The sequence below is a fragment of the Serratia sp. 2880STDY5682894 genome, from assembly GCF_001537385.1.
GTDB lineage: Bacteria > Pseudomonadota > Gammaproteobacteria > Enterobacterales > Enterobacteriaceae > Serratia > Serratia nevei.
In genome coordinates, this window is sequence record NZ_FCJA01000006.1 from 279,839 (window position 1) to 337,509 (window position 57,671).

Here is a 57,671-nt window from a genome sequence, read left to right on the forward strand (position 1 = left end):
GGCGTCGAGGCGCGAATGGTGGTGACGTCATAGGTTTCGATGTGGTAAATCACGTCGCGGATGGCGTCCAGGCCTTCCTGGACGGTGAAGTGGATCTCATGGTGCACGGTGCCCAGATGGTTGGCGACCTCCTGCGCGGCGCGCAGATCCGGCGAGCCTTCCAGGCCGACGGCGAAGGAGTGCAGCTGCGGCCACCAGGCTTCGCTGCGTTCCTGATCTTCCACGCGGCGCGCGGCGTACTTCTTGGTGATCGCCGAGATGACCGAAGAATCCAGCCCGCCCGACAGCAGCACGCCGTAAGGCACGTCGGACATCAGGTGGCTTTTCACCGACTCTTCCAGCGCGGTGCGCAAGGCGGCGGCGTCGGTCACGTTGTCTTTGACGCTGTCGTAATCGAACCAGTCGCGGCGATAGTATTCGCGGATCTCACCGTCCTGGCTCCACAGGTAGCTGCCGGCCGGGAATTCCTTGATGGTGCGGCACACCGGCACCAGCGCTTTCATTTCGGAGGCGACGTACAGGTTGCCGTGCTCGTCGTGGCCCATGTACAGCGGGATGATGCCCAGGTGATCGCGGCCGATCAGGTAAGCGTCTTTTTCGGTGTCATACAGGGCGAAGGCGAACATGCCTTGCAGATCGTCGAGGAAATCCGGGCCTTTCTCCTGATACAGCGCCAGGATCACTTCACAGTCGGACCCGGTCTGGAACGCGTAGCGGTCGCTCAGCTGTTGGCGCAGCGCCTGGTGGTTGTAAATTTCGCCGTTGACCGCCAGAACGTGGGTGTGCGCGGCGTTGTACAGCGGTTGAGCGCCGTTGTTGACGTCGACGATCGACAGGCGTTCGTGGGCCAAAATGGCTTTGTCGCTGGCATAAACGCCGGACCAATCCGGGCCGCGGTGGCGCATCAGGCGCGACAGCTCCAGCGCTTTCTTACGCAGTTCAACGGGATCGGACTTCAGATCGAGCACACCGAAAATAGAACACATACAACTCTCCTAACGGGCTTTCATGACTGTGATGTTGTTTTTTACTGTTATGGGCAGCATTGCCGATTCATCAGCGATAACGCGGTTTTGCTGCGCTGTGGTTATGAAAATGCGCCTAAAGCTGCAGGTGATGCAAGCGTTTTAGCCATACGCTGAGAAATAGTTGTTTGCGTGGCTGCGATTTTTAACGGATTTTCAGTTATTGGCGGGAAAATTTAACGATTATGCAATTTTTAGCGTGATGACGGGATTGCCGGCCGGTTTGGCCGGCAATCGATTAGCGATTAGGCGATGAGCTGCCACAGGGTGAAGGCGGCGTCCGGCGTCCAGCCGGCGTTGGAGGTGTGCGCCTGGATACAGGTGTATTTCTTGCCTTTATAACTCACCACGTCGCCGGCTTTGTAGCTGTGGTTGTTCTGCCACTCGGGCGCCCCCGGATCGGGTGGCGTGCCGTCGTTGGCGGTTTTAACCGCCAGCGCGCTGCTCGGCAGCGAGGTATTGCCCTGGCTGTCGGTGGCGGTAACGAAGTAGCTGTACTGGGTGGCCGGGGTCAGGCCGCTGTCGGCCAGCGACAGGCCGGCGGTCTGGCCGATCGGGGTGCCGTTGCGGTAGACGGTGTAACTGGCGATCGGTAAGGTGCCGGTGGCGGCGGCCCAGCTCAGCTTCAGCGAGGTGGCGCCCAGATCGGCGACCGTCAGCGCAGTCGGTGCATTAGGTTTTCCCGGCGGTGGGGTAACGCCGCCCTGAATCAGAGGCGCGTAGCGGGTTTTGAATTCCCAGTTGTAGGCCACGCCGGCTTTGCTCTTGCCGTTGTCCCAGTTGATTGACCAGGTCATCAGGCCCTTGATCGACAGGTTCTTGGCGTCGAGACGGGAGAAGGCGTTATACACCGCCTGTTTATCGATCACGTAGCCGGTGGCGGCGGCGTCGTTGTTGCTCGGCAGGCCGATGACGAATTTCGCCGCCGGGATCTTCGCATAGCCGCGGGTGCCGGTGACCAGGCTTTCCGTCAGGTAGTAGAGGAAGTCTTCCTTCTTGGTGTCGTCGTTTTGGGTCAGCCAGGTTTTAATTTCTTCAACCCAAAGGCCATCGCCACCCTGGTTGTAATATTGTGGTGCGATAAAGTCGTAGTAGCCTTCGAGGGCGTTGATATAATCCAGGTAGGTGCCATTCTCACGTAAATATGGGAATTCTGGCGCCATGCTGATAATAAAGTTTTTCCCCTGCGCAGCGTAATAGTCTTTTACTTTTTTCAATGCCGCAGGCAAGACGGTTTTATTATTGGCGGCGCCGATTGCCGCCTGTTCCAAATCGATATCCAGGCCGTCGAAGCCATAAACTTCCACCAGACGAATAATCTCGTCTTTCAGCTTATCTTCGTCGCCGGTTTTCAGCTCGATATGCGCGTCTGCGCCGCCGAGGGAGATCAGCACCGCGCGGCCCTGGCTGTTCAGCACGCCCACCTGGCGGCGGAACTCGGCGTCGGACAGGTTGTACGGTTTGAAGGTTGGGATGCCCTGGCCTTTCATAAAGGCGACGGCCACCACGTTGTATTCGGCGGGAATATCGGTCAGGTTCATATTGGCGAACTGGCCTTGCCGATAGCCGTCACTGGCGCCGGCGGCCCAGTTGTGCCAAAAACCCATCAGGATTTTTTTATTGGCGATAGTCGGCATAATGGCTGCGTCATCGGCGGCGGCATTAATCATGTTATTTGTGCTCATGGTAGCCTCATTAATTAGGGGTAAAGGTTTTCCGCTGGCCGGCAATATCAGCTATTGGCGGGGCGTAAGGTTATAATGAGGATTTTTAGCGCAGGCAGGCTGAAACCTTTTGCGGCCATGAACGAATTAAATTCAAACTGCGGTCAGGAAGAGAGAAATAATGGCGGCCGGGTAGCCGCCATAAATGCATCAGAAGATGGTGATATCGGCAACGGAAGGGTAGACGTAGCTCGGGCGGAACGGCATGGTTTCAATGTCGCTCAGCGTGGAGACGCCGGACAGCACCAGCACGGTTTCCAGACCGGCCTGGAAGCCCGCCAGAATGTCGGTGCGCAGGTTGTCGCCGACGATCACCGTCTCTTCCGAGTGCGCCTGCATTTTGTTCAATGCGGCGCGAATGATCCACGGGCTGGGCTTGCCGACGTAAAACGGCTTGCGGCCGGTGATCTTCTCGATGGGGGCGCACAGCGCGCCGCAGGCCGGCGAGAAGCCGTGGCCGTGGCTATCCGGGTTGGTGGCGATAAAGCGTGCGCCGTTACTGACGAAGTAGGCGGCCTTGTGCATCATGTCCCAGTTGTAAGAGCGGGTTTCACCGACGATCACGAAATCCGGGTTGATGTCGGTGATGGTGAAACCGGCTTTGTACAGCTCATGGATCAGGGCGCCTTCGCCGACCACGTAGGCTTTTTTGCCTTCCTGGCGGCGCAGGAAATCGGCGGTGGCCATCGCCGAGGTATAGAACGCGCTCTCCGGCACTTCCAGCCCGGCGGCGGCGAAGCGGTTCGCCAGATCCTGCGCGGTCTGTGACGGGTAGTTGGTCAGCACCACCAGCGGCATGCCTTGTTCCTGGATGCGCGCCAGGAACAGATCGGCGCCGGGCACCGGCGTATTGTCATGCAGCAGCACGCCGTCGATATCGCATATAACGTTTTTGATTTTCATTTGTCGCTGTTTCTCATGATTACGGCAGGCAAGGGGTGACGATAACACACCTGCCAGAAGCGGCGGATCAGCTTTCCAGCAATCGCTGCAAGAGCACGCCGTTGAGCATCGCGCGTTTGGCCAGGGCGAAAGCGCCGATCGCCGAGCGATGATTGAGTTCGGAGGTCACCACCGGCAGATTTTTGCGGAAGTCCTTCAGCACCTGGGTATTGATGCAGCTCTGGATCGCCGGCAGCAGCACCTTGTCCGCTTCGGTGATCTCACCGGCGATCACCACCTTCTGCGGATTGAACAGGTTGATGGCGATGGCCACCGCCTTGCCCAGATAGCGGCCGACGTGTTCGATCACTTCGCTGGCCAGCAGATCGCCGCGGTTGGCGGCCTTGCAGATGGCGTTGATGCCGCAGTCTTCCAGCGTCAGTTTGCTCGGGTAGCCCTGGCTCAGCAGCTGGCGCACGCGCTGTTCGATCGCCGCGTTGGCGGCTACGGTTTCCAGGCAGCCGAAGTTGCCGCAGTGGCAGCGTTCACCCAGCGGATCGATTTGGATATGGCCGATTTCGCCGACGTTGCCGTTATTGCCGAGAAAAATCTGCCCGTTGACGATGATGCCGGCGCCGGTGCCGCGGTGCAGGCGCACCAGAATCGAGTCTTCGCAGTCGCGGGTAGCGCCGAAGTAGTGCTCCGCCAGCGCCAGGCTGCGGATGTCGTGGCCGACGAAGCTGGTGACGTTGAAGCGCTGCTGCAGGTTGTCGACCAGCGCCCAGTTGCTGACGCTGATGTGCGGCATGTAGCGCACCACGCCCAGCGCCGGATCCACCAGGCCGGGCAGGATCACCGCGATGGCGATCAGCTCGCGCAGGCGGCGCTGGTTTGCTTCGATGAATTGGGCGATGGCGGCGAACAGTGCATTTTCCAGCGTTTCCTGGGTGCGTTCCGGCAGCGGATAGTGTTCTTCGCTGAGCGATTTACCGCTCATGTCATACAGGGTGATGGTGGCGTCGTGGCGGCCGAGACGCACCGCGACGGTATGGAAATGACGGGTTTCAGACACGATGGAGATCGCGCGGCGGCCGCCGGTGGAGGCTTGCTGATCGACTTCTTTGATCAGCCCGCGCTCCAGCAGCTGGCGAGTAATTTTGGTGACGCTGGCGGGGGCAAGCTGGCTGAGTTCGGCAATTTGAATGCGCGAGATCGGGCCCTGCTGGTCGATCAGGCGGTAAACTGCCGCGCCGTTAAGCTGTTTGACTAAGTCAACGTTCCCTATTTGTGCTTGTCCGCCAGTGCTCATCAATAATGTTACTCGCTGTTCATTGAATTAAACCTCGTTACCGTTAACGAGCGTTTTGGTGATCTTGAAATCACGGGTGAAGGCGGTCAGGTTAGCCACCTTGCCGGCTTCGATGGTGCCCAGACGCTGCTCGACGCCGATGGCGCGCGCCGGATACAGCGTCGCCATGCGCAGCGCTTCGTCCAGCGCGATGCCGACATGCTCGACGCTGTTTTGCACCGCTTCGATCATGGTCAGTGCGGAACCGCTCAGGGTACCGTTCTCATCCACGCACAGCCCATCCCGATAGTATATTGTTTTACCGGCGAAAATAAATTGGTCAATATCTGCACCTGCCGGCGCGGTCGCGTCGGTGACCAATACCAATTTATCACCTTTCAGGCGTTTGGCGTTACGGATACTCGCCCAGGCCACGTGATGGCCGTCGGCGATGATGCCGGTATAGACCTCCGGCGTATCGAAGATCGCCCCCATCAGCCCCGGTTCGCGGCCGGTGATATACGGCATGGCGTTGTACAGGTGGGTGGCGAAGCTGATGCCGGCGGCGAAGCCGGTGCGCGCCTGATCGTAGGTGGCGTTCGAGTGGCCGGCGGAGACCACGATGCCGGCCTTGGTCAGCTGCTCGATAACGTGCGGCTCAACCATTTCCGGCGCCAGCGTCACCTTGGTGATCACGTCGGCGTTGGCGCACAGGTAATCGATCATGTCCTGAGTTGGCTTGCGAATGAACGCCGGGTTATGGGTGCCTTTTTTCACCGGGCTGAGGTACGGCCCTTCCAGGTGCAGGCCCAGCGCCTGGTTTTGGTGCTTTTTCAGATAAGCGCGCATCACGTCGACGCTGTGCTTCATGAATTCGTCGCTGCTGGTGATCAGCGTCGGCAGATAGCTGGTGCAGCCGGATTTCTCGTTGGCGCGCTGCATGATCTCCAGCGTTTCTTCCGAAATCGCTTCCAGCGAATCGTTGAACTGGACGCCGCCGCAGCCGTTCAGCTGCACGTCGATAAGCCCAGGGGCCAGGATGGCGCCACCCAGGTCGCGCGTTTCGATGCCGGCGGGCAATTCAGCCGCCGGGCAGACTCTCTCGATCAGCCCATCAGCGATAATGACTGCATGGTCATCAAGTACGTCGTGGCCGGTATAGATTCGGCCGTGGGTTAAAGCGAACATCGTAGCCCCCTGCAAAGATTAAAGACTTTTCACGCTTTCCGCTTCTAACTCGCGGAAATATTTAACGGTTTTGACTTTCAGCTCCATGGTGGCCGGCTCGTCGCACACCACCACCGCTTTGGCGTGCAGCTGCAGGCAGCTGATGGTCCACATGTGGTTGATGTTGCCTTCCACCGCGGCTTCCAGCGCCTGCGCCTTGGCGTGGCCGGTCACCAGGATCATCACTTCTTCCGCGTCCAGCAGCGTGCCCACGCCTACGGTCAGCGCATATTTCGGCACCAGGCTGACGTCGCCGCCGAAGAAGCGCGAGTTGGCGATGCGGGTGTCTTCGGTCAGCGTTTTGATGCGGGTGCGTGAAGCCAGGGACGAAGCCGGCTCGTTGAACGCGATATGGCCGTCGATGCCCACGCCGCCCATGAACAGGTTAATTTTGCCGTAAGACTTGATCTTCTCTTCGTACTGGCGGCACTCGGCGTCGACATCCGCGGCGTTGCCGTTCAGCAGGTTGATATTTTCACGAGGGATATCAACGTGGTCAAAGAAGTTGCGGTACATGAAGGTGTGGTAGCTTTCCGGGTGTTCCTGCGGCAGGCCAACGTACTCGTCCATGTTGAAAGTCACAACATGCTTAAAGCTTACTTCACCTGCTTTGTGCATCGCAATCAGATGTTTGTAGGCTTCCAGCGGCGTGCCGCCGGTGGGCAGGCCGAGGACAAACGGGCGCTCTGCGGTTGGCTTGAATGCGTTGATGCGTTGAACGATATGACGCGCGGCCCATTTGCCGACTTGTGCGGTATCTTTCAGTGGGATAAGTCTCATCTAACACCTCTTGGGATAAGTAAACTAAAGCTATACTGTACGGGCCTGCGGGAGTCCTAAGCGTAACCCAGCTTTATGATTCTCGCGTGAATCGTCCGTTCGGTTGATTTTTTGAATGATAAAATAAGTTTTGTGTGATGGCCAGCAATCTGGGAGGGAAAGACTACTTTTTGGTGATATTTATCACAAAAAGGGAGGTTTTAATTTGCGATACAAAATAAATTTTTTACACTCGGCATGAGTGATACGTGCCAAGCATTGTTTCTAAAAAGGTAGTGAGAGATCCAAATAAACTACTAATAGGGTCCGTCCGCGGACAACATAGGGGGAAAAGGTGAACATTCTTAGTTATTTGCAAAAGGTGGGACGGGCGCTGATGGTGCCGGTCGCCACGCTGCCTGCCGCCGCCATCTTGATGGGCGTCGGGTACTGGATTGACCCTGTTGGTTGGGGCGGCGACAACGCGCTTGCCGCATTATTTATCAAATCCGGTTCAGCCATTATCGATCATATGGCCGTGCTGTTCGCCATCGGTGTGGCCTACGGCATGTCCAAAGACAAGGACGGCTCTGCCGCACTGACCGGCTTCGTCGGTTTCCTGGTGCTGACCACCCTCTGTTCACCGGCCGCCGTGTCGATGATTCAGAAGATCCCCCTCGACCAGGTGCCTGCCGCGTTCGGCAAAATTGAAAACCAGTTCGTCGGTATTCTGGTGGGTATCATCTCCGCCGAAGTGTACAACCGCTTCAGCGGCGTCGAGCTGCCTAAGGCGCTGTCGTTCTTCAGCGGCCGCCGTCTGGTGCCGATCCTCATTTCCTTCCTGATGATCCTGGTCGCTTACATCCTGATGTATGTCTGGCCAGTGGTGTTCGGCGCTCTGGTGAGCTTCGGCGAACACATCCAGAAATTGGGCTCCGTCGGCGCGGGCATCTATGCCTTCTTCAACCGTCTGCTAATCCCGGTCGGCCTGCACCACGCGCTGAACTCGGTGTTCTGGTTCGACGTGGCCGGCATCAACGATATCCCTAACTTCCTTGGCGGCCAGCAGTCGATCGAAGCCGGTAAAGCGGTCGTCGGCATCACCGGCCGTTATCAGGCGGGCTTCTTCCCGATCATGATGTTTGGTCTGCCGGGCGCAGCGCTGGCTATCTATCACTGCGCGCGCCCTGAGAATAAGGCGAAAGTGCTGGGGATCATGATGGCGGGGGCATTCGCTGCCTTCTTTACCGGCATCACCGAACCGCTGGAATTCTCCTTCATGTTTGTGGCGCCGGTGCTGTATGTGCTTCACGCGATCTTGACCGGGATTTCCGTCTTCATCGCCGCCAGCATGCACTGGATTGCCGGTTTCGGCTTCAGCGCCGGTTTGGTGGATATGGTGCTGTCGTCGCGCAACCCGTTGGCGACCCACTGGTACATGCTGATCCCGCAAGGTCTGGTGTTCTTCGTTATCTACTATGTGGTGTTCCGCTTCACCATCAATAAGTTCAACCTGATGACCCCAGGCCGCGAGCTGGCGGTTGCCGGTGACGAAACCGACGGTTATGACGTCAACGTCAACAGCAACGCCGGTAAAGACGAGAACGAAACTACCACGCTGGCCCGTCGCTACGTCGGCGCGATCGGCGGTTCCGACAACCTGACCGGCATCGATGCCTGCATCACTCGCCTGCGTTTGAACGTGAAAGACTCCGCGCTGGTGAACGACGCATTGGCGAAACGCCTCGGCGCATCCGGCGTTATCCGTCTGAACAAGCAGAGCGTGCAAGTTATCGTTGGCACCCGTGCTGAACTTATCGCCAGCGCAATGCGCAACGTGATTGCCGCCGGCCCGGTAGCGGCAGCGGCGGCCCCGGCGGCGGCTCCTGCTGCGGAAGCCAAACCGCAGGCGGTACCGAACGCACCGAAAGTCGCGTTTGAAACGCTGGTGGCGCCGGTGACCGGTGAAGTCGTGGCGCTCGATCAGGTGCCGGACGAAGCTTTCGCCAGCAAGGCGGTGGGTGACGGCCTGGCGATTCGCCCGACTGACAACATCGTCGTGGCGCCGGCGGACGGCACCGTGGTGAAAATCTTCAATACCAACCACGCGTTCTGCCTGGAAACCGACAAGGGCGCCGAGATCGTGGTGCACATGGGGATCGACACCGTCGCGCTGGAAGGCCAGGGCTTCAAACGCCTGGTGGAAGAGGGCGCGGAAGTGAAAGCCGGTCAACCGATTCTGGAACTGGATCTGGATTATCTGAACGCCAACGCGCGTTCGATGATAAGCCCGGTGGTGGTCAGCAACTCTGACGACTACGCCGGCCTGGCGGCGCTGGCCAGCGGCTCTGTCGTCGCCGGTCAGACCAAGCTGTACGAGATCCAAAAGTAAGGCCGTTTTTACCTGAGTAGTACCGGGGGCCGGCCACGCATCATGGCGGAGTTTGCCCCGACTTGGCGGGAAGAGAGCGATCTCTTCCCGCTTTTTTTATTCCGTTTCGCCCCACGGCGGTGCGCTGCGCGCCGACGGTGCAACGCGCCGCATTTTTCGTGAAACAAACGGTTGTTTCCAGACGTGGCTTGTTGGATCATAGGCGGTTATGTGTAGCGCTTTGCATTGAGGAACAGTGAAATGAGTGAGGCTGAAGCCCGCCCAACCAATTTTATCCGTCAGATCGTCGATGAAGATCTGGCGTCGGGGAAACACACGTCGGTACATACCCGCTTCCCGCCGGAGCCTAACGGCTATCTGCATATCGGCCACGCCAAGTCCATCTGCCTGAACTTCGGCATCGCCAAGGACTATCAGGGCCAGTGCAACCTGCGTTTCGATGACACCAACCCGGTGAAAGAAGACATCGAGTTCGTGGAGTCAATCAAGCACGACGTGGAGTGGCTGGGCTTTGAGTGGAGCGGCAACGTTCGTTACTCCTCAGACTATTTCGATCAGTTGCACCAGTATGCGGTTGAGCTGATCACCAAGGGCCTGGCCTACGTCGATGAGCTGTCGCCGGAGCAGATCCGTGAATATCGCGGCACCCTGACCGCGCCGGGCAAAGACAGCCCGTACCGCGGCCGCAGCGTGGAAGAGAACCTGGCGTTGTTCGAGAAGATGCGCAACGGCGAGTTCGCCGAAGGCGCCGCCTGCCTGCGCGCCAAGATCGATATGGCTTCGCCGTTTATCGTGATGCGCGATCCGGTGCTGTACCGCATCAAGTTCGCCGAACACCACCAGACCGGCAATAAATGGTGCATCTATCCGATGTACGATTTCACCCACTGCATTTCCGATGCGCTGGAAGGGATCACCCATTCGCTGTGCACCCTGGAATTCCAGGATAACCGCCGTCTGTATGACTGGGTGCTGGATAACATCACCATTCCTTGCCACCCGCGTCAGTACGAGTTTTCGCGTCTCAACCTCGAATACGCCATCATGTCGAAGCGCAAGCTGCACCAGCTGGTGGCCGAGAAGATCGTCGAAGGCTGGGACGATCCGCGTATGCCGACCGTCTCCGGTCTGCGCCGTCGCGGTTATACCGCCGCCTCGATTCGTGAGTTCTGCCTGCGCATCGGCGTGACCAAGCAAGACAATAACGTCGAGATGGTGGCGCTGGAATCCTGCATCCGCGACGATCTGAACGAGAACGCGCCGCGCGCCATGGCGGTGCTGGATCCGGTGAAAATCGTCATCGAGAACATGGGCGATGCGGTGGAAATGGTCACCATGCCAAACCACCCGAACAAGCCGGAAATGGGCAGCCGCGAAGTGCCGTTCAGCCGCGAGATCTATATCGATCGCGCCGACTTCCGCGAAGAAGCCAACAAGCAGTACAAGCGTCTGGTGCTGGGCAAGGAAGTGCGTCTGCGCAATGCGTACGTGATCAAGGCCGAGCGCGTCGAGAAGGACGAAGCGGGCGAGATCACCACCATCTTCTGCAGCTACGATGCGGAAACGCTGAGCAAAGATCCTGCCGACGGCCGCAAGGTGAAGGGCGTGATCCACTGGGTGTCAGCGGCGCACGCGCTGCCGGCGGAAATTCGCCTGTACGATCGCCTGTTCAGCGTGCCTAATCCGGGCGCGGCGGAAGATTTCCTCTCCACCATCAACCCGGAATCGCTGGTCATCAAGCACGGCTTCGTCGAGCCGAGCCTGGCGGCTGCACAGCCGGAGAAAGCCTATCAGTTCGAGCGTGAAGGTTACTTCTGTGCCGACAACCGTCACTCGTCGGCCGAGCATCTGGTGTTTAACCGCACCGTCGGCCTGCGTGACACCTGGGCGAAAATCGAAGGCTAATCTTATTCGCCTCGAAAATTAATGAATCAGCGCGGCTTTAAGCCGCGCTTTTTTATGCCTGCGCTCAGCTCGCGATCTATTCCTCTCTCATTTTATCCGGGGTGCGTTTAATTAATGGCGACGCATTAACCCATTAGTTCTCTTATATTGGTCCTATTAGTCTTCATTTTTTCTTATATATTCGTGATGCGAATTAATTTCATTTGGAGAGCGCTCTCAATTTTTATCGTCTGACTGACGAATTTAGCCAGGCTGAAACCATTAATCGTCTCTGGTTGACCTTGTATCTCAATTTATTCTGATTTAATTGAATTTTTTATTCGACACCCTCTATGATCACCAGCGTAACAAATTCTCACTGATATGTGCTCCTTGTCATACTTTGACAAATCTCCCTCATTTTTCATTTGATAATTCGCGTCGCGAAAAATAGTCTGTCTGTAGCAATTAGTGCTGTGGGAATAACATCTCGTCGGCAATATTTTTTACCCGTTCGGGTTTTTTATTGGCAGTCGTGCAGGGCAGTGGTGAACACAGGCGGCTGCAACTTTTAAGTTAAGTCAAAGAGGAATTTCAATATGGGTACGCACGGTGCTCAGCGTAAAACGCTGGCGCTCGCAGTCGCGGGCGCGCTGTTGGGAACAGGGTTTGCCATGGCGCCTGAGGCGAAAGCCGCAGGGTTTATCGATGATTCCACGCTGACCGGCGGCATTTATTACTGGCAACGTGAGCGCGACCGTAAAGATCTCAATCCGGACAGCAAGGATTACAACCAATACACCACCAACCTGTCGCACTCCACCGCCAACCTGAGCCTGGATTTCGCTTCGGGCTACGCCTGGGACATGTTCGGTCTGGACGTCGGCGCCTTTACCGCCATTGAGCTGGCGGAATCCAGCGCCAGCGGCCACCCGAACGAGATCGCGTTCTCCTCGAAAAACCGTACCTACGACGAAGACTATTCCGGTGACAAAGGCGGCGTCAGCCTGTACAAAGCCGCCGCCAAATTCAAATACGGCCCGGTTTGGGCGCGTGCCGGCTATATTCAGCCGAGCGGCCAAACCCTGCTGGCGCCGCACTGGAGCTTTATGCCGGGCACCTATCAGGGGGCCGAAGCCGGCGCCAAGTTCGACTACGGCGACGCCGGTGCGTTGAGCTTCTCCTACATGTGGACCGACAAATACAAGGCGCCGTGGCATATCGAGATGGACGACTTCCGCCAGAACGATAAGAAAACGCGCGTCTCCTACCTGCACTCGCTGGGCGCCAAGTACGATTTCAAAAACGATCTGGTGCTGGAAGCCGCCTTCGGCCAGGCGCAGGGTTATGTGAATCAATACTTCACCAAGGCGTCTTACAAATTCGATGTGCTCGGCAACCCGCTGACCACCAGTTACCAGTTCTACGGTGCGGAAGACCGCATCAGTAACAAGAACGATCCGAACAGCATCTACGACGGCCTGGCCTGGCTGCAGGCGCTGACCTTCGGTTACACCACCGGGCAGTTCAACTGGCGTCTGGAAGGCACCATGGTCAAGGCGGAAGGCAACCAGGGCTTCTTCCTGCAGCGCATGACCCCGACCTACGCCTCATCCAACGGTCGTCTGGACGTGTGGTGGGATAACCGCTCCGACTTTAACGCCAACGGCGAGAAAGCGGTGTACGCCGGCGTGATGTATGACCTCAGCAACTGGAATCTGCCGGGCATGGCGGTTGGCGGCTCCTACGTTTACGCCTGGGATGCCAAGCCGAGCACCAACCCGATCTACGATCAGAGCCAGCGCCTGAAGGAGAGCGCCTGGAGCCTGGACGCGATGTACACCATCCAGGAAGGGCGCGCCAAGGGCACCCTGATCAAGCTGCACTACACCCAGTATGACAACCACACCAACATCCCGAGCTGGGGCGGCGGTTACGGCAACATCTTCCAGGACGAGAAAGACGTCAAGTTCATGGTCATCGCGCCATTCACCATCTTCTGATGCGTTCCCCGGCCTCGCCGCCGGGGGCAGTTAAGGGAATTCAACGATGAAAAAAATCATGCTGATGTTGGCGGCCGCCGCGGCCTTGAGCGCCTGTGCGCAACCCGCCGCACCGCCGGAAGACGCCAAATTGAAGCAGGCTTACAGCGCCTGCATCAACACCGCCGAAGGTTCGCCGGAGCGTCTGCAACCCTGTAAGGCGGTGCTGAACGTGCTGAAACAAGAGAAGCAGCACCAGCAGTTCGCCGCGCAGGAAACGGTGCGGGTGATGGATTATCAGAACTGCATTATGGCGGTGCACAGCGGTAACGGTCAGGCTTACGACGCCAAGTGCGGCAAGCTGTGGCAAGAAATTCGCGATAACAATAATTAAGAAGGACAAGAACATGAACGCATTCAAACTGAGCGCATTAGCCGCGTTGACGGCAACGATGGGATTTCTGGGCGGCATGGGAAACGCCATGGCCGATCAACAGCTGGTGGATCAGCTGAGCCAGCTGAAGCTGAACGTAAAAATGCTGGATAACCGCGCCGGCGAAAACGGCGTGGATTGCGCGGCGCTGGGCGCCGACTGGGCCTCATGCAACCGGGTGTTGTTCACCCTCAGCAACGACGGCCAGGCGATCGACGGTAAAGACTGGGTCATCTATTTCCACAGCCCGCGCCAGACCCTGCGGGTAGACAACGACCAGTTCAAGATTGCTCACCTCACCGGCGATCTGTACAAGCTGGAGCCGACCGCCAAATTCAGCGGCTTCCCGGCCGGTAAGGCGGTGGAAATCCCGGTGGTCGCCGAATATTGGCAGCTGTTCAGAAACGACTTCCTGCCGCGCTGGTATGCCACGTCCGGCGACGCCAAGCCGAAAATGCTGGCGAATACCGACACCGAAAACCTGGACCAGTTTGTGGCGCCGTTCACCGGCGACCAGTGGAAGCGCACCAAGGACGACAAAAACATTCTGATGACGCCGGCTTCGCGCTTTGTCAGCAATGCCGATCTGCAGACGCTGCCTGCCGGCGCGCTGCGCGGCCAGATCGTGCCGACGCCGATGCAGGTGAAGGTTCACGCGCAGGACGTCGATTTGCGCAAAGGGGTATCGCCGGATCTGAGCACGCTGGTCAAGCCGGCGGCGGACGTCGTCAATCAGCGCTTCGCGCTGCTGGGTGTGCCGGTTCAGGCCAACGGCTATCCGATCAAGACCGACATCCAGCCGGGCAAGTTTAAAGGCGCGATGGCGGTGCCGGGCGCCTATGAGCTGAAAATCGGCAAGAAAGAGGCGCGGGTGATCGGCTTCGATCAGGCCGGGGTGTTCTACGGGCTGCAGTCGATCTTGTCGTTAGTGCCGAGCGACGGCAGCGGCAAGATCGCCACGCTGGACGCCAGCGATGCGCCGCGCTTCCAGTATCGCGGCATTTTCCTCGACGTAGCGCGCAACTTCCATAAGAAGGACGCGGTGCTGCGCCTGTTGGATCAAATGGCGGCCTACAAGCTCAACAAATTCCACTTCCACCTGAGCGATGACGAAGGCTGGCGCATCGAGATCCCCGGTTTGCCTGAGCTGACGGAGGTCGGCGGCCAGCGCTGCCACGATCTGAGCGAAACCACCTGCCTGCTGCCGCAGTACGGCCAGGGGCCGGACGTCTACGGCGGCTTCTTCAGCCGTCAGGACTATATCGACATCATCAAATACGCCCAGGCGCGCCAGATTGAGGTGATCCCGGAGATCGACATGCCGGCACACGCCCGCGCCGCGGTGGTCTCGATGGAAGCGCGCTATAAAAAGCTGCATGCCGCCGGGAAAGAGCAGGAGGCCAACGAATTCCGCCTGGTGGATCCGACCGATACCTCCAACACCACCTCCGTGCAGTTCTTTAACCGCCAGAGCTACCTGAACCCGTGCCTGGACTCTTCCCAGCGCTTTGTCGACAAGGTGATCGGCGAGATCGCCCAGATGCATAAAGAGGCCGGCCAGCCGATCAAGACCTGGCACTTCGGCGGCGACGAAGCGAAAAACATTCGCCTGGGCGCCGGCTACACCGACAAGGCGAAACCGGAGCCGGGCAAAGGCATCATCGATCAGAGCAACGAAGACAAGCCATGGGCCAAGTCGCAGGTGTGTCAGACGATGATCAAAGAAGGCAAGGTGGCCGACATGGAGCATCTGCCGAGCTACTTCGGCCAAGAGGTCAGCAAGCTGGTGAAGGCGCACGGCATCGACAGAATGCAGGCCTGGCAGGATGGCCTGAAAGACGCCGAGAACGCGAAGGCGTTCGCCACCTCGCGCGTGGGCGTCAACTTCTGGGATACCCTGTACTGGGGCGGTTTCGATAGCGTCAACGACTGGGCCAACAAAGGGTATGAAGTGGTGGTTTCAAACCCGGACTACGTCTACATGGACTTCCCTTACGAGGTGAACCCGGACGAGCGCGGTTACTACTGGGGCACCCGCTTCAGCGACGAGCGTAAGGTGTTCAGCTTCGCGCCGGATAACATGCCGCAGAACGCGGAAACTTCGGTCGACCGCGACGGCAACCACTTCAACGCCAAGAGCGACAAGCCGTGGCCGGGCGCCTACGGGCTGTCCGCTCAGCTGTGGAGCGAAACCCAGCGCACCGATCCGCAGATGGAATACATGATTTTCCCACGCGCGCTGTCGGTGGCTGAACGCGCCTGGCACCGCGCCGGTTGGGAACAGGACTATCGCGCCGGCCGCGAATACAAAGGCGGGGAAACCCACTTTGTCGATACCAAGACGCTGGAGAAAGACTGGCTGCGCTTCGCCAATATCCTGGGGCAGCGTGAACTGGCCAAGCTGGACAAAGGTGGCGTCGCTTACCGTCTGCCGGTGCCGGGCGCACGCGTAGCGGGCGGCAAGCTGGAGGCGAATATCGCGCTGCCGGGATTGGGCATTGAGTACTCCACCGACGGCGGCAAGCAGTGGCAGCGCTATGATGCCAAGGCCAAGCCTGCGGTGTCCGGTGAGGTGCAGGTGCGTTCGGTTAGCCCGGACGGCAAGCGCTACAGCCGCGCCGAGAAGGTCTAAGCCCGGTGCAACGGCCTGCTGCCCTGGCGGCGGCCGTATAACGAAGGGGGAATGCGTTCGCCCGCGCGTGTCGGCGTAGGGCGGACGTTGTAGTGAGAGTAGTACGTGGAGTAGCAGTGCCGCTGCAATTGTGATATTTCATGACATGATTTTCCCCCGGCTGGTCCGGGGATTTTTTTGCCCGTTGCACGGCGGGCATAAAAAAACCGCCTCTGCGTGAGGCGGTTTTTCATAGCCGGTCAGGCTTATTTCTTGTCGTGCAGCGTTTCGTCTTCGCGACAGTCACCGGTTTCACAGTGGCCGTACAGGTACAGGCTGTGGTTGGTGAGCTTGATGCCGTGCTGCTTGGCGATGTCACGCTGGCGCACTTCGATGGATTCGTCGCTGAATTCGATCACTTTGCCGCAGTCCAGGCAAATCAGGTGATCGTGGTGATGCTGCTGGGTCAGCTCGAACACGGACTTGCCGCCTTCGAAATTGTGACGTGTCACAATGCCCGCATCGTCAAACTGGTTCAGTACTCGATAAACCGTTGCCAGCCCGATCTCTTCGCCCATATCAATCAGTTTTTTGTACAAATCTTCCGCACTGACGTGATGGCATTCCGGATTTTGCAGTACTTCCAGGATTTTGAGTCGCGGAAGCGTGACTTTTAAGCCGGCCTTCTTCAATGCGATGTTGTTGTCGGTCATGCGAATTCAGTCCTGTTACTATGCTAATCAAGTTGAGGCGTACTCGCCTGTGGCATCGGTCGGCACAAAGAGTTAATGCGTCTCATTATAGAACCGGTTGTACTAAATGGAAACCGCCGGTTGTTAACAAAGATATAATTGCACTATTGCATGTTTTGCATGCAACGCCTTGATGGATGGGATAAACCGATATCTCAGTCTACCGTGACGGGGTGGGAAGTTACAAATCTGTAGCTTCTATCGCAGCAATCCCTGCTGCCGATGACGGCCCTGTGGGCACACTATGCACTTTACAGGGCCTTTGTTCAACCTTTCGCCAGTGCCGGGGCTTAGCCGACGATATCGGCCAGGCTCAGCTCTTCGACGATTTGTTTGACCCAGGCGTCCACGCGCTCGTTGGTCAGCTCAGGCTGACGGTCTTCGTCGATCGCCAGACCGATGAAGTGATCGTCGTCCGCCAGGCCTTTGGAGGCCTCGAAGTGGTAGCCTTTGGTCGGCCAGTGGCCCACGATGGCCGCGCCACGCGGTTCGATGATGTCGCGGATGGTGCCCATCGCGTCACAGAAGTATTCCGCGTAGTCTTCCTGGTCGCCGCAGCCGAACAGCGCCACCAGTTTGCCGTTGAAGTCGACTTCTTCCAGCGTCGGGAAGAAATCATCCCAGTCACACTGCGCTTCACCGTAGTACCAGGTCGGGATACCCAGCAGCAGGATATCGAACCCTTCCAGGTCTTCTTTGCTGCTTTTAGCGATGTCATGCACTTCAGAGACGTCGTCGCCAAACTGTTTCTGGAGAATTTTCTGGATCATTTTGGCAATGTTTTCGGTATTGCCAGTGTCGCTGCCAAAGAAAATGCCTACAGTAGCCATATCGCGTATAACCTTTAAATTCAAGTAATTGCATTACTCGACGCCGGCACTGCCGCCGCTGACGCCGATTAAAATGATGCCATGGCAAGAGCCTTTCGCCTCCGGGGCGGGCGCCGACAGGCGCAGTCTCTTACCGGTAAATGCGTATCATGCCAGAAAGTGGCGCCGGGGTTTTATCGCATTTATGCGATGCCGGAGAATGAAGAAAAGCGTGGTCGATCCGGCGTTGTCCTTAACGCCGCGCCGCGCGTGCGGCCGAAGAGATCAATGTTCCGGCTGTTCTTCCGCCAGTTGTGCCAACAGCATCTGCTCGATGAGTTCGCTGCGGCTGATGTTGCGCTGTTCCGCCAGTTTGTTCAGGGCGTCCACCGCATCCGCGTTGATTTTCAGCTCTACGCGCCGCAATCCACGCACTTTATCGCGCCGTAACTGATTGCGCTTATTGATTCTAAGCTGTTCATCGCGGGAAAGCGGGTTGGTTTTCGGGCGCCCCGGACGGCGTTCATCTGCGAACAGATCCAGCGTCGTGCGATCCGTTTGTTCTTTTGCCATAGGTAGCGGTACTGCAAGGGAGTTTGCATCAAAAAGCGCTCGCACGCTTCCGGAGGCATCGGTTAACACACTTCGGGCCAATAAACCCTAACCCAAATTCACCCCCGAACCGGCGTTCGCGAACGCGCTGGCGCGGTGGCAAAATTATAGCGCGCCATATTACCCCAGCAGATGGAGCGACGACAATGCCTAACTGCGGGCTAAACGCGCTAAGCCGTTATCTTTAGCGCGTTTTTTCGCCAGGTGAGTGCGTTTTTCAGGCTTCGTCGAGGAAACGGTGAATGGCGCGCAGCACCGCTTCCGGTTTTTCGGCGTGCACCCAATGGCCGGTGCCGGCGACGACGTGCGCGCGGGCCTGCGGGAACTGGCGGGCGATGTCCGCACGGTAGCTGTCCTGCACGTACGGCGACAGGCCGCCGCGAATGAACAGGGTCGGATGCGGCCAGGCCGGGACTTCCTGCCAGCCGGTGATGTCTTCGTAGCGTTCGATCAGCACCGGCAGGTTGAAGCGCCATTCGCCGTTGTGGAAGGACTTCAGCAGGAACTGGATCACGCCTTCTTCCTGCAGGTAGTCGCGCATCAGCTGGGCAGCCGCCTGGCGCTGGGTGATGCCGGCGGCGCTGACGGCCTTCAGCGCGGCGAAGATCTCGTCGTGGCGGCGGGTCTGGTAATTCACCGGCGCGACGTCGATGACGATCAGCCTGGCGACGCGCTCGGGCGCGATGGCGGTCAGCGCCATCGCCGCTTTGCCGCCCATCGAATGGCCGATGACGATCGCTTTTTCCAGCTGCAGTTCGTCGAGCAGCGCCAGCAGATCCTGCGCCATGGCGGGGTAGTTCATGTCGTCGGCGCGCGGGGAGAGGCCGTGGTTGCGCAGATCGACCTTGATCACCGTGTGCTGTTTATGCAGATCGCGCGCCAGCACGCCCAGGTTGTCCAGATTGCCGAACAGCCCGTGGATCAGCAGCACCGGCAGCGCGTCTGACTCGGCGGCCAGCAGTTGATAATGTAATTTCATGGCGAAGTTCATACTGAGAGAGATTCAGATTAGGGTATCATGATTGAATCGCACGATGAATCATGCGGAATTTTCGCGGCGCGGGCTTGGCAGTGCCGGCTATAGGTATTAGTCTGCATTTTCCGTCCGGAGGCACATTGTTGTGTTCGCCCCAGCGCTTTTAACCTTATAATCCCATGGCTTGAATGCAGGATCTGGCTTCAGGTTCTAAGTAGAAAAAACAGTATTGGATAAAGATGAAAACTATTGAAGTCGACGAAGAGCTTTACCGTTATATTGCCAGCCACACGCAACACATCGGTGAAAGCGCGTCCGATATTTTACGCCGCATGTTGAAATTCACCGCCGGGCAACCGGTGCGCGCGTTGCCTGCCGCCAGTGCGCCGCAGTCCGTCGAGCTGGAAAAAACGGCGCCGGCGCAGCGTCCGCGCGATCGCGTGCGCGCCATGCGCGAGCTGCTGTTGTCGGATGAATATGCCGAGCAGAACAAAGCGGTCAACCGTTTCATGCTGGTGCTGTCCACGCTGTATACCCTCGATGCCGCCGGTTTCGCCGCCGCCACCGAGGCGTTGACCGGCCGTACCCGCACCTATTTCGCCGGCGATCAGCAGACCTTGCTGGCCAACGGCACGCATACCAAGCCGAAGCATGTACCGGGCACCCCTTACTGGGTGATCACCAATACCAATACCGGCCGCAAACGCAGCATGATTGAACACATCATGCAGGCCATGCAGTTCCCGGCGGAACTGATCGAGAAAGTTTGCGGTACCGTCTAATTTAGCGAACAGCCCGTCATGATGGCCGTGCGCGACGTATTTGCCCGGTCACCGACAGGGATGAGGGAGATATGTCGATGGCGAATAATCCACGTGCCGGGCAGCCTGCCCGCCAAAGCGATCTGATCAACGTAGCCCAGCTGACGTCGCAGTACTATGTGCTGCAACCGGAAGCCGGCAATCCCGCACATGCGGTGAAGTTTGGCACCTCCGGCCACCGCGGCAGCGCACAGCGCCACAGCTTCAACGAAGCGCACATCCTCGCCATCGCTCAGGCGATCGCCGAAGTTCGTCATCAGCAGGGCACCACCGGCCCGTGCTACGTGGGCAAAGACACCCATGCGCTGTCCGAGCCGGCCTTCATTTCCGTGCTGGAAGTGCTGACCGCCAACGGCGTCGATGTGATCGTGCAGGAAAACAACGGCTTCACGCCAACGCCGGCGGTATCGCACGCCATTCTGTGCCACAACCGCCGTGGCGGCGCGCAGGCTGACGGCATCGTCATTACGCCGTCCCATAACCCACCGGAAGACGGCGGCATCAAGTACAACCCGCCGAACGGCGGCCCGGCCGACACCAACCTGACGTCGGTGATTGAAAAGCGCGCCAACGAACTGCTGGCGCAACAGTTGAAAGGCGTTCAGCGCCAGTCGCTGGACAAGGCCTGGAACAGCGGCCACCTGCATGCCAAAGACCTGGTGCAGCCTTATGTCGAAGGCCTGGTTGAGGTGGTCGACATGCCGGCCATCCAACGCGCCGGCCTGAAACTGGGCGTGGATCCGCTTGGCGGTTCCGGTATCGCCTATTGGCAGCGCGTGGCGGAGCACTACAAGCTGGATCTGACGCTGGTGAACGATTCCATCGATCAGACCTTCCGCTTTATGCACCTGGACCACGACGGCATCATCCGCATGGACTGTTCGTCCGAGTCGGCGATGGCCGGCCTGCTGGCGCTGCGCGACAAATTCGATCTGGCGTTCGCCAACGATCCGGATTACGACCGCCACGGCATCGTCACGCCGAAGGGCCTGATGAACCCGAACCATTATCTGGCGGTAGCCATCAACTACCTGTTCCAGCATCGCCCGCAGTGGGGCGCTGATGTCGCAGTCGGTAAAACGCTGGTGTCCAGCGCGATGATCGACCGCGTGGTGGCCGACCTGGGCCGCAAGCTGGTGGAAGTGCCGGTCGGCTTCAAGTGGTTCGTGGACGGCCTGTTCGACGGCAGCCTGGGCTTCGGCGGCGAAGAGAGCGCCGGGGCCTCGTTCCTGCGCTTCAACGGCAAACCGTGGTCGACGGACAAAGACGGTATCATCATGTGTCTGCTGGCGGCTGAAATCACCGCGGTAACCGGTGAAAACCCGCAGCATCACTATGACGATCTGGCCAAACGCTTCGGTGCGCCAAGCTACAACCGCATCCAGGCGCCAGCGACTGCGGCGCAAAAAGCGGCGCTGTCCAAGCTGTCGCCGGAGATGGTCAAGGCCAATACCCTGGCGGGCGACCCGATCACCGCCCGTCTGACTGCGGCACCGGGCAACGGCGCGTCGATTGGCGGCCTGAAAGTGATGACCGACAACGGCTGGTTCGCGGCCCGTCCTTCCGGTACCGAAGACGCATACAAGATCTACTGCGAGAGCTTCCTCGGGGCGGAACACCGCGAGAAAATCGAGCACGAAGCGGTCGAGATCGTTAGCGAAGTGCTGGCCTCCGCCAAGTAATCGCTTTTCTTGATTGATAAAAAGCGCTGTTTTTACAGCGCTTTTTTTATGCCTGCAATTTAGATATATCTTTTTATCGGCGCACGCTTGCGCATTTAGATATATCGATCTAGATTAGCGTTATCGACGCTGTTTAGATATATCTAAACAACCTCGTATTGATGTTCACTGTTAAAGCGAGGTATCACCCTATGTTTCATCGATTAGGTTTACACCGGCATCACCACCATCATGAATGCGAAGAGGGCCGCCGTCATCGCGGTGGGCGCCATCACTTCGGCGGCGAAGGCGAAGAGCACGGCCGGGGTGGGCGCGGCGGCCGGGGCGGGCGTCACCGTCTGTTCGAGCACGGCGATCTGCGTCTGGTGCTGCTGGCGCTGGTGGCGCGCAAGCCCAGCCACGGCTATGAGCTGATCAAGGCGATTGAGGAGGCGTCATCCGGCCTGTACGTGCCGAGCCCGGGGGTGATTTACCCCACGCTGACGCTGCTGGAAGAGCAGGATTTCCTTGAGCCGCTCACCACCGGCAACGGCCGCAAAAGCTACCGCATCACCGCCGCGGGCGAGGGCGAGCTGCAAAAGCATCAACAGGTGGTTGACGTCATTCTGGCGCGTCTGGCGGGCGCCGGCCGCGAGCATCATCGGCACGGCAATCTGGCGGAAGGCATCTACGACGCCATGAACCGCCTGCGCAGCCTGCTGCGCGGCAACGTGATGCGCGCCGATCTCACGCCGCAGCAGGTGGAGCGCATCAACGCCGCGTTGCTGACCGCCGTGGCGGCGATCGAAAGCGAAATGCATATTCAACCCACGCAGCAGGAGAAGAACTGATGCCCGGCCACCGTTTTACTATTACCGTTGAAGCCCTGAGCGATCGCCAGGGCAATCCCGTCGAGAAAGCGCCGCTGAGTTTTGAAGTGACCAACCACGACGATATTCTCGATATCGTCGAACGCATCCGGGCGCGTGACGATCTGAACTTCGGCCCCGAGCAGAGCGCGGCCTTCGCCGTAGGCTTGAAGCTGTTCTCCGAAGTGATGATCGAAAACCGCAAACACCCGGTGTTCGCTCCGCTGCGCGATGCGTTTAAAGAATTTATGGTCGGATTGAAGAAGGGGCCGGCGGCGTAAAGGCGCGGCAAACCGCGCCCGCCGGGGTTAAGGCATGAAGCGATAGCCGACGCCGGTTTCGGTCAGCAGGTGTTTGGGCCGGGCCGGATCGGCTTCGAGCTTCTGCCGCAGGTGGCCCATGTAGATGCGCAGATAGTGGCTGTGCTCCACGTAGTTCGGCCCCCAGACGTGGCTCAACAGTTGGCGTTGGGTGATCACTTTGCCGGTGTTGGCCAGCAGCTCCGCCAACAGGCGAAACTCGATCGGCGTCAGATGCAGATCTTCGTCGTTGCGCAGTACCCGGCGATTCACCAGATCGACGGTGATTTCCGAAAAGCTTATCAGCGGGCTTTCCTGTTGGCTGGCGGAGTGGCGACGCAGTGCGACCCGTACCCGCGCCAGCAGCTCGCCGATGCCGAACGGTTTGCTGAGGTAGTCGTCGGCGCCGGCGTCCAGCGCGGCGATTTTGTCCTCTTCGGCGTTGCGCGCCGACAGCACGATCACCGGAATGGCGCTCCACTGCCGCAGATCGCGGATGTAGCTCAGCCCGTCGCCGTCCGGCAAGCCCAAATCAAGAATGATCAGATCCGGTTTGCGCGTGCCGGCTTCAATCAACCCACGCTGCAGCGTTTCACTTTCAAATACCCGCAGGCCTTCGCTCTCCAGTGCGGTGCGCACGAAGCGGCGGATCTCTTTTTCATCTTCAACAATCAGAATGTTGGTTGGCGTTATGCTCACGTTTCCCCTGCGTTGATTACAGATCGAAGGCGTCGCCGTCGATCTCGGGCGGTTTTTCCAGCGGCAGCACGAAGCGGAAGCTGGCGCCGCCGTTGGCGCCGTTTTCCGCCCAGATGCGGCCATCATGCACTTCAATAATGGCACGGCAAATCGCTAACCCCAAGCCGACGCCGGGGATTGCCGACTCTTTATTGCCGCGTGAAAACTTGTCGAAAATCAGCTGCAGCTGATCGGCGGGGATGCCGGGGCCGTTATCCCAGACCTCGACTTCCAGCCACTCGGGCAGCGTGCGGGCGCGAATGCCGATGGTGGCCTCGGCGCCGGCGTATTTATTGGCGTTTTCCAACAGGTTGGTGAACACCCGCTCCAGCAGGCTGCCGTCGCAGTTGACCAGGATCTGTTCCGGCGGCAGTTCGACCACGATAGGATGCTGGCTGAGCAGCGGCTCCAGCATGTGCAGCGAGGCGCCGACGATCTCTTCCAGCGACTGCCACTCTTTGCGCAGGCTGAAACCGCCGGACTGGATGCGCGCCATATCCAGCAGGTTGTTCACCAGCCGGGTGGTGCTCAGCACCTGCTGGCGGATCTGGCTGGCCTGGGTGGCGTGATTGGAGCCTTCGGCCGCCAGATCCAGCGTGAGAATTTCCGCCTGGCCGAACAGCACGGTCAGCGGCGTGCGCAGATCGTGCGACAGCGCCGCCAGCAACGAGTTGCGCAGCTGTTCGCGCTCGGCGTCCAGCTTGGCTTCTTCGGCGCTGCGCGCCAGGTGCAGCCGCTCCAGCGCGCTGGCGATCAGCACCGCGAAGGTCTGCAGCAGCCGCTGCTGTTCCGGCACCATCAGCTGGCGCAGGTTGTTGGGTTCGATCGCCAGCAGGCCGAAGGTCTGCTTGGGGGTATTGAGCGGCAGCAGCTGGTAAGGCACGCCGGGCAGGGTGTCGGTGCCGGCGCCGGCCGGCAGGCCTTTGTCGAAGCTCCAGCGCGCGATGGCCTCGTCTACCGACAGCAGCCCGCCTTCCTCGCCGACCATCTGTTGCAGGCGACCCTCTTCCTGCGGCAGCAGCAGCACGGTTTTCGCCTGGAAACTGCTGGAGAGGAAGTGGCGGCTGGTGTTGGCGATGTCGGCCACGGTCAGCGCGCGGCTCAGCCCGCGCGACATTTCGTACAGGTGGCGCGCCCGCTGCTCGCGGTAGCGCGCCACCCGGGCCTGATAACGCACCCCGGCGGTCAGGTTGCCGATGATGATGCCGACGGCGAGCATCACGCCGAAGGTCAGCAGATACTGCATGTCGCTGACGGCGAACGACCATTCGGGCTGGACGAAGAACAGATCGAAACTGGCGACGTTGATCACCGCCGCCAGCACCGACGGCCAGCGGCCGAAGAACAGCGCGACGATCGCCACGCCGAGCAGATAAACCATCACCAGGTTGGCCTGATCGAAGCCCGGCAGCAGCCACTGCGAGAGCAGGGTAATCAGCGCGCACAGCGCCACCGCGACCACGCAACCGCGCAGCTGCATGCGCCATTTATCATTGAAGCTGCGGCCGTCGTGCTCCTTGCCCGGCGGCGGTTGTGCGGTGTCGCTCTCCAGCGCCACGATCACCAGATCGAGATCCGGGCCCAGCCGGCCGAGGCGATCGGCGAAGCTGCCGCGCAGCTTCCAGCGCTGCTCGCTGCGGCGGCCGATGATGATTTTGCCGAGGTTATGCTCGCGGGCATAGCGCAGCACCGCGCGCTCTTCGGACGGATCGGCCAGCGTGGCGGTTTCTGCCCCCAGTTCCTGCGCCAGCCGCAGCGCGCGCAGAATGGCGCGGCGCTGGTTTTCCGGCAGCCGGTGCAGCTTGGGGGTTTCCACATAGACCGCATGCCAGTGGCAGCCGAGCCGCGCCGCCAGCCGGGCGGCGATGCGCACCAGCTTTTCGTTGCCGCTGTTGTGGCCGACGCACAGCAGAATGCTGTCGCGGGTGTGCCACACTTTCTCGCGCCCCTGGGTGTCGCGAAACTCGCGCATCTGGTCATCGACCCGATCGGCGGTGCGGCGCAGCGCCAGCTCACGCAGGGCGATCAGGTTGCCTTTGCGGAAGAAGTGCTCGATGGCGCGCTCGGCCTGGCCGGGAATATACACTTTGCCTTCGTGCAGCCGCCGGCGCAGATCGTCCGGCGGCAGATCGACCAGCACCACTTCGCTGGCCTCGTCAAACACGTGGTCGGGCACCGTTTCACGCACCCGCACGCCGGTCACGCCGCCCACTACGTCGTTCAGGCTTTCCAGATGCTGTACGTTGACGGTTGTCAGCACGTCGATGCCGGCATCCAGCAGCTCTTCCACATCCTGCCAGCGTTTGGGGTGGCGCGAACCGTGAGCGTTGCTGTGCGCCAGTTCATCCATCAGCACCAGCGCCGGGTGGCGCGCCAGCGCGGCGTCGAGATCGAATTCATGCACCAGCCGGCCGCGATGCTGGATGCGTTTTTGCGGCAGCAGCGTCAGGCCGTCGAGCAGGGCGGCGGTCTCGCTGCGGCCGTGGGTTTCCACCACGCCGACCAGCACGTCCAGCCCCTGAGCGCGCAAACGCTGGGCTTCCTGCAGCATGGCGTAGGTTTTGCCGACGCCGGCGCAGGCGCCGAAGAATACCTTCAATCGGCCGCGCGGTTTTTCATTGGCCATCGCCAGCAGGCTATCGGGATCGGGGCGCTGCTGCTCTTCTTCGACCATGACAATTCCTTGTGTTACCAAGCAAAAAGGGGTTCGGCATGCCGAACCCTATCACTATGCTGAATACGGCGCGTTACTTCAACGCATCCAGCGCCAGGTTCAGCTTCAGTACGTTCACCACCGATTCCCCCATGAAGTTGGGCGTGGCCCGATCGGTGTTGTCTTCGATCAGTTTGGCGATCTGTTCCGGCGGCAGATGCCGTGCCGCCGCGACCCGTGCCAGCTGATACTGTGCGGCGGCGATCGAGATTTGCGGATCCAACCCGCTGCCGGAGGCGGTCAGCAGATCGACCGGGATCGGGCCGCTCATCGCAGGGTTGGCCTGGCGCAGCTGCGCTGCGCGCTCGGCGATAGCCTTATCCAGTGCCGGGTTGGTGGCCGCCAGGTTGCTGCCGGCAGAGGCCAGTGGATTATAGGCCGAATCGCCGGTGGCCGATGGGCGGCCCCAGAAATAGTCGGCGCGCGTGAAGTTCTGGCCGATCAGCGCGGAGCCGACCGCCTTGTCGCCCCGGTACAGCAGCGAACCGTTGGCCGCACCCGGAAACAGCAGCTGCGCCAGCCCGGTGGTCAGCAGCGGATAGGCGATGCCGGTGATCAGCGTCAGCAGGATCAGCATCACCAGCGCAGGTCGTAAATAAGTCATGTTCATTTCCCTCAATGGTTAACCGGCGACGTGCAGCGCGACCAGGATCAGGTCGATCAGTTTGATGCCGACGAACGGCACCAGCAGGCCGCCGACCCCGTACAGCCACAGGTTGCGGCGCAGCAGGGCCGCGGCGCTCATCGGTTTGTAGCTCACCCCTTTCAGCGCCAGCGGGATCAGGAACACGATCACCAGGGCGTTGAAGATCACCGCCGACATGATGGCGGAGGCCGGGGAATGCAGATGCATCACGTTCAGTGCGTTCAGCTGTGGATAGGTGGCCGCGAAGGCCGCCGGAATGATGGCGAAGTATTTGGCCACGTCGTTGGCGATGCTGAAGGTGGTCAGCGAGCCGCGCGTCATCAGCATCTGTTTGCCGATGTGCACCACTTCGATCAGCTTGGTCGGGTTGGAATCCAGATCGACCATGTTGCCCGCCTCTTTGGCGGCCTGGGTGCCGGAGTTCATCGCCACCGCCACATCGGCCTGCGCCAGCGCCGGGGCGTCGTTGGTGCCGTCGCCGGTCATCGCCACCAGGCGGCCTTCCGCTTGGTACTGGCGGATCAGCGCCAGCTTGGCTTCCGGCGTGGCTTCCGACAGGAAGTCGTCCACCCCGGCTTCGGCGGCGATCGCCGCCGCGGTCAGCGGGTTATCGCCGGTGATCATCACCGTTTTGATGCCCATCTTGCGCAGCTCATTGAAGCGTTCCTTGATGCCGCCCTTGACGATATCCTTCAGCGCCACCACGCCCAGCACCCGGGCGCCTTCCGCCACCACCAGCGGTGTACCGCCGGTGCGCGCCACGCTTTCCACCAGATCGTCCACCGCCCGCGGGAAGTGCCCCTGATTGGATTCGACGTGACGGCGAATGGCATCCACTGCGCCTTTGCGGATCATGCGCTCCTGCACGTTGACGCCGCTCATGCGGGTCTGGGCGGAGAAGGGCACGAAGGTGGCGTTCAGCGCCTGCAGATCGCGTTCGCGCAGGTTGAATCGCTGTTTGGCCAACACCACGATGCTGCGGCCTTCCGGCGTTTCGTCCGCCAGTGAGGCCAGCTGCGCGGCATCCGCCAGCTCTTGCTCTTTCACGCCCGGTGCCGGCAGGAACTCCGAAGCCTGGCGGTTGCCCAGCGTGATGGTGCCGGTTTTATCCAGCAGCAGCACGTCCACGTCGCCGGCGGCTTCCACCGCGCGGCCGCTGGTGGCGATCACGTTGGCGCCGAGCATGCGGCTCATCCCGGCCACGCCGATGGCGGACAGCAGGCCACCGATGGTGGTGGGGATCAGACAGACCAGCAGCGCGACCAGCACGGTGATGGTGACCACGCTGCCGCTGCCGGCCGCTTCCACGCTGTATTGCGAGAACGGGAACAGGGTGGCGGTGGCCAGGACGAACACGATGGTCAGCGCCACCAGCAGGATAGTCAGTGCGATCTCGTTCGGCGTTTTGCGGCGTTTGGCGCCTTCCACCATGGCGATCATGCGATCGAGGAAGGTTTCCCCCGGGTTGACGCTGCACTGCACCACCAGCCAGTCGGACAGCACGCGGGTGCCGCCGGTGACCGAGGAGAAGTCGCCGCCGGACTCGCGGATCACCGGCGCGGATTCACCGGTGATGGCGCTTTCATCTACCGAGGCGCCGCCTTCCAGCACTTCGCCGTCGCACGGGATGATGTCGCCGGCTTCCACCAGCACGATATCGCCCTTGCGCAGGCTGTCGGCGGCCACTTTCTCCGTGGCGCCGTCGCGGCGCGGGCCGGCCAGTTTTTTCGCCCAGCTGGTTTTCTTGGTGCCCTTCAGGCTTTCCGCCTGGGCCTTGCTACGCCCTTCGGCCAGCGCTTCAGCGAAGTTGGCGAACAGCACGGTGAACCACAGCCACAGGGCGACGCTGCCGGTAAAGGCGGCGGCGCCGTCGGTTTGGCCGGTGAGGATCGCCAGCCAGATGGCGGTGGTCAGAATGCTGCCGATATACACCACGAACATCACCGGGTTGCGCCATTGAACGCGAGGGTCCAGTTTTTTCACCGCATCGATCAGCGCGGTGCGCACCAGGGCCGGTTCAAACAGCGCGCGTTGTTTGCGAGTCATCTCTTATTCTCTCTCTGTGACGTCTGTTAGTTTGCCAACCAAAGCTGCAAATGCTCGGCCACCGGGCCCAGCGCCAGCGCCGGCACGAAGGTCAGCGCGCCCACCAGCAGCACGGTGCCGATCAGCAGGCCGATAAACAGCGGCCCATAGGTCGGCAGGGTGCCGTTGCCCGCCGGCTGGCGTTGTTTGGCGCTCAGCGAACCGGCGATCGCCAGCACCGGCAGGATCACCCCGAAGCGGCCGACAAACATGGCGAAGGCCAACAGCAGGTTGTAGAACGGCGTATTGACGCTCAACCCGGCGAAGGCGCTGCCGTTGTTGTTGGCGGCGGAGGACAGGGCGTACAGCACTTCGCTGAAGCCGTGGGCGCCCGGGTTGAGGATGCCGGCGCGGCCCGCGTCGGTGCCGATGGCCAGCGCGCTGCCCAGCAACACCAGCGTCGGCGTGACCAGGATCGCCAGCGCGGTCATCTTCATGTCGTAAACGTCGATTTTCTTGCCCAGATATTCCGGGGTGCGGCCGATCATCAGACCGGCGATAAACACCGTCAGCAGCACGAACAGCAGCATGCCGTACAGGCCGGAGCCGACGCCGCCGAACACCACCTCACCGATCTGCATCAGCCACATCGGCACCATGCCACCCAGCGCGGTGAAGGAGTCGTGCATGGCGTTAACCGCCCCGCAGGACGCGGCGGTGGTCACCACCGAGAACAGGCTGGTGGCAAGAATGCCGAAGCGCGACTCTTTGCCTTCCATATTGATGTTGCTGTCGGCGCCCAGCGCGCTCAGGTGCGGGTTGCCTGCCAGTTCGGCGTACATCACCACCACCACAGCTACCACGAAGATCAGCGCCATTGCCCAGATCAGCGCATGGCCCTGGCGGTTTTCACCGGCCAACTGGCCGAAGGAGAAGCACAGCGCGCAGGGGATCAGGAAGATGGCCAGCATCTGGACGAAGTTGGTCAGCACGGTTGGGTTCTCGAACGGGTGCGCCGAGTTGGCGCCGAAGAAGCCGCCGCCGTTGGTGCCGAGCATCTTGATCGCTTCCTGCGAGGCCACCGGCCCCATCGGCAGCGTCTGCTGCGCGCCTTCGAGCGTGGTGACGTGCAGGTAAGGCAGGAGGTTTTGCAGCGTGCCCTGGCTGACGAAGAACAGGGCGATCAGCAGCGCGATCGGCAGCAGCACATACAGCGTGATGCGGAACAGATCGGCCCAGGCGTTGCCGACGGTCTTGCCGGCGCGGCGGGTAAAGGCACGGATCAGCGCAAAGGCCACGGCGATGCCGGTGGAGGCGGAGACGAAGTTCTGCACCGCCAGCCCGGCCATCTGGCTGAAATAGCTGAGGGCGCTTTCGCCGCTGTAGGCCTGCCAGTTGGTGTTGGTGACGAAGCTGACGGCGGTGTTGAGCGCCAGATCCCAGGAGAGGCCCGGGAAGCCTTGCGGGTTGAGCGGCAGCGAGCCCTGCGTCATCAGCAGGGCGAACAACAGCGCCAGGCCGAGCAGGTTGAACGCCAGGATCGCCAGCGCGTACTGCCACCAGTTCATCTCGGTGGCGCGGATGCCGCAGGCGCGCCAGACGCCGGCTTCTACCCCGCGCAGCGCAGGCAACGGCTCACCTTCGATCAGGCGCGCCATAAAGCCGCCCAGCGGCCGGGCTAGCAGCAGAAGCACCAGCAGGAAGCTGGCGATCAGTAAAAAGGCTGAAGCCGCCATCAGAAATCCTCCGCGTTAAACAGGGCGTAGACCAAATAGGCCAACAGCAGCAGAACCAACAGCGCACCACCAATAACGCTGAAACTCACGGGACACCTCCAGAGGTGTTGTTTTTGATAGAGGCAGTGTAGGGAGAGGGGTAGAAAGAAGATGAAAAAATCGCGCGGGTGGGTGTAAAAAAAGTATAAAAATGGCTGAAATTGCAGCGGAAATTCAGCATTTCAACCATCAGGCCGGTGGCGAGATTGCCCCTGATGGGGGAGGGAGAACGGGCGTAAGCGGGAAATAATAACCCGGATAATAACCACAATGTAACCAGGGGTAAGTTAAAAATTAACCTGGCTGTAACAAAATTACGGATCGCTGCGGCGATTAGCGATTTTTTGTGCGATTTAGTGGTCGGATGAGTAGTAAACTTTCATCAAGTGCGCTAAAATTTTGCTCAGTTACCAAATTACCGATTGTTCATTTGATACGCCGACGCCGTTTTCCCTGACAAATCAACGGCAGGCGTTTTTAAGGAGGTTCGCATGTCTACTACCTATCACGCTTATTCATTGCATCGGATTCTCCTGCGCCGCAGCGCAGTGGTTATCGCGGGCATTTTGGCCCTGCCGGTGATGCTGTTCCGCAGCGACCGCGGGCGTTTTTACAGCTACCTGCACCGCGTCTGGTCAAAAACCAGCGATAAGCCGGTCTGGCTGCAGCAGGCGGAATTGGCGTCCTGCGATTTCTACTGAGCCACTGTCGATTCACGAAAAACCCTCGCCCTGCGGCGGGGGTTTTTTTATGCCTATAGCCGCCTCTATCAAGCGCAAGGTCGTATTCGGCAAGCCATTCTTCTACACTTTCCTCATCGGCCAACAACACGGGAGAGCGGTATGAGCGACAAGATCCCTATCGGTATCAGCGCCTGTTTACTGGGCGAAGCGGTGCGTTTCGACGGCGGCCACAAGCGGCTGGCCTTTGCGGTGGAACAGTTGGCGCCCTATGTGCGCTTTGAGCCCGTTTGCCCGGAAATGGCGATCGGCCTGCCCACGCCGCGCCCGGCGCTGCGCCTGGTGAAGCAGGCGCAGCCGTGGCCGGCGATGCGCTACAGCAACGACGCCGGCGTGGATCTGACCGAGGAGATGCGCGGCTTCTCCGCGCAGCGCGTGGCGGCCTTGCAACATCTTTGCGGGTACATCGTCTGCGCCAAGTCACCGAGCTGCGGCCTGGAGCGGGTGCGGGTCTACAGCGAAAACGGCAAGGATTCGCGTAAAAACGGCGTCGGTCTGTTTACCGCCGAACTGCTGCGCCAGATGCCGTGGCTGCCGGTCGAAGAGGATGGACGATTGCAGGACGCGGCACTGCGGGAAAACTTCATTGAACGGGTGTATGCGCTGTACGAGCTGAACATGCTGTGGCGTCAGGGGCTGACCCGCGGCGGGCTGATCGCGTTTCACAGCCGCTATAAGCTGTCGCTGCTGGCGCATTCGCAGCCGGCGTATCGGGAGCTGGGGCGCTTCGTCGCCGATATTCACCGCTGGGACTCGCTGGAGGCCTTCGCCGTGGAATACCGCAGCCGCCTGATGGCGCTGTTGGCGCACAAGGCAACGCGCCGCAACCACACCAATGTGTTGATGCACGTGCAGGGCTATTTCCGCCGTCAGCTCAGTACGGCGCAGCGCCAGGAGCTGGCACACCTGATCGACCGCTACCGGCAGGGCATGCAGCCGCTGTTGGCACCGATTGCGCTGCTCAAGCATTACATGGCGGAATACCCCGATCGCTATCTGGCGGAACAACGCTATTTCGAACCTTATCCGGAGGCGCTGCGTTTGCGTTACGGCCATTGATTGACAAGGAGTTTTATGACCACGCATCTGGTCTGGTTGCGTAACGATCTACGTATCACCGACAACAACGCGCTGCACGCCGCCTGCAGCGATCCCGAAGCCCGGGTGCTGGCGGTGTTTATCGCCACGCCGCAGCAGTGGCGGCAACATGAGATGGCGCCGCGGCAGGCGGCGCTGATCCACGCCAGCCTGCAGGCGGTGCAGCAGGCGCTGGCGCACAAGGGCATTGCGCTGCATTGCCATGCCTGTGAGGACTTTGCCGCGTCGATTGACTGGCTGGCGGACTATTGCGAGCGGGAGCAGGTGGATGCGTTGTTTTACAATCGCCAGTACGAACTGAACGAACGGCGGCGCGATGCGCGGCTGGAGCAGCGGTTGAGTGGCCGGGTGAGGTGCTACGGTTTCGATGACAGCCTGCTGTTGCCGCCGGGCAGCGTGCTCACCGGCGGCGGAGAGATGTACAAGGTCTATACGCCGTTTCGCAACGCCTTTCTTCAGCGCCTGACCGAGTCCGACGTGAGTTGCCTGCCGGCGCCGAAGATCCGCGCCGGCGGTGCATTACCCATGCCTGAGGCGCCGGCGGCGTTTGATTATCCCACGGCAGACATCGGGGATGGCTATCCCGTTGGTGAGGAGGCCGCGTTGCAGCGGCTGCGCGCCTTTTGCCGCGAGCAGGTGCAGGATTACCTCCGGCAGCGCGATCTGCCGGCCCTCGCCGGCACCAGTAGCCTGTCGCCCTATCTGGCGATCGGCGTGCTGTCGCCGCGCCAGTGCTTCAACCGCCTGCGCGCCGAATGCCCGCAGCTGCTGGAAGATCGCGAAAGCGGTGCCTTCGCCTGGCTCAACGAGCTGATTTGGCGCGAGTTCTATCGCCATCTGCTGGTGGCCTATCCCGATCTGTGCCGCCATCGGCCGTTTATTGCCTGGACGGACAAGGTGCGCTGGTGCGATGACAAGGCGAAGCTGCAGGCTTGGCAGCGGGGCGAGACCGGCTACCCGATCGTCGATGCCGCCATGCGCCAGCTGAACGCCACCGGCTGGATGCACAACCGGCTGCGCATGATCAGCGCCAGTTTTCTGGTGAAGGATCTGCTGATCGACTGGCGCACCGGGGAGCGCTATTTCATGTCGCAACTGCTGGATGGGGATCTGGCGGCCAACAATGGTGGCTGGCAGTGGGCGGCCTCCACCGGCACCGACGCCGCGCCGTATTTCCGCATCTTCAATCCGACGACTCAGGGTGAACGTTTTGATCCACAAGGCACTTTTATCCGTAAATGGTTGCCGGAACTGGCGGATGTGCCCGACAATGACATCCATCACCCCCATCGCTGGGCGGAAAAGCAGCGATGCACGCTGAACTACCCGCTGCCGATCGTCGACCATAAGCAAGCCCGGCTGGAGACGCTGGCGGCGTTCGAGGCGGCAAAACGGGGAGAGTCTTGAGGCAACTGCAAGGAGCGATGCAATGATGAAAAAGGTGCTGGCCCTGTGCCTGAGCGGCTATTCGGCGCTGGCGATCGCCGGCTTTGACGTGGTGGCGCTCGGCGTCGACGGCGGCGTCAGCGACGGCAATCTGACCTCCTACCTGATCCGCAGCGACAATCAGCCGCGGTATGTGGCGCTGGACGCCGGTTCGCTGCTGCCGGGCATCGCCAAAGGGCTGGAGAAGGGCAGCTTCCCGCAGGTGACGCCCGAGCTGGCCGCGCCTTACACGCCACAGGGCTATGTGTTCCGGCAGTTGATCGGCAGCTACTTTATCAGCCACGGCCACCTGGACCACGTGGCGGGGCTGATCGTCGGCTCACCCGAGGACAATAAAAAAACCGTTTACGCCCAGGCGGACACCGTACTGACCCTGCGTAATCACTACTTCAACTGGAAGGCGTGGCCGAACTTCACCGACGCCGGCAACGGCTCGCGGCTGGGCACCTACCGGCTGCAAACGGTGCGGCCGCAGCAGCGGTTTACCCTCGGCCTGACCGGATTGACCGGCGTGATGTACCCGCTCAGCCACGATCGCTATCCGTCGTCGATGCTGCTGATTTCCAACGGCAGCGAGTTCTTCGCCTACTTCGGCGATACCGGGCCGGATAAGGTCGAGCAGTCGCGCGATCTCGATACCGTCTGGCGCGCGCTGGGGCCGCTTGTCGAGCAGAAGAAGCTCAAGGGCATGATTATCGAAACCTCTTACCCTAACGGGGTGGAGGATAAACATCTGTACGGCCATTTGACGCCGGCCTGGCTGCTGAAGGAGCTGAAGAACCTGACACAGTACAGCGGCGGCGATGGCTCGCTGAACGGTTTGCCGGTGGTGATCAGCCACATCAAGCCCAGCCTGAAGCAGGGCGAAGACACGCGCGCCGCCATTGCGCAACAGCTGGCGCAGGGCAACGATCTGGGCGTGAAATTTATCCTGATGGCGCAGGGCGACCGGCAGACATTTTGACTATGAAGAGAGAAGAGAATGCGTAACCTCGATCTGGAACAACTGATCAACACGGAACTGAACGCCGCGGCGTTTCAGGACTACGCCCCCAACGGATTGCAGGTAGAAGGCCGCCCGCACGTGCAGCGCATCGTGACCGGCGTCACCGCCTGTCAGGCGCTGCTGGACGCTGCGGTGGCGCATCAGGCCGACGCGATTATCGTGCACCACGGCTATTTCTGGAAAAACGAGGCGCCGGCGGTGCGCGGCATGAAGCGCAACCGCCTGAAAACGCTGCTGACCCACGACATCAACCTGTACGGCTACCACCTGCCGCTGGACGCGCATCCGGTGCTGGGCAACAATGCGCAGCTGGCGCAGGCGCTGGGCATTCGGGTGATTGGCGACGTCGAGCCGCTGGTGCCGCACGGCGAATTTGAACAGCCGCTGACCGGCGAAGCGCTGCAGCAGCGTATCGAAAGCCGGCTGGGGCGTGCGGTGCTGCACTGCGGCGATAACGCGCCTGAGCACATTCGCCGGGTGGCCTGGTGCACCGGTGGCGGCCAGGGCTTTATCGACAGCGCGGCGCGCTTCGGCGTCGATGCGTTCATCAGCGGTGAAGTGTCTGAGCAGACCATTCACAGCGCGCGCGAAATGGGCGTGCATTTCTTCGCCGCCGGCCACCACGCCACCGAGCGCGGCGGCGTGAAGGCGTTGGGCGACTGGCTGGCGCAGCACCACGGCTTTGATGTGACCTTTATCGATATCCCGAATCCCGCCTGATTTTTTTCTTCCCCGGATCCAGCCCGGCCTGTGCGCCGGCTGAATCCTTTTACCGCGCTATTTCCTTATTTTCCTTATGGTTGCGTTCTATTGACAGCCGGGGCCGCGTCACGCATAACTGGTGTGTTTTTCATCGCGATAATAATAAGGAGAATAAGGGTGCAACAAGCACGTTATTACCTGTTGGGTGAAAGAGCGGTAGTGCTTGAACTGTCGCCGCCGGTGACCTTACCGAGCCAGCAGCGCATCTGGGCGCTGGCGGAAAAGCTGAATCACCACCCCGACGTGCGGGAAGTGGTGCCGGGGATGAATAACCTGACGCTGTTGCTGCATACGCCGCAGGCCGACGCCGAAGCGATGCTCGCATTGCTGCAGCAAGGTTGGGAAAGCAAAGAGAGCCTGACGCCGGAATCGCGCCAGGTGGATATTCCGGTGGTCTACGGCGGGGAGCAAGGCCCCGATCTGGATGAAGTGGCGCGCCATACCGGCATGACGCCGCGGCAGGTGGTGGAATGCCACGCGGCGGCGGCCTACGTGGTCTATTTCCTCGGCTTTCAGCCGGGTTTCTCCTATTTGGGCGGCATGCCGGAACAACTGGCGACGCCGCGCCGCGCTGAGCCGCGTCTGGCGGTGGCGGCCGGTTCCGTCGGCATCGGCGGCGGCCAGACCGGCATCTATCCGCTGGTGACGCCCGGCGGCTGGCAGCTGATCGGCCGCACGCCGCTGGCGCTGTTCAATCCGCATGAAATGCCGCCGACGCTGCTGCGCCCGGGCGATAACGTGCGCTTCGTGCCGCAGAAGGAGGGCGTATGCTGATTATTCTGCGTGCCGGCATCTATACCACGGTGCAGGATTTGGGCCGCGAGGGATTCCGCCGCCTGGGCATCAGCACCGGCGGGGCGCTGGATCAACCGGCGTTGAAGATCGCCAACCTGCTGGTGGGCAATGCGCCTGAGGCCGCCGGGCTGGAGATCACCCTCGGCCAGTTCAGCGCCGAGTTTACCCGCCCTGGCTGGATCGCCCTGACCGGCGCCGGCTGCGACGCGCAGCTGGACGGCAAGCCGCTGTGGACCGGCTGGCGCTACCCGGTGAAAAAGGGGCAGCGGCTGGCGCTGGGCACGCCGAAACGCGGCATGCGCAGCTACCTGGCGATCTCGGGCGGCATTGCCGTGCCGGAAATGCTGGGCTCGTGCAGCACCGACATGAAAGCCGCCTTTGGCGGCCACGAAGGCCGTAATCTGAAGGACGGCGATCGGCTGCCGCTGGGTAAATCCACCGCGCTGCCGCAACACCGCTGCGGCGTGAAGCAACTGCTGTTCACCAACCGCATCCGCGCGCTGCCGGGGCCGGAGTACGCTGAATTCAGCGAAGAGGCGCAGGACACGTTCTGGCGCACCGCCTGGCAGCTCAGCCCGCAGAGCAACCGCATGGGCTACCGCCTGCACGGCGGCACGCCGCTGGCGCGCACCACCGACCGCGAGATGCTTTCGCACGGCCTGCTGCCCGGCGTGGTGCAGGTGCCGCACAACGGCCAGCCGATCGTGCTGATGGCCGATGCGCAAACCACCGGCGGTTACCCGCGTATCGCCTGCGTGATCGAGGCCGATCTCTACCACTTGGCGCAGATCCGTCTCGGCGAACCGATCCACTTCGTTCTCTGCTCACTGACGGAGGCGCAGCGCGCCAAAGCCGAGCAGGATCTCTTCCTTCGACAGATTGCCTGGGGGTTACATGATCGTTGATTTGAACGCCGATCTCGGCGAAGGCTGCGCCAACGACCAGGCGCTGTTGCAATTGGTGAGTTCGGCCAACATCGCCTGCGGCTTTCACGCCGGCGATGCGCAGACCATGCGTCAGTCGGTGCGCTGGGCATTGCAGTACGGCGTGGCGATCGGCGCTCACCCGAGTTTTCCCGATCGGGAGAACTTCGGCCGCACCCGCATGCAGCTGCCGCCGGAAACGGTCTACGCGCAGGTGGTGTATCAGCTCGGGGCGCTGGCGGCCATCGCCCGTGCCGAGGGCGGGGTGATGGTGCACGTTAAGCCGCACGGCATGCTGTACAACCAGGCGGCGGTTGAGCCGGCGCTGGCGGAAGCGATCGCCCGGGCGGTGCAGGCGGTCGATCCGGCGCTGCGGCTGGTGGGGCTGGCCGGCAGCGAGCTGATCCGCGCCGGGGAACAACTCGGTCTGACCACCCGGCAGGAGGTATTCGCCGATCGCGGCTATCAGGCCGACGGCACGCTGGTGCCGCGCGGTTTGCCGGGGGCGTTGATCGACGATGACGAACAGGCGCTGGCGCAAACCCTGGAGATGGTGCGCCATCACCGGGTGCGCAGCGTGGATGGCGTCTGGACCGCCGTTCAGGCGGAAACCGTCTGCCTGCATGGGGACGGCGAGCATGCGCTGGCGTATGCGCGCAAGCTGCGGGACAGTTTTGTTCAGCAGGGCATCCGCGTCAGCGCGGAGCAGTAAAGCAATAAAGCAAGACACAACATCACAAGCAAAAAACTATTAGAAAATATCGAGGGAAGACTATGGAACAGGCCGTGAATCTCTGGCCACTGATCGGCATCGCCGCCATCGTGGTCGGGTTTGTATTGCGTTTCAACCCGGTGCTGGTGGTGATCGCCGCCGGTATCATCACCGGTTTGGCGGCGCTGATGCCGCTGGACGCCATTCTGGAAAAGCTCGGCGAGGGCTTTCTCAACACCCGTAACCTGCCGCTGATCCTGCTGCTGCCGCTGGCGGTGATCGGCCTGCTGGAGCGCCACGGGCTGAAAGAGCGGGCGCAGGCGTGGATCGCCAAGATCAAAAGCGCCACCGCCGGCCGTTTGCTGATCGTATACCTGTTCGTGCGCGAGATTACCGCAGCGATGGGGCTGACCAGCCTGGGCGGGCATCCGCAGATGGTGCGGCCGCTGCTGGCGCCGATGGCGGAAGGGGCAACGGAAAACCGCTACGGCGAGCTGCCGGAGCGCACGCGCCACCGTCTGCGCGCCATGTCGGCCGCGACCGACAACGTCGGGCTGTTCTTCGGTGAGGATATCTTCGTGGCCTTCGGCGCGATCATCTTCATGCACAACTTTATGCTGGAGTCCGGCGGCATTCAGACCGAGCCGCTGCATATCGCGCTGTGGGGGATTCCGACCGCGATTTTCGCTTTCCTGATCCACGCGTTCCGGCTGTATCGGATGGATAAGCAGCTGAGCGCCGAGCTGGCGCAGCTGAATCAGGCGGCGCTGCAGGCGAAGGGGGAGGCACGATGAACTTCCAGCAACAATATCTCTACTGGCTGGCCGGCGCGGTGCTGCTGATTGTGGCGGTGATGTCCTTCCGCGATCGCGCCAACCCGCGCCGCATCACCACCGGGCTGTTTTGGGGGCTGTACGGCCTGGTGTTCCTGGTCGGCGACTGGACTTACCGCCTGCTGGGCGACGTACTGGGCGAAGGTAGCAACGAAAAACGCATGCTGCACATCATCGTTGGCGGGGTGGTGGTGGTGATGGCCCTGATTGCCGGCTTTGGCGGTGTGCGCCTCGGCAGCTACCACCAGCGGACGCCGCAGGAACGCGAGGCCAGCGCCAAGCGCCTGGGCAACAAGCTGTTTATCCCCGCCCTGGCGATCCCGGTGGTGACGGTGATCGGCGTGCTGCTGTTCAACAACGTGCCGGCGTTGCAAAGCGCGGTGTTCGGCAGCGGTAACCACGCGACGCTGATCACCCTGTTCTCGATGACCGTCGGCTGCCTGATTGGCCTGGCGATCGCGGTGAAAATGACCCATGAGAAGGCCCTGCAGCCGATACAGGAAGCGCGGCGCCTGCTGGATTCGATCGGCTGGGCGTTCATTTTGCCGCAGATCCTCGCCACGCTGGGGCTGCTGTTTACCGTCGCCGGCGTCGGCACCGCGATCTCGCATTTGACCCAGGAGTATCTGGCGGTCGATAACCGCTTTATCGCCGTGGCAGTCTACGCTATCGGTATGGCGGTGCTGACCATGGTGATGGGCAACGCCTTCGCCGCTTTCCCGATCGTTACCGCCGGCATCGGCATTCCGATCCTGGTGTTGCAGCACGGCGGCAACCCGGCGGTGATGGCGGCGATCGGCATGTTCTCCGGCTATTGCGGCACCCTGATGACGCCGATGGCGGCGAACTTCAACATCGTGCCGGCGGCGCTGCTGGAGCTGCCGGACAAGAATGCGGTGATCAAGGCGCAGGTGCCGACCGGCGTGCTGCTGCTGTTGGTTAACGTGTTCCTGCTGTATTTCCTGATGTTCCTGTAGGAGTAAGGATGCAAAAAGTATTGATTACCGGCTTTGAGCCGTTTGGCGGCGAGCGCCTCAACCCCTCCTGGGAAGTGGTGAAGCAACTCAATGATATGGAGCTGGTCGGTGCGCGCATCGTGGCGCGCCAGCTGCCGTGCGTGTTCGGCGCGGCGCTGGACGCGCTCAATGCGGCGATCGACGAGGTGCAGCCGGTGATGGTGCTGGCTATCGGCCAGGCCGGCGGCCGCACCGACATCACGATTGAACGGGTGGCGATCAACGTCGACGACGCGCGTATCCCTGACAATCAGGGGCAGCAACCGGTGGATGAGCCGATCGTCGCCGGCGGTCCGGCGGCCTATTTCAGCACCTTGCCGATTAAAGCGATGGTCAGTTCGATGCGCGAGGCTGGCATTCCGGCCTCCGTTTCGCAGACCGCCGGCACCTACGTGTGCAACCATGTCATGTATGGCCTGCTGCACCGTTTGAGCGGCCAGCGCGAGGTCAAGGGCGGGTTTATCCATATCCCGTACCTGCCGGAACAGGCGGCGGCGCACCCCGGTGCGCCGAGCATGGCGGCCTCGACGGTGCTGTTTGCATTGGAGCTGGCCGTTTCCATCGCTTTGCAGGTGGAGCACGATCTGAAAGTGGTGGGCGGCGCGACGCATTAATCATGTCATCCCCGGTGCATCGGGCTGCGCCGGGTCTACGCAAGGAGTGGTCTATGCCGGAAGGACCGGAGATTCGCCGGGCGGCGGACAAACTGGCGGCGGCGGTGATCGATCAGCCGCTGACCGCCGTCGATTTCGCTTTTCCCCAGCTGAAACACTATCGCCAGCGTCTGCTCGGCGAGCGCATCGTCGCCATCGAGCCGCGTGGCAAGGCGCTGCTGACCCATTTCTCCAATGGGCTGACGATGTACAGCCACAACCAGCTGTATGGCGTGTGGAAAGTGGCGGCGGCAGGGGAGACGCCGGAGACCAAGCGCGATCTGCGGGTGCGGCTGGAAACCGCCCGCAGCGCGATATTGCTTTACAGCGCTTCCGACATTACCGTCGGGCCGCGCGAGGAAATAGAGCAACACCCGTTTTTGCAACGCATCGGCCCCGACGTGTTGGACATGTCGCTGACGGTAGACGACGTGGCGGAGCGGTTGCTGACGCCGCGTTTTCGCCGCAGGCAGCTGGGGGGCATGCTGCTCGACCAGGCGTTTCTTGCCGGATTGGGCAATTATCTGCGCGCCGAAATCCTGTGGCAGGCCGAACTGGCGCCGCCGCACAAACCGCAGGATCTGACGCCAGAGGCGCTGCGCCACCTGGCGGAGGCATTGCTGGCAGTGCCGCGCCTTTCCTACCAGACGCGCGGGCAGGCGGATGACAACCGGCATCACGGCGCGCTGTTTCGCTTCAAGGTGTTTCATCGCAGCGGCGAGCCCTGCGAACGCTGCGGTGGGATGATCGTGCGTACCGAACTGTCGTCGCGGCCGTTTTATTGGTGCCCGGGCTGCCAGAAATAACCAAAAAAAACGCCGCCCGAAGGGGCGGCGCTGTGCGGTTTCAGCCAGGAAAGCGGCTTACTTGTTTTTCAGCTGGGATTTGAAATCGCGTTCGGCATAGCCGGTGTACAGCTGACGCGGACGGGCAATTTTGATGCCTTCGTCGTGCATTTCGTTCCAGTGGGCGATCCAGCCGATGGTGCGCGCGATGGCGAAGATCACGGTGAACATGGAAGAAGGAATACCCATCGCCTTCAGGATGATGCCGGAGTAGAAGTCGACGTTCGGGTACAGTTTCTTCTCGATGAAGTACGGGTCGTTCAGCGCGATGTGCTCCAGCTCCATTGCGACCTGCAGCAGGTTGTCGTCCTTCTTGTTCAGCTCTTTCAGCACTTCGTGACAGGTTTCGCGCATCACGGTAGCGCGCGGATCGTAGTTCTTGTACACGCGGTGGCCGAAGCCCATCAGGCGGAAGGAGTCGTTCTTGTCCTTGGCGCGCTTGATGAATTCCGGAATGTGCTCGACAGTCTTGATCTCTTCCAGCATTTTCAGCGCCGCTTCGTTGGCGCCGCCGTGCGCCGGTCCCCACAGGGAGGCGATACCGGCCGCGATGCAGGCGAACGGGTTGGCGCCGGAAGAGCCGGCGGTGCGCACGGTAGAGGTAGAGGCGTTCTGCTCATGGTCGGCGTGCAGGATCAGAATGCGGTCCATGGCGCGTTCCAGCACCGGGTTCACCACGTACTCTTCGCACGGGGTGGCGAACATCATGTGCAGGAAGTTGCCCGCATAGGACAGATCGTTGCGCGGGTAAACGAACGGCTGGCCCAGGGAATATTTGTAGCACATCGCGGCCACGGTCGGCATTTTAGACAGCAGGCGGAACGCGGTGATTTCACGGTGACGCTCGTTGTTGACGTCCAGCGCATCGTGGTAGAACGCCGCCAGCGCGCCGGTCACGCCGCACAGCACCGCCATCGGGTGCGAGTCGCGACGGAAACCACGGAACAGATGGGTGATCTGGTCGTGGATCATGGTGTGGCGGGTGACGGTGGTCTTGAAGGTCTCGAACTCTTCCGGCGTTGGGGTCTCGCCGTACAGCAGGATGTAGCACACTTCCAGGTAGGAAGATTCTTTCGCCAGCTGCTCGATAGGGAAGCCGCGGTGCAGCAGCACGCCTTTGTCGCCGTCGATGAAGGTAATCTTGGATTCGCAAGAAGCGGTGGAGGTAAAGCCGGGATCAAATGTGAAATAACCTTTGGAACCCAGAGCGCGGACATCGAGGACATCAGGGCCCAGTGTCGGTGTCAATACGCCCAGTTCGATCGGAGCTTCGCTGTCGTTAATGGTTAGCGTCGCTTTCTTATCAGTCATTTACTGTCTCCTTAGCGCCTTATTTTAAAAACCACTAACAACTGAAATACCTTAAATCTCTGCAGGTTGCCCGCAAAAAAATGGTGCGGACGCTAACTCTGTGAGCGACTGCGCAACTGTGCGCGGGTAGGGTACAGAGTGCTGACCAGGCGAACGAGACGGGTGACCAGTTGTTAACGATTCATAGTAATTCGTTATAGTCTGTTAATCTTACCTATGAGCTGTTCGAAGAGATGTGAACCTATCCCAATAATCTGTTTTTATTTGCTTTATTTGCTTTTTGACGCCGGCAAAATCGAGCGGGAAACAACGGCTATTGGGATAGGTTCGTCAAATACACTGTTGCATAACTCGAACCCGGGGGGAAGTGTATCTGCTGACCCATAGCGCATCATAGGACCGTTTGTGCCCCTATATGTAATGGAAATGTTGATCTCTTGTCAAATCAGATAATTAATTTTGCACTAATTGTGAAATCCGTGATCTGAATCACTGTTCGGGGGAAATGTTATCAAAGCGGTTGTATGAGAATTGTAATCAGAATGTGATCCTCCTATACTGCCGCCAGGTCTCCGGATTACCCTGAAGTAGGAGCACCCAGCGTTATAAATGCGCGCCGTTTGAGCACAGAGGATGTTGATGTTTGAGCGCGTGACGTGTAAGGGTTTTAGGCTCTTAACGCTGTCTGATCCCCGCCCAGGCCCGGAGGAAGGAAAATAATAAGAGCTGTGTGGGCAAATACGTGAAAAAACAACGACCTGTCAACTTGGATCTGCAAACGATCCGGTTCCCCGTAACTGCGATAGCGTCTATCTTACACCGAGTCTCTGGCGTAATTACCTTCGTTGCCGTGGGTATCCTCCTCTGGCTGCTGGGCCTGTCACTCTCTTCCCAAGAGGGGTTCCTGCAGGCGGCCGCCATCATGAATAGCTTCATCGTCAAATTCATATTCTGGGGCATCCTCACGGCGCTGGCCTATCACATTTGCGGTGGCATCCGTCACTTGTTAATGGATTTTGGCTACATCGAAGAGAGTTTGGCCGCCGGTACCCGTTCCGCCCAGGTGGCGATCGGTCTGACCGTCGTGCTGTCAGTTCTGGCTGGAGTCCTCGTATGGTAAACAACGTTTCTGCATTAGGGCGCAACGGCGTGCACGATTGGCTGCTGCTGCGCGCTTCCGCTATCATCATCACCCTGTACGTCCTGTATATCCTGGGCTTCTTCGTCACGGCTCCGGAACTGACTTATGACATCTGGCGCGGTTTCTTCGCCACTTCCATTACGAAAGTGTTCACTCTGCTGACCTTGCTGTCGATTCTGGTGCACGCCTGGATCGGGCTGTGGCAGGTGCTGACGGACTACGTCAAGCCGCTGGCGGTTCGCCTGGTGTTGCAGCTGGCTGTCGTGGTCGCGTTGCTGGTCTATTTACTGTACGGAACAATCGTAGTGTGGGGTGCTTAAATGAAACTGCCAGTCAGAGAGTTTGATGCCGTCGTAATCGGCGCCGGCGGTGCGGGCATGCGTGCCGCGCTGCAAATTTCCCAAGCGGGCTCGACCTGTGCCCTGCTGTCCAAAGTTTTCCCGACCCGTTCCCATACCGTGTCCGCACAGGGCGGCATCACCGTCGCGCTGGGCAACAGCCACGAGGACAACTGGGAATGGCATATGTACGACACGGTGAAAGGTTCCGACTATATCGGTGACCAGGACGCCATCGAATATATGTGTAAAACCGGCCCGGAAGCGATTCTGGAACTGGAACACATGGGCCTGCCGTTCTCTCGTCTGGACGACGGCCGCATCTACCAGCGCCCATTCGGCGGCCAGTCGCTGAACTTCGGCGGCGAGCAGGCGGCGCGTACCGCAGCCGCAGCCGACCGTACCGGCCACGCGCTGCTGCACACCCTGTACCAACAGAACCTGAAAAACCACACCACCATCTTCTCCGAGTGGTATGCGCTTGATCTGGTGAAAAACCAGGATGGCGCGGTGGTCGGCACCACGGCTATCTGCATCGAAACCGGTGAAGTGGTTTACTTCAAAGCCAAGGCCACCGTGCTGGCGACCGGCGGCGCAGGCCGTATTTATCAGTCCACCACCAACGCCCACATCAACACCGGCGACGGTGTCGGCATGGCGCTGCGCGCCGGCGTGCCGGTGCAGGACATGGAAATGTGGCAGTTCCACCCGACCGGCATCGCCGGCGCGGGCGTGCTGGTGACCGAAGGCTGCCGCGGCGAAGGCGGTTACCTGCTGAACAAACACGGCGAGCGCTTCATGGAGCGTTATGCGCCGAACGCCAAAGATCTGGCGGGCCGCGACGTGGTTGCCCGTTCGATCATGATCGAAATCCGCGAAGGCCGCGGCTGCGACGGTCCTTGGGGCCCGCACGCCAAACTGAAGCTGGATCACCTGGGTAAAGACGTGCTGGAATCCCGTCTGCCGGGCATTCTGGAACTGTCCCGCACCTTTGCGCACGTCGATCCGGTGAAAGAGCCGATCCCGGTTATCCCAACCTGCCACTATATGATGGGCGGCATTCCGACCAAAGTGACCGGCCAGGCATTGACCGTGAACGAGAAAGGCGAAGACGTGGTGATCCCGGGGCTGTTCGCCGTGGGCGAAATCGCCTGCGTATCGGTGCACGGCGCCAACCGTTTGGGCGGCAACTCGCTGCTCGACCTGGTGGTGTTCGGTCGTTCCGCCGGCATGCACCTGCAGGAATCGCTGGAAGAGCAGGGCGTGAGCCGTGACGCCAGCGACTCCGACGTGGAAGCCTCGCTGGATCGTCTGAACCGTTGGAACAACACCCGTTCCGGCGAAGACCCGGTCGAAATTCGCAAAGCGCTGCAGTCTTGCATGCAGCACAACTTCTCGGTATTCCGCGAAGGCGATGCGATGGCCAAGGGCCTGGAAGAACTGAAAGTGATCCGTGAACGTCTGAAGAACGCACGCCTGGACGATACCTCCAGCGAGTTCAACACCCAGCGCATCGAGTGCCTGGAGTTGGATAACCTGATGGAGACCGCGTATTCCACAGCCGTGTCGGCCAACTTCCGTACCGAGAGCCGTGGCGCACACAGCCGCTTCGACTACCCGGAACGCGATGACGCCAACTGGCTGTGCCATTCGCTGTATCTACCGCAATCGGAAAGCATGACGCGTCGTGAAGTGAACATGCAACCGAAGCTGCGCCCGGCATTCCCGCCGAAAGTGCGTTCTTACTAATTGCGGAGATCGACAGATGAAACTCGAATTTTCCATTTATCGCTACAACCCGGATGTCGATGACGCGCCGCACATGCAGGACTACACCCTGGAAGCGGAAGAAGGTCGCGACATGATGCTGCTGGATGCGTTGATCCAGCTGAAAGAAAAAGACCCGACCCTGTCGTTCCGTCGCTCATGCCGCGAAGGCGTGTGCGGTTCCGATGGCCTGAACATGAACGGTAAAAACGGCCTGGCGTGCATCACCCCGATTTCGTCGCTGCGCAAAGGCAACGGCAAGATCGTGATCCGTCCGCTGCCGGGCCTGCCGGTGGTGCGCGATCTGGTGGTGGATATGGGCCAGTTCTACACCCAGTATGAAAAGATCAAGCCATACCTGCTGAACGACGGCAAGAACCCGCCGGCGCGCGAGCACCTGCAGTCGCCGGAGCAGCGCGCCAAGCTGGACGGTCTGTACGAGTGCATTCTGTGCGCCTGCTGCTCGACCTCTTGCCCATCGTTCTGGTGGAACCCGGACAAGTTCATCGGGCCTGCCGGTCTGTTGGCGGCGTATCGCTTCCTGATCGACAGCCGTGACACGGAAACGCAAGAACGTTTAGATGATCTGGACGACGCTTTTAGTGTTTTCCGCTGCCATAGCATTATGAATTGTGTCAGTGTATGTCCTAAAGGCTTGAACCCGACGCGTGCTATCGGGCATATCAAGTCCATGCTGCTGCAACGCGGCGCATAAACGGAATGAGATGCTGCGCCGGGCTCTTTTCCGGCGCACATCCCATAGGGGAGGGAACCTCTAAAAACTGACCCGCGGCTGCGGCGCTATGCAGCCTGGTTCTTCCGCCGGTTTTTAGAGGTTCCTTGTAAGGGACCGCAAGGTCCATAACAGAACGTATCGGGCCGTCATGGCCGCAAGTACGTCGAGTGAACCGTTTTACGGCAAACCGTATTCATCACGGTAATTATGTTAACCACGGCGAAAACTAAAGCTTCAAAGCTTAAGGGATCATGATGCAGAACGGCGCAATGAAGGCCTGGCTGGATTCCTCCTATCTGGCGGGCGCGAACCAGTCTTACATAGAGCAGCTCTATGAAGACTTCTTAACCGATCCGGGTTCCGTTGAAGATAGCTGGCGTTCCATTTTTCAACAGCTACCAACCGCGGGTGTCAAACCCGATCAGCTTCACTCTCAAACGCGCGATTACTTCCGCCGCCTGGCGAAAGACTCCGCGCGCTATAACACCACCATCACCGATCCGGAAACCGACGCCAAACAGGTCAAGGTACTGCAGCTGATCAACGCCTTCCGCTTCCGCGGGCATCAGCATGCCAACCTCGATCCGCTCGGCCTGTGGCAGCGCGAGCAAGTTCCTGACCTTGATCCCGCTTACCACAACCTGACCGAAGCCGATTTCCAGGAAACCTTCAACGTGGGCTCTTTCGCCATCGGCAAAGAAACCATGAAACTGGGCGATCTGTACGCCGCGCTGAAGCAGACCTATTGCGGGTCGATCGGCGCTGAGTACATGCACATCACCAACACCGAAGAGAAACGCTGGATCCAACAGCGCATCGAGTCGGTGGTGGGGCGCGCCAGCTTTACCGCCGACGAAAAACGCCGTTTCCTGAACGAGCTGACCGCGGCGGAAGGCCTGGAACGTTACCTGGGCGCCAAATTCCCGGGCGCTAAACGCTTCTCGCTGGAAGGCGGCGACGCGCTGGTGCCGATGCTGAAAGAGATGGTGCGCCACGCCGGTAAGAACGGCACGCGCGAAGTGGTATTGGGCATGGCTCACCGCGGCCGTCTGAACGTGCTGATCAACGTGCTGGGCAAAAAGCCGGCCGACCTGTTCGACGAATTCGCCGGCAAGCATAAAGAACACCTCGGTACCGGTGACGTGAAATATCACCAGGGCTTCTCTTCCGACGTGGAAACCGAAGGCGGCATGGTTCACCTGGCGCTGGCGTTCAACCCGTCGCACCTGGAGATCGTCAGCCCGGTGGTCATGGGCTCGGTACGTGCCCGTCGCGATCGTCTGGATGAAGCGCGCAGCAACATGGTGCTGCCGATCACCATCCACGGCGACGCCGCCATCACCGGCCAGGGCGTGGTTCAGGAAACCCTGAACATGTCTCAGGCTCGCGGCTACGAAGTGGGCGGCACCGTGCGTATCGTCATCAACAACCAGGTTGGTTTCACCACCTCCAACCCGCTGGATGCGCGCTCTACCGAATACTGCACCGACATCGCCAAAATGGTTCAGTCGCCGATCTTCCACGTTAACGCGGACGATCCGGAGGCCGTGGCCTTTGTCACCCGCCTGGCGTTGGATTTCCGTAACACCTTTAAGCGTGACGTGATGATCGATCTGGTCTGCTACCGTCGCCATGGGCACAACGAGGCCGACGAGCCGAGCGCTACCCAGCCGGTGATGTATCAGAAGATCAAGAAACACCCTACGCCGCGCAAAATCTACGCTGACGTTCTGACCGAGCAGAAAGTGGCCAGCCTGGAAGATGCCACGGAAATGGTCAACCTGTACCGCGACGCGCTCGACCGCGGCGATTGCGTGGTTGAAGAGTGGCGTCCGATGAACCTGCACTCTTTCACCTGGTCTCCGTACCTGAACCACGAGTGGGACGAAGAGTACCCGAGCAAGGTTGAGATGAAGCGCCTGCAGGAGCTGGGCCGCCGCATCAGCACCGTGCCGGAAGCGATCGAAATGCAGTCGCGTGTGGCGAAAATCTACGCGGACCGCGCCGAGATGGCGGCGGGCAACAAGCCGTTCGACTGGGGCGCCGCCGAAACGCTGGCCTACGCGACCATGGCGGATGAAGGCATTCCAATCCGCATCTCCGGCGAAGACGCCGGCCGCGGTACCTTCTTCCACCGCCACGCGGTGGTGCACAACCAGAAAAACGGTTCCGTCTACGTTCCGCTGGCGAACATCCACAGCGGCCAGGGCGAATTCAAGGTCTGGGACTCCGTGCTGTCCGAAGAAGCGGTGCTGGCGTTCGAATACGGCTACGCGACGGCGGAACCGCGCACGCTGACCATCTGGGAAGCGCAGTTCGGCGACTTCGCTAACGGCGCGCAGGTCGTTATCGACCAGTTCATCAGCTCCGGCGAGCAAAAATGGGGCCGTATGTGCGGCCTGGTGATGCTGCTGCCGCACGGCTATGAAGGCCAGGGCCCAGAGCACTCTTCCGCGCGTCTGGAACGCTATCTGCAGCTGTGCGCAGAGCAGAACATGCAGGTGTGCGTCCCGTCCACGCCGGCGCAGGTTTACCATATGCTGCGTCGTCAGGCGCTGCGCGGTATGCGCCGTCCGCTGGTGGTGATGTCGCCGAAGTCGCTGCTGCGTCACCCGCTGGCGATTTCTTCGCTGGACGAACTGGCCAACGGCACCTTCCTGCCGGCGATCGGCGAGATCGACGACTTGGATCCGAAAGCGGTCAAGCGCGTCGTGCTGTGCTCCGGTAAGGTCTACTACGACCTGCTGGAACAGCGTCGCAAGAACGAGCAAAAAGACGTGGCCATCGTGCGTATCGAGCAGCTGTATCCGTTCCCGCATCAGGCCGTGCAGGCCGTGCTGGAACAATACTCGCACGTGCATGATTTCGTCTGGTGTCAGGAAGAGCCGCTGAACCAGGGCGCCTGGTACTGCAGCCAACACAACTTCCGTGAAGTGGTACCGTTCGGGGCTTCTTTACGTTACGCAGGACGTCCGGCCTCCGCTTCTCCGGCGGTGGGCTATATGTCCGTACACCAGAAGCAGCAGCAGGCTCTGGTGAACGACGCGCTGAATATTGACTAATGTTCGCTCGCTTGCCGGCCGAGGGGCCGGCAAGCAGATGATAAAAAACTTAAGGGAAAGCTAAATGAGTAGCGTAGATATTCTGGTTCCTGACCTTCCTGAATCGGTTGCCGATGCGACCGTAGCCACCTGGCACAAAAAACCGGGCGACAGCGTGCAGCGTGATGAAGTCCTGGTTGAAATCGAAACCGACAAAGTCGTGTTGGAAGTGCCGGCCAGTGAAGCGGGCATTCTCGATGCTATCGTGGAAGAAGAGGGCGCGACCGTGCTGTCTCGCCAGCTGCTCGGCCGCATCCGTCCGGGCGACAGCTCCGGCAAGCCGACCGCCGAGAAGAGCCAAGAGAAAGAAGCCACGCCTGCCCAGCGCGCTACCGCGAGCCTGGAAGAAGAAAGCAATGACGCGCTCAGCCCGGCGATTCGTCGCCTGATCGCCGAACACGATCTCGATGCCGGCGCCATCAAGGGCACCGGCGTGGGTGGCCGCATCACGCGTGAAGACGTGGAAGCGCACCTGGCCAAAGGCGGCGCCGCTGCCAAACCGGCCGCCGCCGCTGAAGCCGCACCGCAGCCTGCTCTGGCCGGCCGCAGCGAAAAACGCGTGCCGATGACCCGCCTGCGCAAACGCGTCGCCGAGCGTCTGCTGGAAGCGAAGAACAGCACCGCGATGCTGACCACCTTCAACGAAATCAACATGCAGCCGATCATGGACCTGCGCAAGCAGTACGGCGAAGCCTTCGAGAAGCGCCACGGCGTGCGTCTGGGCTTCATGTCCTTCTACATCAAGGCGGTGGTTGAAGCGCTGAAGCGTTTCCCGGAAGTGAACGCGTCGATCGACGGTTCCGACGTGGTTTACCACAACTACTTCGACATCAGCATCGCGGTTTCGACCCCGCGCGGCCTGGTGACGCCGGTATTGCGCGATGTAGACGCCATGAGCATGGCTGACATCGAGAAGAAAATCAAAGAGCTGGCCGTTAAGGGCCGCGACGGCAAACTGACCGTGGAAGAGCTGACCGGCGGTAACTTCACCATTACCAACGGCGGCGTATTCGGCTCCCTGATGTCCACCCCGATCATTAACCCGCCGCAGAGCGCCATCCTGGGCATGCACGCCATCAAAGATCGCCCAATGGCGGTCAATGGTCAGGTGGTGATCCAGCCGATGATGTATCTGGCGCTGTCTTATGACCACCGCCTGATCGACGGTAAAGAATCCGTCGGTTATTTGGTGACGGTCAAAGAGATGCTGGAAGATCCGGCTCGTCTGCTGCTGGACGTCTAGTAACCCTTGCCGGGCGCGGCATGCCGCGCCCGCACTCTGTGCTATGTGGCCGGAAAACCATGCGGTTTACCGCGTAATAATGGTCCGGCTAAAAACCTTCAGAACTGAATGGATAGAACATCATGAATTTACACGAATATCAGGCAAAACAGCTGTTTGCTCGGTATGGCATGCCGGCACCAACCGGTTACGCCTGTACCACTCCGCGTGAAGCAGAAGAAGCCGCATCCAAAATCGGCTCCGGCCCGTGGGTGGTGAAATGTCAGGTTCATGCTGGCGGCCGCGGTAAAGCGGGCGGCGTTAAAGTCGTCAACAGCAAAGAAGATATCCGTGCCTTCGCGGAAGCCTGGTTGGGCAAGCGTCTGGTGACTTACCAGACTGACGCGCTGGGCCAGCCGGTTCACCAGATCCTGGTAGAAGCGGCGACCGACATCGATAAAGAGCTGTACCTGGGCGCGGTAGTGGATCGTTCTACCCGTCGCGTGGTGTTCATGGCGTCTACCGAAGGCGGCGTGGAAATCGAGAAGGTGGCGGAAGAAACCCCTGAACTGATCCACAAAATGACCATCGATCCGCTGGCGGGTCCACAGCCTTATCAGGGCCGTGAGCTGGCCTTCAAACTGGGCCTGACCGGTAAGCAAGTCAGCCAGTTCGCCAAGATCTTCATGGGCCTGGCGACGCTGTTCCTGGAGCGCGACCTGGCGATGGTTGAGATCAACCCGCTGGTGATCACCAAGCAGGGCGATCTGGTATGCTTGGACGGCAAACTGGGCGCCGACGGCAACGCCCTGTTCCGCCAGCCGGAACTGCGTGAAATGCGTGACCCTTCCCAGGAAGACGAGCGCGAATCCCGTGCGGCTCAGTGGGAGCTGAACTACGTTGCCCTCGACGGCAACATCGGCTGCATGGTTAACGGCGCCGGTCTGGCGATGGGCACCATGGACATCGTTAAACTGCACGGCGGCGAACCGGCCAACTTCCTGGACGTAGGCGGCGGCGCGACCAAAGAGCGCGTGACCGAAGCGTTCAAAATCATCCTGTCCGACGACAAGGTGAAAGCGGTTCTGGTTAACATCTTCGGTGGTATCGTACGTTGCGATCTGATCGCCGACGGCATCATCGGCGCAGTGGCCGAAGTGGGCGTTAACGTCCCGGTCGTAGTGCGCCTGGAAGGGAACAACGCCGAACTGGGCGCCAAGAAACTGGCGGACAGCGGCCTGAATATCATTGCTGCGACCAGCCTGACTGATGCGGCTCAGCAAGTTGTTGCAGCAGTGGAGGGTAAATAATGTCCATTTTAATCGATAAGAACACCAAAGTAATTTGCCAGGGCTTCACCGGTAGCCAGGGGACTTTCCACTCCGAACAAGCTATCGCTTACGGCACCAAAATGGTTGGCGGCGTAACCCCGGGCAAAGGCGGCACTCAGCACCTGGGCCTGCCGGTGTTCAACACCGTGCGCGAAGCGGTTGAAGCGACCGGTGCGACGGCCTCGGTCATCTACGTTCCAGCGCCGTTCTGCAAAGACTCCATCCTGGAAGCGATCGATGCCGGCATCAAACTGATCATCACCATCACCGAAGGCATCCCGACCCTGGACATGCTGACCGTGAAAGTGAAGCTGGACGAAGCCGGCGTGCGCATGATCGGGCCGAACTGCCCTGGCGTGATCACCCCAGGCGAGTGCAAAATCGGCATCATGCCTGGCCACATCCACCTGCCGGGCAAAGTGGGCATCGTTTCCCGCTCCGGTACCCTGACCTATGAAGCGGTGAAACAAACCACCGATGCCGGTCTGGGCCAGTCTACCTGCGTGGGCATCGGCGGCGACCCGATCCCGGGCTCCAACTTCATCGATATCCTGAAGATGTTCCAGCAGGATCCGCAGACCGAAGCGATCGTGATGATCGGTGAGATCGGCGGCAGCGCTGAAGAAGAAGCGGCAGCTTACATCAAAGAACACGTCACCAAACCGGTTGTCGGCTACATCGCCGGCGTGACCGCGCCGAAAGGCAAGCGTATGGGCCACGCGGGCGCCATCATCGCAGGCGGCAAAGGCACGGCGGACGAGAAGTTTGCTGCGCTGGAAGCGGCGGGCGTGAAAACCGTTCGCAGCCTGGCGGACATCGGCGACGCGGTAAAAGCGGTGCTGAAGCGCTAAGAATTTAGTACGAAATAACAATATCTCGACATGTTTGGCCACCCATTGGGTGGCCTTTTTTATGGGCGAAGATCAGAAATCGTTGAGTGCCTTGATCAGCGCGATCCGATCCTGCAGGCGGCGCTGTTGTACCGGATCCGCTGCAGCTTGCCGCTGTTGATCCAGCGAGGTGAGGGCGGCGCGGTAATCGTCGGCGTTGCGGAACAGCGCGTTTTTGACGTTGATCGAGGCGACGTTGGTGTAGCGGCCATCGTCGGTGGTCGTTACCTGGATAACGCCTTCATTGAGCAGCCGTTTGACGATCGCCCGCTGCGGTTCGTAACCCCCCATGCCGATCAGCTTCCAGCGCTGCGGCGGCACGCCCTGATAGTGGCCGTGTTTCACCTCCGTCAGGTAGCGCAGAGTCAGGTGGCGAATGGTGCCTTCTTCTTCACCGTATTGCGCTTTGCTGTCGAACAGCACCGGGAAGGATTGCCCCTCCAGCGCGCCATCCTTTTGCGTCAGGTGGCCCATGCGGTAACTGTTCATGCCCAGGCGGATCGGCATATCGTCGGTGACCGGCGTGCCGTCCGCCAGGCGCAGGTCGACGATGCGCGAGCCGGCAGGTTGGCGCAGGTCGATAGTGTAAGTGACGCCGTCGAAGAAATCATTGGTGGAATATTTGGACGATCGCCGCGCCGGGTTAAAGCTGTAGGTGACATCGCCCGGCTGCAGCTGATTGAAGTAGCCGGCGGACCACTCCATGTAGCGTTTAAGCGCTTTGCCGTTGAGCTGATACACGGTGATCTCGCCGCCGGCGTATTGGTAGTTAAAGGCGATGTCCTTGGCCTTGATGTCGCCGACGTCCAGCTTGGCGCGATCGTTGTCGATCTGCAGGGCGATCACCTGCGCCAGCGGCGCATAGTGGCGGGCGGCCTGCTGGAACAGCGCGCTGATGCCGGTATCCTGCACGTGTACCTGGGGAATGCCGCGGAATTCGTCGGCGGGCACCAGATCGCTGCCGCTCAGCTTCGCCACGACCCGGTTGGCGTTGGCGCGCAGAATGTCATGGTACGGCTGGTAGAGCGCTTGCATGGCGCTGTCCGGCGCCAGCCCTTTGATCGGGTAGGTGTAGCTGTTTTTGTCGATCAGCGTGAACTTGCCGTCGCGGCGCTCAAACTGCAGATCGATGCGCGACAGCGCGCGGCCGTATTTATCCGGCTCGGTGATGATGACGCCGTTAACCACCGCTTTGTCGATCTTCACATGCATATGGCCGGCGACGATCGCCGCCAGCTCCGGGTTGGCGTTGGCGATGTCGGCTACGCCGGTGCCGGGACGCTGATTTTCGTTGTCGATGCCCATATGCGCCACCAGCACGATGGCGTCGACCTGGCCGTCGATTTGCCTGATGACCTGTTTCACCGCCTGCACCGGATCGGTGAAGTTCAGCCCTTTGATGCGATCGGTGCCCTTGGCGAATTCCGCGGTCATCGGCGTGTCCATGCCGATAATGCCGATCTTCACGCCCTGGCGTTCGACGATGGTGTAGGCGGGCAGATAGGGCTTGCCGTTGTCCCAGACGATATTGCCCGCCAGCGCCGCGCCCTTGAACTGCTTGAGCGGGGTGGCCAGCACCGGCAGGCCGAAGTCGAACTCGTGGTTGCCCATCACCCAGACATCGTAATTGAGCGCGTTGAGGCCCAGCATCATCGGGCTGACGGCCTCATGCTTGAAGGTTTCGACGAAGTTGCCCTGAATGGTGTCGCCGGCGTCCACCAGGATCAGGTTGGGCTGCTCGGCCCGCACTTTTTTGACCTGGGTGGCTATCTGGCTCAGGCTGCCCGCCAGATTTTCCGTGTCGCTGGCGTAGTCCCAGGGCACGAAGGTGCCGTGTAGATCGGAGGTGCCCAGCAGGGTGATATTTACCGTTTCGGCGGCCATGGCGTTTCCCGAGAGTCCCAAGACAGAGGCAAAGATGATTTTTTTCATAAGTTATTGTCACTCAATGCAATTTTAACATAAGTGGTCATTTTGCTACAAAATCGCAACCTTTACGATCCCATCGCGAGAAATAGACTAATATTGGAGAGAGATTTGTTGTTTTGTGACTGCTATCACTGTCACGGCTTATTGGAAATAAAAGGTTAATTATGTCGCATAATAAGCGCGTAATAATACAATGGCGGCCCTTTTAAATTACATTTATTTAACACAAAAATATCATTAAAAAACAATTAAACCATTGCGCAACATGACCCTAAGAAAATTATGCGAAATGTGCTGATGAATATGGAAATAAGATGCGGATAGGCTTAAATTGTCTCAGATCAAATTAGCCCGAAGTACCTCTTTCGGCTAAGATTTGACCTGTAACCAAAAGTCTAACCCACGTCACGTAAAAACCTATTTATTGTGTGGGATTGGGCGAGTATCATCCATGTTGTGATTATGGATGGTTGATCTTGTTGCATTTGTTACCCGTTGTCGGTTTTCAGTGGCGTGCTTGTCGGCGGCCCGTGGGGCTATTGGCCGAGTGTGCGGTTGAAAGCGGAGAAGCTGGATCAAATTTGTTGTGTTTAAGGGCATTCACTGCGGGGCGTTACTGGCGGCTTTGAAAGAGGCGTGCCGATAACCGCGTGTCGGAGTCTTCCTGCGAGGAGCAAGGAGTCAAGATGTTTGATATTGTCGAACTGTCGCGCTTACAGTTTGCTTTAACGGCGATGTACCATTTCTTATTTGTCCCATTAACGCTCGGTATGGCGTTCTTGCTGGCAATTATGGAAACGGTATATGTCCTGTCTGGCAAACAAATCTATAAAGACATGACCAAATTCTGGGGAAAGTTATTTGCGATTAACTTTGCTCTGGGTGTGGCCACCGGTTTGACCATGGAGTTCCAGTTCGGGACTAACTGGTCGTATTTCTCTCACTACGTCGGCGATATCTTCGGGGCCCCTCTGGCTATCGAAGGTCTGATGGCGTTCTTCCTTGAATCGACGCTGGTCGGCCTGTTCTTCTTCGGCTGGGATCGTCTGAGCAAGGTGCAGCACATGGCGGTAACCTGGTTCGTGGCCCTCGGCTCCAACCTGTCCGCGCTGTGGATCCTGGTCGCTAACGGCTGGATGCAGAACCCGATCGCTTCGGATTTCAACTTCGAAACCATGCGCATGGAGATGGTCAGCTTCTCCGAACTGGTGCTTAACCCGGTTGCGCAGGTGAAATTCGTTCACACCGTGGCTTCCGGCTACACCTGTGGCGCGATGTTCGTTCTGGGCATCAGCTCCTACTACCTGCTGAAAGGCCGCGACATCGCCTTCGCCAAGCGCTCCTTCGCCATCGCTGCCAGCTTCGGTATGGCTGCCATTCTGTCCGTTATCGTTCTGGGTGATGAATCCGGCTACGAAATGGGCGACGTGCAGAAAACCAAACTGGCCGCTATCGAAGCGGAATGGGACACCCAGCCGGCGCCGGCGTCCTTCACCCTGTTCGGCATTCCCGATCAGGACAAGATGGAAAACTCCTTCTCTATTCAGATCCCGTATGCGCTTGGCCTGATCGCCACCCGCTCCACGGACACTCAGGTCACCGGCCTGAAAGATCTTATGGCGCAGCATGAAGTGCGTATCCGCAACGGGATGAAAGCCTACCAGCTGCTGGAAGAGCTGCGCGGCGGCAACACCGATCCTGCGGTGCGCGCCGAATTCAATAAAACCAAGCAAGACCTGGGCTACGGCATGCTGCTGAAGCGCTATACCCCGAACGTCACCGACGCGACGGAAGCGCAGATCCAGCTGGCGACCAAGGACTCCATTCCGCGCGTGGCGCCGCTGTACTTCGCCTTCCGCATCATGGTGGCCTGTGGCGTGATCATGCTGCTGATCATCGGCCTGTCGTTCTGGAACGTGATCCGCGGCCGCATCGGCCAGAAAAAATGGCTGCACCGCGCGGCGCTGTACGGTTTGCCGCTGCCTTGGATCGCGATCGAGTCCGGTTGGTTCGTGGCGGAATACGGCCGTCAACCGTGGGCGATTGGTGAGGTGCTGCCGACGGCGGTCGCCAACTCTTCGCTGACCGCGGGCGACATTCTGTTCTCGATGGGGCTGATCTGCGGCTTGTACACCCTGTTCCTGGTGGCTGAATTGTACCTGATGTTCAAGTT

48 protein-coding genes (2 of these 48 running past the window's edge) are annotated in these 57,671 nt (G+C 60.1%); 30 read left to right on the forward strand and 18 right to left on the reverse strand.

From position 1 onward, the window contains the following. From asnB to nagB, 6 genes are all read right to left on the reverse strand, one after another. Positions 1-986, reverse strand: partial view of an asparagine synthase B gene (asnB, locus tag AWX27_RS15755; protein ID WP_004939961.1) — the 5' portion only. It extends 679 nt beyond the left edge of the window; the window shows 986 of its 1,665 coding nt (coding positions 1-986); the start codon lies at positions 984-986; its stop codon lies off the left edge, out of view. 284 nt (positions 987-1,270) lie between these two features. Continuing rightward, a complete protein-coding gene (locus AWX27_RS15760; RefSeq protein WP_060423592.1) occupies positions 1,271-2,710 on the reverse strand; it encodes a chitinase ChiC in 1,440 nt (479 codons plus the stop codon). Between the two features lie 189 nt (positions 2,711-2,899). Continuing rightward, the gene (locus tag AWX27_RS15765; protein WP_004939957.1) at positions 2,900-3,652 is read right to left on the reverse strand and encodes an HAD-IIA family hydrolase; all 753 of its coding nucleotides are present in this window, start codon (positions 3,650-3,652) and stop codon (positions 2,900-2,902) included. A 67-nt stretch (positions 3,653-3,719) separates the two neighbouring features. After that, the gene (locus AWX27_RS15770; protein ID WP_004939956.1) at positions 3,720-4,940 is read right to left on the reverse strand and encodes a DNA-binding transcriptional regulator NagC; all 1,221 of its coding nucleotides are present in this window, start codon (positions 4,938-4,940) and stop codon (positions 3,720-3,722) included. Between the two features lie 27 nt (positions 4,941-4,967). Beyond that, on the reverse strand, positions 4,968-6,107 hold the full coding sequence (gene nagA / locus AWX27_RS15775; protein WP_060423595.1) for an N-acetylglucosamine-6-phosphate deacetylase: 1,140 nt from the start codon (positions 6,105-6,107) through the stop codon (positions 4,968-4,970). Between the two features lie 18 nt (positions 6,108-6,125). Further along, positions 6,126-6,926, reverse strand: coding sequence for a glucosamine-6-phosphate deaminase (gene nagB / locus AWX27_RS15780; RefSeq protein WP_004939952.1), 801 nt, complete (start codon positions 6,924-6,926; stop codon positions 6,126-6,128). Between the two features lie 334 nt (positions 6,927-7,260). Between nagB and nagE the strand changes: the two genes are divergently transcribed. From nagE to AWX27_RS15805, 5 genes are all read left to right on the forward strand, one after another. Beyond that, entirely contained in the window at positions 7,261-9,297 is a 2,037-nt protein-coding gene (gene nagE / locus AWX27_RS15785; RefSeq protein WP_060423598.1) for an N-acetylglucosamine-specific PTS transporter subunit IIBC, read from the forward strand. 240 nt (positions 9,298-9,537) lie between these two features. Then, on the forward strand, positions 9,538-11,202 hold the full coding sequence (gene glnS / locus AWX27_RS15790) for a glutamine--tRNA ligase (RefSeq protein WP_049201973.1): 1,665 nt from the start codon (positions 9,538-9,540) through the stop codon (positions 11,200-11,202). A gap of 578 nt (positions 11,203-11,780) precedes the next feature. After that, positions 11,781-13,184: a chitoporin ChiP gene (locus tag AWX27_RS15795; protein WP_019454060.1), complete on the forward strand. Its 1,404-nt coding sequence runs from the start codon at positions 11,781-11,783 to the stop codon at positions 13,182-13,184. Between the two features lie 46 nt (positions 13,185-13,230). Continuing rightward, entirely contained in the window at positions 13,231-13,557 is a 327-nt protein-coding gene (chiQ, locus tag AWX27_RS15800) for a ChiQ/YbfN family lipoprotein (protein WP_004939944.1), read from the forward strand. Between the two features lie 13 nt (positions 13,558-13,570). Further along, positions 13,571-16,228, forward strand: coding sequence for a beta-N-acetylhexosaminidase (locus tag AWX27_RS15805; protein WP_060423601.1), 2,658 nt, complete (start codon positions 13,571-13,573; stop codon positions 16,226-16,228). Between the two features lie 245 nt (positions 16,229-16,473). Here the strand turns inward: AWX27_RS15805 and fur are convergent, their stop codons facing one another. The 4 genes from fur to ybfF all read right to left on the reverse strand — a co-directional run bounded on the left by fur (position 16,474) and on the right by ybfF (position 19,371). Beyond that, the gene (gene fur, locus AWX27_RS15810; RefSeq protein ID WP_019454058.1) at positions 16,474-16,920 is read right to left on the reverse strand and encodes a ferric iron uptake transcriptional regulator; all 447 of its coding nucleotides are present in this window, start codon (positions 16,918-16,920) and stop codon (positions 16,474-16,476) included. Positions 16,921-17,249: 329 nt separating this feature from the next. After that, a complete protein-coding gene (fldA, locus tag AWX27_RS15815; RefSeq protein ID WP_025301862.1) occupies positions 17,250-17,789 on the reverse strand; it encodes a flavodoxin FldA in 540 nt (179 codons plus the stop codon). 264 nt (positions 17,790-18,053) lie between these two features. Continuing rightward, positions 18,054-18,341, reverse strand: coding sequence for a LexA regulated protein (gene ybfE / locus AWX27_RS15820; RefSeq protein WP_004939936.1), 288 nt, complete (start codon positions 18,339-18,341; stop codon positions 18,054-18,056). Between the two features lie 256 nt (positions 18,342-18,597). Then, the gene (gene ybfF, locus AWX27_RS15825; RefSeq protein ID WP_080432951.1) at positions 18,598-19,371 is read right to left on the reverse strand and encodes an esterase; all 774 of its coding nucleotides are present in this window, start codon (positions 19,369-19,371) and stop codon (positions 18,598-18,600) included. Positions 19,372-19,595: 224 nt separating this feature from the next. Between ybfF and seqA the strand changes: the two genes are divergently transcribed. The 4 genes from seqA (at position 19,596) to AWX27_RS15845 (ending at position 22,988) form a co-directional block, all read left to right on the forward strand. Further along, positions 19,596-20,138, forward strand: a complete 543-nt coding sequence (seqA, locus tag AWX27_RS15830) for a replication initiation negative regulator SeqA (RefSeq protein ID WP_049201976.1) — start codon at positions 19,596-19,598, stop codon at positions 20,136-20,138. 77 nt (positions 20,139-20,215) lie between these two features. Further along, entirely contained in the window at positions 20,216-21,859 is a 1,644-nt protein-coding gene (pgm, locus tag AWX27_RS15835; RefSeq protein ID WP_055311938.1) for a phosphoglucomutase (alpha-D-glucose-1,6-bisphosphate-dependent), read from the forward strand. Positions 21,860-22,050: 191 nt separating this feature from the next. Beyond that, on the forward strand, positions 22,051-22,689 hold the full coding sequence (locus AWX27_RS15840) for a PadR family transcriptional regulator (RefSeq protein WP_060423604.1): 639 nt from the start codon (positions 22,051-22,053) through the stop codon (positions 22,687-22,689). After that, positions 22,689-22,988 (forward strand): DUF3861 domain-containing protein, encoded by a 300-nt coding sequence (locus AWX27_RS15845; RefSeq protein ID WP_038877504.1) that lies wholly within the window; start codon positions 22,689-22,691, stop codon positions 22,986-22,988. Before AWX27_RS15840 ends, AWX27_RS15845 begins: the two co-directional genes overlap by 1 nt. Before the next feature lie 27 nt (positions 22,989-23,015). Here the strand turns inward: AWX27_RS15845 and kdpE are convergent, their stop codons facing one another. From kdpE to AWX27_RS15875, 6 genes are all read right to left on the reverse strand, one after another. Beyond that, positions 23,016-23,705, reverse strand: coding sequence for a two-component system response regulator KdpE (gene kdpE, locus AWX27_RS15850; RefSeq protein ID WP_060423608.1), 690 nt, complete (start codon positions 23,703-23,705; stop codon positions 23,016-23,018). A 16-nt stretch (positions 23,706-23,721) separates the two neighbouring features. Next, positions 23,722-26,418, reverse strand: coding sequence for a two-component system sensor histidine kinase KdpD (gene kdpD, locus AWX27_RS15855; protein WP_060423611.1), 2,697 nt, complete (start codon positions 26,416-26,418; stop codon positions 23,722-23,724). Between the two features lie 73 nt (positions 26,419-26,491). Next, positions 26,492-27,061, reverse strand: a complete 570-nt coding sequence (gene kdpC, locus AWX27_RS15860) for a potassium-transporting ATPase subunit KdpC (RefSeq protein WP_055311935.1) — start codon at positions 27,059-27,061, stop codon at positions 26,492-26,494. An 18-nt stretch (positions 27,062-27,079) separates the two neighbouring features. After that, positions 27,080-29,149 carry a potassium-transporting ATPase subunit KdpB gene (gene kdpB / locus AWX27_RS15865; RefSeq protein ID WP_060423614.1) on the reverse strand — a complete coding sequence of 690 codons (2,070 nt, stop codon included), beginning with the start codon at positions 29,147-29,149 and terminating at the stop codon, positions 27,080-27,082. A 26-nt stretch (positions 29,150-29,175) separates the two neighbouring features. After that, positions 29,176-30,864 carry a potassium-transporting ATPase subunit KdpA gene (kdpA, locus tag AWX27_RS15870; protein ID WP_060423618.1) on the reverse strand — a complete coding sequence of 563 codons (1,689 nt, stop codon included), beginning with the start codon at positions 30,862-30,864 and terminating at the stop codon, positions 29,176-29,178. After that, positions 30,864-30,953, reverse strand: a complete 90-nt coding sequence (locus AWX27_RS15875) for a K(+)-transporting ATPase subunit F (RefSeq protein ID WP_016928742.1) — start codon at positions 30,951-30,953, stop codon at positions 30,864-30,866. Before AWX27_RS15875 ends, kdpA begins: the two co-directional genes overlap by 1 nt. Positions 30,954-31,394: 441 nt before the next feature. Here AWX27_RS15875 and AWX27_RS15880 point away from each other — a divergent pair, with 441 nt between their 5' ends. The 12 genes from AWX27_RS15880 (at position 31,395) to nei (ending at position 41,693) form a co-directional block, all read left to right on the forward strand. Then, on the forward strand, positions 31,395-31,604 hold the full coding sequence (locus AWX27_RS15880; protein WP_004939916.1) for a YbfA family protein: 210 nt from the start codon (positions 31,395-31,397) through the stop codon (positions 31,602-31,604). A gap of 141 nt (positions 31,605-31,745) precedes the next feature. Then, the gene (locus AWX27_RS15885; RefSeq protein WP_038877513.1) at positions 31,746-32,702 is read left to right on the forward strand and encodes a YbgA family protein; all 957 of its coding nucleotides are present in this window, start codon (positions 31,746-31,748) and stop codon (positions 32,700-32,702) included. Positions 32,703-32,717: 15 nt separating this feature from the next. Further along, positions 32,718-34,148, forward strand: coding sequence for a deoxyribodipyrimidine photo-lyase (gene phrB, locus AWX27_RS15890; RefSeq protein ID WP_060423622.1), 1,431 nt, complete (start codon positions 32,718-32,720; stop codon positions 34,146-34,148). Between the two features lie 22 nt (positions 34,149-34,170). Beyond that, on the forward strand, positions 34,171-35,151 hold the full coding sequence (locus AWX27_RS15895; RefSeq protein WP_048232933.1) for an MBL fold metallo-hydrolase: 981 nt from the start codon (positions 34,171-34,173) through the stop codon (positions 35,149-35,151). A gap of 18 nt (positions 35,152-35,169) precedes the next feature. Next, the gene (locus AWX27_RS15900; protein WP_025301873.1) at positions 35,170-35,913 is read left to right on the forward strand and encodes a type 2 GTP cyclohydrolase I; all 744 of its coding nucleotides are present in this window, start codon (positions 35,170-35,172) and stop codon (positions 35,911-35,913) included. A gap of 159 nt (positions 35,914-36,072) precedes the next feature. Next, the gene (gene pxpB, locus AWX27_RS15905) at positions 36,073-36,729 is read left to right on the forward strand and encodes a 5-oxoprolinase subunit PxpB (RefSeq protein ID WP_004939909.1); all 657 of its coding nucleotides are present in this window, start codon (positions 36,073-36,075) and stop codon (positions 36,727-36,729) included. Beyond that, a complete protein-coding gene (gene pxpC / locus AWX27_RS15910) occupies positions 36,723-37,655 on the forward strand; it encodes a 5-oxoprolinase subunit PxpC (RefSeq protein WP_060423625.1) in 933 nt (310 codons plus the stop codon). The genes pxpB and pxpC overlap by 7 nt, the downstream gene beginning before the upstream one ends. Continuing rightward, on the forward strand, positions 37,645-38,385 hold the full coding sequence (gene pxpA / locus AWX27_RS15915) for a 5-oxoprolinase subunit PxpA (protein WP_060423628.1): 741 nt from the start codon (positions 37,645-37,647) through the stop codon (positions 38,383-38,385). The genes pxpC and pxpA overlap by 11 nt, the downstream gene beginning before the upstream one ends. Positions 38,386-38,447: 62 nt before the next feature. After that, positions 38,448-39,179 carry a DUF969 domain-containing protein gene (locus AWX27_RS15920; protein WP_060423630.1) on the forward strand — a complete coding sequence of 244 codons (732 nt, stop codon included), beginning with the start codon at positions 38,448-38,450 and terminating at the stop codon, positions 39,177-39,179. Beyond that, positions 39,176-40,195, forward strand: a complete 1,020-nt coding sequence (locus AWX27_RS15925) for a DUF979 domain-containing protein (protein ID WP_016928733.1) — start codon at positions 39,176-39,178, stop codon at positions 40,193-40,195. The genes AWX27_RS15920 and AWX27_RS15925 overlap by 4 nt, the downstream gene beginning before the upstream one ends. An 8-nt stretch (positions 40,196-40,203) precedes the next feature. Continuing rightward, positions 40,204-40,848 carry a pyroglutamyl-peptidase I gene (gene pcp / locus AWX27_RS15930; RefSeq protein ID WP_060423632.1) on the forward strand — a complete coding sequence of 215 codons (645 nt, stop codon included), beginning with the start codon at positions 40,204-40,206 and terminating at the stop codon, positions 40,846-40,848. Between the two features lie 53 nt (positions 40,849-40,901). Then, entirely contained in the window at positions 40,902-41,693 is a 792-nt protein-coding gene (gene nei, locus AWX27_RS15935) for an endonuclease VIII (RefSeq protein ID WP_060423635.1), read from the forward strand. A 57-nt stretch (positions 41,694-41,750) separates the two neighbouring features. Here the strand turns inward: nei and AWX27_RS15940 are convergent, their stop codons facing one another. Continuing rightward, the gene (locus AWX27_RS15940) at positions 41,751-43,043 is read right to left on the reverse strand and encodes a citrate synthase (RefSeq protein ID WP_016928730.1); all 1,293 of its coding nucleotides are present in this window, start codon (positions 43,041-43,043) and stop codon (positions 41,751-41,753) included. Between the two features lie 730 nt (positions 43,044-43,773). Here AWX27_RS15940 and sdhC point away from each other — a divergent pair. From sdhC to sucD, 8 genes are all read left to right on the forward strand, one after another. Beyond that, positions 43,774-44,163 (forward strand): succinate dehydrogenase cytochrome b556 subunit, encoded by a 390-nt coding sequence (sdhC, locus tag AWX27_RS15945; RefSeq protein ID WP_004939893.1) that lies wholly within the window; start codon positions 43,774-43,776, stop codon positions 44,161-44,163. Further along, positions 44,157-44,504 carry a succinate dehydrogenase membrane anchor subunit gene (gene sdhD / locus AWX27_RS15950; RefSeq protein WP_004939891.1) on the forward strand — a complete coding sequence of 116 codons (348 nt, stop codon included), beginning with the start codon at positions 44,157-44,159 and terminating at the stop codon, positions 44,502-44,504. The genes sdhC and sdhD overlap by 7 nt, the downstream gene beginning before the upstream one ends. After that, the gene (gene sdhA, locus AWX27_RS15955) at positions 44,505-46,271 is read left to right on the forward strand and encodes a succinate dehydrogenase flavoprotein subunit (protein ID WP_060423638.1); all 1,767 of its coding nucleotides are present in this window, start codon (positions 44,505-44,507) and stop codon (positions 46,269-46,271) included. A gap of 16 nt (positions 46,272-46,287) precedes the next feature. Next, the gene (locus AWX27_RS15960) at positions 46,288-47,004 is read left to right on the forward strand and encodes a succinate dehydrogenase iron-sulfur subunit (protein WP_004939885.1); all 717 of its coding nucleotides are present in this window, start codon (positions 46,288-46,290) and stop codon (positions 47,002-47,004) included. Between the two features lie 275 nt (positions 47,005-47,279). Then, positions 47,280-50,087 (forward strand): 2-oxoglutarate dehydrogenase E1 component, encoded by a 2,808-nt coding sequence (sucA, locus tag AWX27_RS15965; RefSeq protein WP_004939884.1) that lies wholly within the window; start codon positions 47,280-47,282, stop codon positions 50,085-50,087. A 64-nt stretch (positions 50,088-50,151) separates the two neighbouring features. Next, positions 50,152-51,369, forward strand: coding sequence for a 2-oxoglutarate dehydrogenase complex dihydrolipoyllysine-residue succinyltransferase (gene odhB / locus AWX27_RS15970; protein ID WP_033637469.1), 1,218 nt, complete (start codon positions 50,152-50,154; stop codon positions 51,367-51,369). A 122-nt stretch (positions 51,370-51,491) separates the two neighbouring features. Next, complete coding sequence (gene sucC, locus AWX27_RS15975; protein WP_025301883.1) at positions 51,492-52,658, forward strand: ADP-forming succinate--CoA ligase subunit beta; 1,167 nt, start codon at positions 51,492-51,494, stop codon at positions 52,656-52,658. Then, complete coding sequence (sucD, locus tag AWX27_RS15980; RefSeq protein ID WP_004939878.1) at positions 52,658-53,530, forward strand: succinate--CoA ligase subunit alpha; 873 nt, start codon at positions 52,658-52,660, stop codon at positions 53,528-53,530. The genes sucC and sucD overlap by 1 nt, the downstream gene beginning before the upstream one ends. Before the next feature lie 72 nt (positions 53,531-53,602). Here the strand turns inward: sucD and AWX27_RS15985 are convergent, their stop codons facing one another. Then, a complete protein-coding gene (locus AWX27_RS15985; protein ID WP_060423641.1) occupies positions 53,603-55,501 on the reverse strand; it encodes a bifunctional metallophosphatase/5'-nucleotidase in 1,899 nt (632 codons plus the stop codon). A 683-nt stretch (positions 55,502-56,184) separates the two neighbouring features. Between AWX27_RS15985 and cydA the strand changes: the two genes are divergently transcribed. Then, positions 56,185-57,671, forward strand: partial view of a cytochrome ubiquinol oxidase subunit I gene (cydA, locus tag AWX27_RS15990; RefSeq protein ID WP_019454034.1) — the 5' portion only. 82 nt of this gene lie beyond the right edge of the window; only the first 1,487 of its 1,569 coding nucleotides appear in the window; its start codon is at positions 56,185-56,187; its stop codon lies beyond the right edge, outside the window.

What these genes read in the sequence shown, in the direction of transcription:
- pxpA (WP_060423628.1), top strand. Translation starts at nt 37,645, where the DNA reads ATGATCGTTGATTTGAACGCCGATCTCGGCGAAGGCTGCGCCAACGAC.
- kdpB (WP_060423614.1), bottom strand. Translation starts at nt 29,149, where the DNA reads ATGACTCGCAAACAACGCGCGCTGTTTGAACCGGCCCTGGTGCGCACC.
- AWX27_RS15880 (WP_004939916.1), top strand. Translation starts at nt 31,395, where the DNA reads ATGTCTACTACCTATCACGCTTATTCATTGCATCGGATTCTCCTGCGC.
- seqA (WP_049201976.1), top strand. Translation starts at nt 19,596, where the DNA reads ATGAAAACTATTGAAGTCGACGAAGAGCTTTACCGTTATATTGCCAGC.
- pgm (WP_055311938.1), top strand. Translation starts at nt 20,216, where the DNA reads ATGGCGAATAATCCACGTGCCGGGCAGCCTGCCCGCCAAAGCGATCTG.
- chiQ (WP_004939944.1), top strand. Translation starts at nt 13,231, where the DNA reads ATGAAAAAAATCATGCTGATGTTGGCGGCCGCCGCGGCCTTGAGCGCC.
- AWX27_RS15760 (WP_060423592.1), bottom strand. Translation starts at nt 2,710, where the DNA reads ATGAGCACAAATAACATGATTAATGCCGCCGCCGATGACGCAGCCATT.
- pxpC (WP_060423625.1), top strand. Translation starts at nt 36,723, where the DNA reads ATGCTGATTATTCTGCGTGCCGGCATCTATACCACGGTGCAGGATTTG.
- sdhD (WP_004939891.1), top strand. Translation starts at nt 44,157, where the DNA reads ATGGTAAACAACGTTTCTGCATTAGGGCGCAACGGCGTGCACGATTGG.
- sdhA (WP_060423638.1), top strand. Translation starts at nt 44,505, where the DNA reads ATGAAACTGCCAGTCAGAGAGTTTGATGCCGTCGTAATCGGCGCCGGC.
- AWX27_RS15770 (WP_004939956.1), bottom strand. Translation starts at nt 4,940, where the DNA reads ATGAGCACTGGCGGACAAGCACAAATAGGGAACGTTGACTTAGTCAAA.
- fldA (WP_025301862.1), bottom strand. Translation starts at nt 17,789, where the DNA reads ATGGCTACTGTAGGCATTTTCTTTGGCAGCGACACTGGCAATACCGAA.
- AWX27_RS15960 (WP_004939885.1), top strand. Translation starts at nt 46,288, where the DNA reads ATGAAACTCGAATTTTCCATTTATCGCTACAACCCGGATGTCGATGAC.
- AWX27_RS15925 (WP_016928733.1), top strand. Translation starts at nt 39,176, where the DNA reads ATGAACTTCCAGCAACAATATCTCTACTGGCTGGCCGGCGCGGTGCTG.
- phrB (WP_060423622.1), top strand. Translation starts at nt 32,718, where the DNA reads ATGACCACGCATCTGGTCTGGTTGCGTAACGATCTACGTATCACCGAC.
- AWX27_RS15795 (WP_019454060.1), top strand. Translation starts at nt 11,781, where the DNA reads ATGGGTACGCACGGTGCTCAGCGTAAAACGCTGGCGCTCGCAGTCGCG.
- sucC (WP_025301883.1), top strand. Translation starts at nt 51,492, where the DNA reads ATGAATTTACACGAATATCAGGCAAAACAGCTGTTTGCTCGGTATGGC.
- AWX27_RS15885 (WP_038877513.1), top strand. Translation starts at nt 31,746, where the DNA reads ATGAGCGACAAGATCCCTATCGGTATCAGCGCCTGTTTACTGGGCGAA.
- ybfF (WP_080432951.1), bottom strand. Translation starts at nt 19,371, where the DNA reads ATGAACTTCGCCATGAAATTACATTATCAACTGCTGGCCGCCGAGTCA.
- ybfE (WP_004939936.1), bottom strand. Translation starts at nt 18,341, where the DNA reads ATGGCAAAAGAACAAACGGATCGCACGACGCTGGATCTGTTCGCAGAT.
- AWX27_RS15940 (WP_016928730.1), bottom strand. Translation starts at nt 43,043, where the DNA reads ATGACTGATAAGAAAGCGACGCTAACCATTAACGACAGCGAAGCTCCG.
- sucD (WP_004939878.1), top strand. Translation starts at nt 52,658, where the DNA reads ATGTCCATTTTAATCGATAAGAACACCAAAGTAATTTGCCAGGGCTTC.
- fur (WP_019454058.1), bottom strand. Translation starts at nt 16,920, where the DNA reads ATGACCGACAACAACATCGCATTGAAGAAGGCCGGCTTAAAAGTCACG.
- AWX27_RS15895 (WP_048232933.1), top strand. Translation starts at nt 34,171, where the DNA reads ATGATGAAAAAGGTGCTGGCCCTGTGCCTGAGCGGCTATTCGGCGCTG.
- nagA (WP_060423595.1), bottom strand. Translation starts at nt 6,107, where the DNA reads ATGTTCGCTTTAACCCACGGCCGAATCTATACCGGCCACGACGTACTT.
- AWX27_RS15805 (WP_060423601.1), top strand. Translation starts at nt 13,571, where the DNA reads ATGAACGCATTCAAACTGAGCGCATTAGCCGCGTTGACGGCAACGATG.
- AWX27_RS15920 (WP_060423630.1), top strand. Translation starts at nt 38,448, where the DNA reads ATGGAACAGGCCGTGAATCTCTGGCCACTGATCGGCATCGCCGCCATC.
- AWX27_RS15985 (WP_060423641.1), bottom strand. Translation starts at nt 55,501, where the DNA reads ATGAAAAAAATCATCTTTGCCTCTGTCTTGGGACTCTCGGGAAACGCC.
- kdpA (WP_060423618.1), bottom strand. Translation starts at nt 30,864, where the DNA reads ATGGCGGCTTCAGCCTTTTTACTGATCGCCAGCTTCCTGCTGGTGCTT.
- nagB (WP_004939952.1), bottom strand. Translation starts at nt 6,926, where the DNA reads ATGAGACTTATCCCACTGAAAGATACCGCACAAGTCGGCAAATGGGCC.
- AWX27_RS15840 (WP_060423604.1), top strand. Translation starts at nt 22,051, where the DNA reads ATGTTTCATCGATTAGGTTTACACCGGCATCACCACCATCATGAATGC.
- AWX27_RS15845 (WP_038877504.1), top strand. Translation starts at nt 22,689, where the DNA reads ATGCCCGGCCACCGTTTTACTATTACCGTTGAAGCCCTGAGCGATCGC.
- kdpD (WP_060423611.1), bottom strand. Translation starts at nt 26,418, where the DNA reads ATGGTCGAAGAAGAGCAGCAGCGCCCCGATCCCGATAGCCTGCTGGCG.
- AWX27_RS15900 (WP_025301873.1), top strand. Translation starts at nt 35,170, where the DNA reads ATGCGTAACCTCGATCTGGAACAACTGATCAACACGGAACTGAACGCC.
- kdpC (WP_055311935.1), bottom strand. Translation starts at nt 27,061, where the DNA reads ATGACTTATTTACGACCTGCGCTGGTGATGCTGATCCTGCTGACGCTG.
- odhB (WP_033637469.1), top strand. Translation starts at nt 50,152, where the DNA reads ATGAGTAGCGTAGATATTCTGGTTCCTGACCTTCCTGAATCGGTTGCC.
- pcp (WP_060423632.1), top strand. Translation starts at nt 40,204, where the DNA reads ATGCAAAAAGTATTGATTACCGGCTTTGAGCCGTTTGGCGGCGAGCGC.
- glnS (WP_049201973.1), top strand. Translation starts at nt 9,538, where the DNA reads ATGAGTGAGGCTGAAGCCCGCCCAACCAATTTTATCCGTCAGATCGTC.
- AWX27_RS15765 (WP_004939957.1), bottom strand. Translation starts at nt 3,652, where the DNA reads ATGAAAATCAAAAACGTTATATGCGATATCGACGGCGTGCTGCTGCAT.
- nei (WP_060423635.1), top strand. Translation starts at nt 40,902, where the DNA reads ATGCCGGAAGGACCGGAGATTCGCCGGGCGGCGGACAAACTGGCGGCG.
- sucA (WP_004939884.1), top strand. Translation starts at nt 47,280, where the DNA reads ATGCAGAACGGCGCAATGAAGGCCTGGCTGGATTCCTCCTATCTGGCG.